Genomic DNA, 57,671 nt, shown 5'->3' with positions numbered 1-57,671 from the left:
TAAAAAGGAGATGCTATAGTACCTATAGCATCTCCTTTTTCACATGAATCATTTCCCTATTAGCTGGATTGCACATAAACGTTTGATTTCATCCAGTACGTAGTAGGTAGCATATCGATAGCTATCTGTAATTTCTACACCCTCTGACTTTAAATGATAAAGGTAATGTTATCACAGTTGTTCCTGCAAGGGAAAAAGAAAAAATAAATAGTGTAGTAAAAACATTCTAGAATAAAGAAGCTTAGGAATATGGGATATAAAATATGGTAAATACGAGTTGTTAGAAATTTTCAAGAATGAACGGAAGAATACAAAGCATAAGCGAGTTTACAATTTGCATGCCAACACTACAAACTTGACATGCTTATTGAGAAAGAGTGAGAATGAGTAATATAACACTTATCTAATACATTCAGGTGATATTAGTATTGGATTTATTTTTAAGGGGGATGTTTAATGAAACCAGAACTAATTGTTAGAAATTTCTTCAAAGAAGTGCGTTCAGGGAATAATCCAGACTTTTCAAATCGATATATGGCAGATAAAGTATTGGCACATCAAGTTATATCTGAAGAGGAACAAACAGTATACAGATCGCCAAAAGATTATGCTGAGCATGTAAGAGAGATGATAGAAGTATATGGAAATTTCTCTTTAGAAATTCAAGAATTATTAGTACAAGATAGTAAAGTATATGTACGCTGGAAGCAAGTAGGTACACACATAGGAGAAATAGATGGATACGAACCTACAGGCCTCCCTATAACTCAAATAGCAAGTGCGGTATATAGAATTGAAAACGGGAAAATTTCAGAGTATTGGATTCAAATTGATAGATCAGGAATTCAAAATCAATTAGAGTACAATAAGAACATTCAATAAATTATCTTTAAGAATAATAGTAAAAAGCACAAAAACAAGATTTTTAAAACGAGTATTTCTATTACATAAAGGATACAAATCAATGCACTTTTTTACTGAAAGATTCATTCAAATTAATAAAAAAAGAGCATGTATTAATAAATCTTTTAAAATATGCTCTTTTTTATTGTTTCTACGTGTACTGACATCAGCTTAGTGTAACTTTATTATATGGTAACAACAAACATAGACACCTGTTTATGAACCCAAAAAATAGCAATAATTGTTCATGCGGTTTAAATTCGGGATAGACTAGCTAACAATGAAAATAATAGAATCAAGTTGTAATGTGTATTTCGTTTTACACTGTAAGTTATTCATATTAAGTAATAGAATTGTAGAAACATATAATAGAATATTCGCACTAATATTTATACAGTTACAATCTATTTACATATAAGATTATTAGGATTATATTGGCAATGAAAGAGAAAACAATAGATGGAAGGGGATGTTTTTTATGTTTAAAAAAGCAGCACTAGGGATTTCATCGTTAGCAATCACAGCGTTCGTTGGGTTAGGAATGGCAACAGAAGTTTCGGCTGGACCTGCAGCTCCACTTACTTCACTAAACGTCGTACAAGTAGAGTCTGAGCTGGGCGGGGTAGAAACAATTAACCAAAACAGCTTTAGCACAACACGTAACCACGGGGGAAAATACTTATATATTACAACGAAAGAGATGGGATACGGTCAAAATCCATTTACTAAAATGAATGGTTCTAATGTAAAAAGTATTGGATCCACAATAATCGGCGGAAAACCAATCGTTGGCTGGTATTACAAATGGGATGCGTCTGGACATCAACAAGGAACATTTGAATACCAAAAAACATCTATAAACGCACCATTTAATACAATGCGTACGTCAATTTATATTCAATAATTTTTGAAAACGTTCGCACATATAGAATAGTCAAAAAAGGTACTCCTAGGAGTACCTTTTTGACTATTCTATATTTACAATGCCGATCCCACAGCAAGAACACTTCCCATAAAACAACATCCTAAACGTCTATGAAATTGATAGGAACGGGTAGTACAAGTCCTCTATAGTTAAAGTACGTAACCTTGCATATTCCAATTCAATGAGAACAGAAAAAGACTGTAGTACTTACGCCAAAATTCAAGATTAAAAAAGAATAGCTAAACTTATATAAGCTTAGCTGGATGAGTATGTGACGGAACCCTAAAATGAATTACATCTTTTTCATACCATAAATAATTTTGTATAGGGAGATGAAAGGATTTTTTAAAATAATAAAGAAGTATGTATAAACAAATATATAAATGGTAGTGATAGTATGAAAATCAGTAAGTTTGCAGAAGTAAATACTGTAAGTGTAGATACGATTAGACATTATATAGACCTCGGTCTCATTATTCCTGAAAAGAAAGGTGGGCACTATTTTTTTGATGAGTATTGTCAAAAAGATATGGAACTTATTTTAGAGTACAAAAGGCTAGGATTTAGCTTAAATGAAATTAAAGATCTTTTTCTTTATAAAAATTTAGGGAAATCTATAGATTACGAAAAAAATACTTTTTATCAATCTTTATTTAAATTGAAATATGAAAAGATTGAACAGGAAATAAAAAATTTAGAGGAACAAAAAGATAAATTAAAGAAAGCGTTAAATAATTTATCTATAAAAACTAAAATTTCGAATTCAATTTTAGGGATAGATTTAAACGTACTTAATGTATTTAAGTGTTTTAAGTGTAACGGAAATTTGATTCTTGAAGATGGCATTATCAATAAGAATCAAATTGTTGAGGGAAAGTTAATTTGTAATTGTGGTGAAGAATACGCGATTATTTCAGGGGTTTTAACAGCGGGAAACTCATGTAAAGCATATGAAAAGACATCACTTGAAGATTCTATTTCGGATTATATCCATGAAACTGATACTGCTTTTTTGGAAAATGTTCAAAGAGGAGGAGAATGGGCGAAAAAGAAACTAATGCAACTAGATTTAAATGAAAAAATACTACTTGATTTAGGATCTGGTATTGGGTTCTTTTTACGAAATATTTATGAGGAACTACCAGGAAATTGCCTATATATTGCTGTTGATCGAGATTTGAATAAACTTTTATTTTTAAAAGATGTAATTGAAAGAAGAAACCCGAAAAGAAACATTCTATTTATCTGTGCCGACTTTTTAAACATACCTCTTCAGAATTATTCTGCTGATATTGTCATTGATCAGTCTGGTACAAGTAATTATAGTTTTGAGCATAAAAACTTTTTGTTGCATGAATTAAATCCACTTTTTAAGCCAGAGTGTTATATGCTAAGCTCATATATTTTATTTAAAAATTTCAGCATACATAGTCATATATCAATTAGATTACGAGAGAATTTTACCTCTTCAAAAGTTAAGGGAGAAATTCAAAAACTACAGTTTCAAACCATTGATGAAAGAACTTCTAATTATTTGGAAAGAGGCGGGAAATACGAAAATTTCTTCGTTCAAGGAGAAGAAATTTATACATATTCATTTTTCGGAAGAAGATGGGGTTAACCCCATCTTCTTTTATTTTTCTTTTAAAACTTTTTAATAATAGCATATTGATATTGGGTTGACCCGAGAACTTACACTGTATGTAATACAAAGTTAAACGGGAGGAAAGAGTTATGGGACGTTTACGAATACATTCACAAAATGAGCAAAGTACTCAAGAACTAAGAAATATTTATCTCTATTCATTTGGGAAAACAGTATCAATATTTGGTAGCTCTATTTATAGTTTCGCATTAGGATTATATGTGTTACAAATAACCGGATCAGCATGGAATTTCGCAATTACGCTTATTTTAGGAACGATTCCAATGATTGTTATGAATCCATTTGCAGGTGTAATCGCAGATAAAGTTGATAAAAAGAAACTGGTCGTTTGTATGGATTTACTAAGTGGAGGCTTATTAATTACTGTTTATACATTGAGCAGTAATTATGGATTAAACTTATTCATCATTTATACTACTACTTTTCTTTTAACAGTATTTACAACGTTTTTTGGAATAGGATTAGAATCCGCAAAACCGAATATCGTCTCTAAAGAGAGGTTAATGAGTATTAATTCTATAAGTAAAATTATTGATTCTGTATCTTTAATTCTCGGTCCTATGTTAGGTGGTATCGTTTTTGCTGTTGTAGACATAAAACTTTTTATAATGATAAACGGTATTTCATTTATCCTTTCTGGCATATCCATACTGTTTATTCACTTTAAATTGTTCGGGCACGATATAAAGGAGGAATGTTCAATAAGAGAAATTAATTTTATTAAAGATATAAAAGAGGGATACTTTTACTTAATGGAGAGGGAAAGCTTAAAGAATACGTTTCATATTTTAATTTCGCTTAATTTCTTCTTAGGATTTGCTGTAACTGTTCCATTACCATACATTATTAACACAGTTCTCAATCTTAGTTCGAAGCAATTTGGTATCATTCAAGGAACTTTTCCAGTAGGGATGATAATTGGTGCAATTTTAGTGAAAAAGATAACTAATCGTTTTTCTTACTCTTATCTTTTGAAAAAGCTAAGTTCAATGTTGGCAGTTTTTATGATTATTTCAGGAATTCCAGTTTTATTCAAAAGTTTTGAAGCAAATGATTTTGTATGCGTTATTACGTATTGTGTTGTTATGTTCTCTTTCGGGCTAATAATAGCGTTAATTGATATTCCTTTAATTTATTTCATGCAAAAAGAAGTTCCTGATGAATATAGGGGAAGAGTGCTCAGTATTGGATTAAGTATAGGTAAAATGATGCAGCCGATAGCACTGGCATTATCAGGTCTATTATTAAATTATATTCCAGCCTACACGCTTCCAATTGCAGGAGGAATAGTATTTCTTATTTTGAATAAAGCTTATTCAAATAAGTTCAATTTAGAAATTCATTCCAAAGATTATAGTGTTTAACGTAACTATTTGATATTGTTACAGATAAAAAAGCGCAGGATCATCATCCTGCGCTTTTTTATCGTAATTCAGCTGTCTTTCTAATAACAATCTTATCAATATCATCTTCTTCATCACCAATAAATAATCCACGCTCTTTTAAATACATTTCAAAGTATAAATCTGCTTCTGCACGTTCATCATACGGTTTTACAGAAAGTACGAAACCTAATTTGTTTTGCTCATCTAAATGAGAAGTGGAGATATAAGCCGGTACATTATGGCGTAAAAAGAGTTCTTTAACGGGAATAATCATATCTTTCATTAACTTTGTTAACATACCCATTTCAAACTCAAAATTAAAGCGATCTATACTAGATAAATCGGCGAATACTACACCGATAAAACCTGTATTAAATACTTCTTGGTATTCTACATCTTCGTTACCATAAAAATTCTTTTCGATCAAATAATTTATAAAATAAGACACACCATCACTTTGTTCAAAAGGTTTTGTTGAAAGAACAAAGCCGATTTTCTTTTGGTTATGTAAATACACACATGACATATATGCAGTGATATTATGTTCTTTAAATAATGCGCTCATTGCTCCAGATAGACCATCAAGTACATGATGAACAATTTGAAGTTTTTTACGAGCGAAATAATAGGATTTCTTTTGTAACTCCAATGTATCAATAAAGACAGAGCCGATAAAGCCTGTATTTGAAATAATAGGTGTTTGCTTTTTTCTTCCTCTGCGCTTTGCTTGAGCCATTGTAAAAATCATCCCTTCATGTACAATTAAAGTAAAAGAACATTTGTTCGTATATGTATATTTTACTATTAAAACACTCTAAAGTAAAGGGTTTTTGATGAAAAAAACAACAAAAAAGACACCTGTAAAAGGTGTCTTAAACGCTGTAGGGAATAGGGTTTATCCCGTTTATTTATATTATGATACAGAAACAATCTCTTCTGTATCTTCTACATCTAAATGACAGTCCATAGTACGTACATCTTGATCTTCATGACTTCCGAAATAAATAGTAATTTTCATATGTATCGCTCCTTTATTCTAGGAATACCTAAAATAATTACTAGTAATGTTAATGTTTATTATATACCACTTTTTTCATTCCGACAACGTTATATCATTTTTAATTCTTTTAAGCTATCCAGCATAAATTAAAGAGATATTTTTATAGAAAAAGGTAAATAACTTATGTGTTATATTTAAAATCAAAGAGTTCGGATACTAATTTTTATGAAAGGAGCACAATTTATGAATTATAAACAGTTACTATTAGATAATTTTACATTTAAAATCTCATATATTGCTAGACTTGTGCAAGGAATGAATGTAAAAGAAACGAAGGATTACATTGCTGTCGACTGTGGTTTACCTGCAGATACATTTAATATCATTACTTTACTTAACAATAATGTAACAGATAGAGCTAAGCAATTAAATAAGGAGGTAGAATACTATAATCAAAAGAAGTTTCCAATGTGTGTTTGGCTTTGGGATGAAGAACAAGGGCAGACTATTAAGAGCGAGTTATTAAAATTTGGTTTAAAAGAAGCAGAACATAGTATTGCGATGGTTGCAGACTTAAAAACAATTTCTCCAACAATAGACACGCCAGTAGGCTTTACAATTCAACAAGCATCTTCGCTCGGACAAATACAAAGATTTGGAGAAACGCTAGCTGATCTATTCGGTACATCAGAGGAAGGTATACATGTACAATCATTCTATAATCAAATTTCTTCTTTCGATTTATGGAATAGTGAAAATATGAAACTATACTTAGGTATGTATAAAGATGAAGTTGTAACTGTTGGTTCGTTGGTCTGTACAAAAGATAGTATTGGTATTTATGACATAGCAACTCAAGAAGAGATGAGAGGACGAGGATTTGGTTCTACTATGTTTAACTTCTTGCTGCAAGAAGCAAAGAAATTAAAAAATACTTATTGCGTTTTACAAGCTTCACCTGATGGAATCAATATTTATAAAAAGTCGGGCTTTCAAGCTGTTGGACGAATGACTGTTTTTGAAAATCGACATTTATTTGAGTAAATCATACAAGTCAAATTGTTTTAAATATAGGAGTTAACATACCGTTATGAAAAAAATATCTCTAATTACAATCATTTGTTTTTTCATAGTAATAAGTATCTTTGTTTTTCGGCAAATAAACGAACATAAATACACTAAAGCTATTAATCAATCAAATCATATAAAGAATATCGCACATAGAGGCGCTTCTGCGTATGCACCAGAACATACAATAGCAGCATATAAATTAGGCCAACAATTGAAGGGGGATTACATAGAAATTGATCTCCAAATGACAAAAGACGGACATTTACTAGCTATGCATGATGAAACCGTAAACCGTACAACAAACGGTAAAGGGTTAGTAAAAGAACATACATTAGAAGAAATGAAGCAACTAAATGTAGGCTCTTTTTTCAATGAAAAATATCCGAATTTAGCAAAGAAAGAATTTGAAAATGCTAAAGTTCCAAAGTTAAAAGAAATTATAGAAATGTTTGGGCATAATGCTAATTATTATATAGAAACAAAGTCACCAGATGAATATCCGGGTATGGAAGAAAAGCTATTAGAAATTATAAAGTACTACCAAATAAGTGATAAAGTTATTATTCAATCCTTTAGTGAAGAAAGTCTGCAAAAGATTCATAGTTTACATGCTAATATCCCACTAGTACAATTATTATCATATCAAAAGTCAGTTCAATTAAATGAATTAGAGATAGAAAAGTATAAAACATACTGCATAGGTCTTGGTATGAATTACAAATATATTGATTCAGCTTACGTAAAGAAAATAAAGAAACACGGATTAGAAGTTCATCCATTTACAGTAGATAATGAAAAAGATATGAAAAAGTTACTTTCATGGGGAGTCGACGGGATGTTTACTAATTATCCGGATCGTTTACATTCAATATTGGATTTAAAAAATCATAAATAAAAAGAATTACCCGATAGGAAATGATATATGGCTGTTTTCATGATGGTAATATCATTGAATACATTGAGCCGAAGTTTAAATAACTATGCAAAAGAGAAAATAAAAAGAATCCAATAACTTTATTGGATTCTTTTTATTTAGTTCTATGCACCCATCGTGAAACAATAGGATAATGAAACTCTTTATTTTGTAATTCATATAAAATCCCTTTAATTGGTCCTAAAATTATAGCAGCTAAAAGTATTATATATAGTGGAATTGTTCCAAAAATAACAAACAAGGAATTTGTACTCAAGTCAATGTGTAATAAGGAAAACATGAGCGTACGGACTACTACGAAGTTCCAAAGAAATACAGCGAGCCATACTCCAAATTGAAAAAGGGCTGATTCTAGATTCATTTCTTTTATACTTTGTGATTTGAAAACGAAATAAAGTATGAGCGGTATAAAGAAAAGTGTATTACCAAAGAGGAAAAAGGCCAAGAAAGATAATAAAGTAATTCCATGTATCGCTAGTTTAATGTTTTTATCTTGTGATAGTATCATCAAAATCCTCCTATATTTAATGTAGATGGTAAAAAACAATACAACCCATTATATCATAGGAAACATGGAATAAAAATGAACTAGAAAGTAATCAAAATGTAACTAATTTTAACTACGCTTTTTATATTTTTTTGATACACTGACTACGAGAGGAATACCGATTAAAGTAGGTAAAAACCAAAACCATATAGGCGGCAGTAAATTAATAATAGGAATATGAATTCCGACGTTTACTAAAAGTGCGGTAACGGCACCGATATAGGAGCCTAACATGCCTCTAATATGGTGGCGAATCCAATTTTCCCAACGCTTTTTTCCTGCAATATAGCCATAAATCGCAAATGAATAAGAGAAAATTGCTACATAAAATAAATATGCGATTTTATCCCAATTTATTATGGACAATATGATTGCAGTAAGGGTGATAACAACATAAGATGCATGATATATTTCGCCCCATTCTGTATGTTTACCTTTCTTCTTTTGAGCAACCATCGCTACAATACCGGTAATTAAGCATATTGTTCCAAATAAAATGTGTATGGATAAAAGAATGTTGAAAATGCTCATAATAATTCCTCCTTTTTTATTTTTATAGTATTGCAGTATAGGAGAAAAGTTGAAACATATTGTTTATTCGTCTTAATATATTGAAATAAAGGTACTCTTAGAACAAATTTAAACGGACAAATTTTCTTGAATTTAGTGAGTCACGTATTACGTGAAATGAAGGAGAGACTTCCATGTTTACATCTATTACATATTTACAATCAGGGAATGACAAGCAACAAAAAGTATATGATGTTTTGAATACATTAAACATAATGGAGGATTTAGCTTTGTATAGTCCCGTTCTTTGTGGGACAATACCTATAAGAATTGATACTCTTCAATCTGACTTAGATATTGTAATGGAAGTACATAACTTTGATGTTTTTGAACAGGAAATGAGATCTTTATATGGTTCTTATGAAGGATTCAAAATAAAAAAGAAAAAAATTAAAAATACTGAATCAATAAAGGTGAATTTTAAATTTGAAGGTTTTGAATTTGAATTATTTGCCCAACCTAAGCCAGTGCGTAGCCAAAATGCATATAAACATATGATTGTTGAGCACATGATATTAATGCAGAATCCACATATAAGGGAAGAAATTATTCGCTTAAAAGAACAAGGGATAAAAACAGAACTAGCTTTTGCTCAAGTATTAAAAATTGACGGAGATCCTTATGAAGAACTTATTTTATTGGGACAGGAAATGCGTTTGTGGTAAATAAGGTACACAAAAAATCCTCTTATAAATAAAAGAGGATTTTTGTTATATCATTAACTTACGGATTAATCCACTTAACAATTTTATCCCGGTAATTATTTGTTCTGGAGAAGCATATCCATACGATAAACGTATACATTGATCTGATTCTTCTTCATAAATACGTCCTGGGTTTAAAAGAATCCCTTTTGATAGTGCCTCTGAAAATAGTCTCTTCATCGGAATGTTAGGTACAACCTTTAGCCATATAAAAAATCCACCACTAGGAATATCCCAAGTTGCTATGTCTGCACAATACATATGTAAAGCTTGTACCATCATTTTTCTTCGTTCTTTTAAATGCGTTCTTACGTTCGCTACATGGTCTTCATAAAAACCTTTATTTATCCATTCAGCAGCAACTCTTTGAGATAAAGAGCTCGATCCATAGTCTGTTTGCATTTTTATATCTGATAATCTATCAATCACAGGTTCTGGTCCGATAATCCATCCAATTCTAAGTCCTGGAGTTAGTGTTTTAGAGAGGCTACCAACATATAATACATGTCCATGTTTATCTATCGATTTTAAAGGAGCTGGAGGTGGTTCATCAATCCATAACTCACGGTAAATATCGTCTTCGATGATAGGTAACTGTTCTTTTTCACATATTTTTAATATTTCTTTCCGGCGCTTTTCAGACATTAATATCCCTGTTGGATTTTGAAAACAAGGAATAGAATATAAAATATTTTTCTTTTGACTATATTTAGTGCATGTTAATAAATCGCTAGGTAAAATCCCGTACTGATCCATCGCTATACCAGATAGGTGTATATTTGCTGATTGAAAAACATGAAGTGAATATAAGTAAGAAGGTTGTTCAAGTAAAACGGTTGATTTTCTATGTAAAAGACCAATTGATATTAATTGTAATGCTTGTAATGCACCGGAGACGATTAATATAGAGTTAGGCGATACGTGTATTCCAAACGATTTTACGTAATTACTTATTGCTTTACGTAACGGAAAAAAACCTTTTTGTTCCTCATATCCGAAATAATCTAATTCCTCACTAACGTTTTTCATAATGGATTGCATCGTTTCTAGTGGGAAAAGATGCGGGGCAAGTTCGCCTTTACTAAGATGGATAAGTGTTTTATTTGATTCTGCTTCATTTATTTCACGTACCATTACCTTACTTGGTTTATGAATACCAGCCTTTACATATTCACTCCAATTAGGCGGGGGATTCGTTGCTAATAAGGACCACGTATTATTCATAACAATTGTTCCTGCCCCGATTTGCCCTTGAATTAAGCCGTCAGCCATAAGCTCTTCTAGCGCAGTTATTACAGTACTCCGATTTACATGAAATAACTTTGCTAACTGCCGCTGGCTAGGAATCTTACTTCCGATTGGCCATTCTCCGTTTTCAATTTTTTCTTTCATATAGTCTATTATCTGCCGATATTTGGGCACCTTTTTATCGATTGTCATATAAAAACCCCCTCGTTTATTTAAAAATGAAAAGTGGTTGGTTTTTTCGATAAATAACTGGTTGAAGACATTGTATCAACTATTAAATATGATGAAAAGAAATAATTGGCAATTTGAAAATGGTTGGTTTATTGGAGAGGAAGAGAAAACATGCTTAATAAAAAATGGGATTTACAAATCATATGTGCTCACGCTTTTACGATTCTAATATGGGGAACTGCATTTCCGACAATTCGTATGGGGCTTGAATCATACACACCTGAACATCTTACTTTACTACGCTTGTTAATCGCTTCATTCATACTTCTTGTGTTTTCCTTTATATACAAACTGCGATTACCTGATTTGAAAGACATTCCAGCGATTTTTATATTCGGTGCTTTAGGGTTTACTATTTATCACATTGCATTAAACTACGGCGAAAAAACAGTAAATGCTGGATCTGCAAGTTTAATAATTTCAGTCACTCCAATAGTGACGGCAATTCTTGCTTCTGTTTTTTTGAATGAAAAAATGAAATTAAATGGCTGGATCGGTGGTGTAATTAGTTTTATTGGAATTGCTCTCATATCATTTAGTCAAGGAGGTTCTATTCAATTTAATAGTGGAGGATTATTTATATTATTAGCAGCCGTTTCAGAAAGCCTATTTTTCGTTTTCCAAACTTCTTACTTGAAAAAGTACGGCTTTTTGCCATTTACCATATATACAATTTTATCTAGCACTGTATGTATGCTTATTTTCTTACCGGGAATTTATACAGAAACACTAGCAGCTCCTCTTGAAGTGAATGTGAGTGTTATATATTTAGGCTTATTTCCAACAGTACTCCCGTATCTTGCCTTAGCGTATATTATATCTCGTGCTGGTGCTTCCGAGGCAACAAGTTCTCTATATTTAACGCCAGTCACTGCGTGCTTTATAGCTTGGGTATGGTTAGGTGAAGTACCGACTTTTATTTCTGTAATTGGAGGTGGGATTACTATACTTGGGATATTGATTGCTCATATACGAGTAGTAAGAAAAGAAAAACATAGGAATCTAGTAAACAATAAATCGATATAACTTAATTAGATAATGATTTTATGATACTTTTTGATATAGTTTCTTTCTTATGTTGATAAATATAATATTTTGTATTTCAGTTAAATATTGTATGTTACATTTTATGTAGTAAACATTTTAAAAGGAGATGATAACATAATGAATAGAAAAAGAAATATTTTTATATGCCTTTCTATTATAGGTATCGGATTAGCTAGTGTTTCTAATTCTAGTTTTGCAGCAAATGTAACGGATAGTTCAGTACAACATTCTATCCCTGTCATGAATCAACAAGTAGCTGTTGCAACAGAAATGAAACCATTTCCTCAGCAAGTTAATTATGCAGGTGTTATAAAACCGAATCATGTTACACAGGAAAGCTTAAATGCTTCTGTAATAAGTTACTACGATAATTGGAAAAAGAAATATTTGAAAAATGATTTATCTTCTTTACCTGGTGGTTATTATGTAAAAGGAGAGATTACGGGTGATGCCGATGGGTTTAAGCCACTTGGAACTTCAGAGGGACAAGGGTATGGGATGGTAATTACAGTATTAATGGCTGGTTATGATTCGAATGCCCAAAAAATCTATGACGGTTTATTTAAAACAGCAAGAACTTTTAAAAGCTCTCAAAATCCTAATTTAATGGGGTGGGTTGTAGCAGATAATAAAAAAGCACAAGGACATTTTGATTCTGCTACTGATGGAGATTTAGATATTGCATATTCACTTCTCCTTGCTCATAAGCAGTGGGGATCAAATGGATCAGTTAATTATTTGAAAGAAGCACAAAACATGATTACAAAAGGTATTAAAGCTAGTAATGTTACGAATAATAACCGACTAAATTTAGGAGATTGGGATTCTAAAAGTTCACTTGATACGAGGCCATCTGATTGGATGATGTCACACCTTAGAGCATTTTATGAATTTACAGGTGATAAAACTTGGCTTACTGTTATTAATAATTTGTACGATGTATATACGCAATTTAATAATAAGTACTCTCCAAATACAGGGCTTATTTCAGATTTTGTTGTAAAAAATCCACCACAACCCGCACCTAAAGATTTCTTAGATGAGTCAAAATATACAAATTCATATTATTACAATGCTAGTCGGGTACCATTAAGAATTGTAATGGATTATGCGATGTACGGCGAGAAAAGAAGTAAAGTCATCTCTGATAAAGTCTCTTCATGGATTCAAAATAAGACGAATGGAAATCCTTCTAAAATTGTGGATGGCTATCAATTAAACGGATCAAATATTGGTAGTTATTCAACTGCTGTATTCGTTTCACCATTTATTGCTGCAAGTATAACGAGTAATAATAATCAAAAGTGGGTAAATAGTGGTTGGGATTGGATGAAGAATAAGCGAGAAAGCTATTTTAGTGATAGTTATAATTTATTAACGATGCTATTTATTACGGGAAATTGGTGGAAGCCTGTACCTGATGATAAAGAAACACAAAATCTAATAAATGATGAAATGTATGAAGGATATGATAAATAATAGAATTTGATAATGGTTAGCTGGGAGAAGGAATTAGCATGCGCTAGTTCCTTTTTAATATCCCGTAACACATTATCCATTCTAAAATTTGCATAGATATACTTGCATTTTTCATATACATAACTATTGTTTGCTTTATTTTTTTATGGAAGGAGAGTATTTCTTGGAAAAAGTATTATTTTTTGGAGATCCAGGAATTGATGACTCATTTGCCATTATGTATGGTTTACTGCATCCCGAAATTGAAATTGTCGGTATTGTAACTGGATATGGAAATGTTGAGCATATACATGCTGCACATAATGCGGCGTATATTTTACAGTTAGCAAATAGGCAAGACATTCCTGTCATTAGCGGCGCAACAAAACCACTTACTGAAGAAATTTCAACGTACTATCCTGAAATTCATGGATTAGAAGGATTAGGGCCCATACATGTTCCAGAAAGCGTATTATCTATTCCGATATATAATTTTGGTAGTATTGCTGCAATTCTTGTAAAGTATGGAAAAGATTTAACAATTGTTGATGTAGGAAGATCTACTTCATTAGCGATTGCTTTTAATTTATGGAATGACTTAATACTAAATGTAAAAGGAATATATTTCATGGGTGGTGTCTTTTTAGAAGTAGGAAACGTTACTCCATTAGCAGAGGCAAATGTGTATGGAGATCCTATAGCAAGTAAAATTGTTTTTCAGCAAGCAAAGAATTTATTCATATTCCCTTTAAATGTAACAAATAAAGCTGTGTTAACTCCAAATGTATTTAATTATATCCAAGCTAATTCAAAGAATCCATTTCATACGATAATGAAACCGATGTATGATTACTATTTATCTGCATACCAAAAACTTAATCCATCTATCGAAGGGCCTTTGCTACATGATGTGGTTGCTATAAGTGGATTAGTTAACCCAAGTTTTTTTGAATTTGCGCATCGTACAGTGAATGTAGATATATACGGAGATACGAAAGGACAAACATTTGCTGATTTTCGCCCTAGCTCAATATCTAAAGGGGCCCGTATAGCATTAGAAATAGATGAACAAAAATTTATTCAAGATTTTATAAAAATCATGTTATAAGCTGTTGTCGAAAAAGGGAATTATTTCACTACGTTGAATATAAAAATATATCCTCTTTATAAAGGAGCTTACAATATTGAATGTCCAGTTAAAGGTTGTTACGAGAGAGAATTGGGAAGAGGCATTACAGTTACAAGTTAAAGAAGATCAAAGGAAATTTGTCCCCGCCATAGCAGTTTCACTTGCTAAAGTATATATAAAGCCAGATGGTGACAATGTAGAGTACATACCATTTGCTATATACGTTAGTAATCTTATGGTTGGTTTTATTATGTATGCGGTTGTAAGAGAGACATCAAATATGTATTGGATAAACGGGTTTATTATTGATCAAAAGCAGCAAGGCAATGGTTATGGAAAATCAGCATTACAAGAAAGCATTTATTTAATAAAAAATAAATTTAAGGCGTGTAAAGAAATTAGATTAACAGTACATAAAGAGAATATCTCTGCAAAGAAACTATATGAACATTACGGTTTTCAACCATTAGGGCAAGATTATGACGGTGAGCAAGTATATCGTTTATTTGTTTAACTTTTATTAAGTATTAGCGTGAAATGAAAATAACTACTTTAATCAAGGTAATAGTGAATGACTAGAAAGATGAAAAATTATTGATTGCTGAATATATTGGGCATCACTATTTTTTACCTGGCGGCCATGTTGAAATTGGGGAATCAGCAGAGAATGCATTAATAAGAGAACTAAGAGAAGGAGCTTGAAGTAAACTGCAGTATAAAACGATTTTTAGGAGTTATAGAAAACCAATGGCAAGATAAAGAAATACTTCATCATGAAATCAACCACATTTTGAAGTATCTTCAAAAGAGTTACAAATTGATTTACCACCAAATTCTAGAGAATCTCATTTAGCATTTCATTGGATAGATTATAGTAAAGAATCTTTAAAAACTTATAAAATCATGCCAATGCCCTCCGTTAAAGAATTACTAGAAAGAAAATTAAATGATGAACTACTAAATTGTTGGATAAGTAATTTTTAAATCACTCTATGTATAGTAAATACGTCCTTCGAAAGGATATAAAGAAAATAGGCTAAAAAACAAGGTACATCACCTAGTGTAAGTTCATATTTTGTTGATGTACGTATTTAGTCTGTAGCTTTGTTTCTATTTGGTTTACAAAAATATATAAACTTTTTACATTTGGGCGGAATTACTTATAAATGGAGGGGTTCGTAATGAATCAGTTTCAACAAGAACTACAATCATTAAACCTTAATGATTATCAATCTGGTAATGTAGTTTACTGGGATCAACAACAAAATCAATATCCATACTATTATATTCAAGACGATGCACGTCGTTGCGGTGGATGCGGAGGTTGTGGTGGACGCTGTGGTGGATGTGGCGGCAGATGCGGTGGTTGTGCAGGACGTTGCGGCGGATGTGTAGGTTGCGCAGGATGTTTCAGTTGCTTTAATTGCTGGAACTGGTGGATCATTTAAGTATAGAAAATCAATAATATTTCACATGAAAGAAAGGTGTTTATAGTAATACTTTTCTTTCATGTTGTGATTTTTTATGAGTATTAAGGGGGATTTATTTGTATACATACGAAAAGTTGATTTCTTGGGTAGAGAATATAAAAGAAAAAAATCATAGTTCTGCTACAGCACTATGTATTATAAAGGATAACAAAATTGTACTAGAGCATTATAGTGGATATCATTCAAATACATCTACTAGTAAAAAAGTAACAGCATCTTCACAGTTCAACGTCGCTTCTGCGAGAAAAAGTTATTTAGGATTCATGGTAGCGTATGCGCTTTATGATGGGAAAATAAACTCTATTGATGATGAAGCGATAAAGTATTTTAAAGACTTCGATCCTGCATTACTTGATAAAACAACGATTAGGCATTTAGTAACTCATTCACACGGTCTAGGAGAAACGGATGACGGGACAATTTTCCGTGAATTTGAAGCTGGACAAGATTGGGCATATAGAGATATTAATGTAAGAATGATGACGCATCTCATTTATCGGCTTTATAATAAAAGTTTTCCTGAATTGTTAAAGGAGCGTGTATTTACTCCTGCTAATTTCCAAGAAACAGGATGGAGAATACAGCAAAATGAAAATTTAGTTAACGTTGTTAATAATCCAAATGAAGACGCGATCAGTGAGGTCGGTACAGTAGATGACGGTACCGAAAAAAATCTGTTTGTCTCAGCTAGAGAGTTTGCTTATTGGGGCAACCTTCATTTAAATCAAGGCATGATAAATGGTAAACAAGTTGTTCCAAAAGAAGTTATAAAAATTGCTACTAGCTTGCAGAGTCCAGCTTATAAAAATAATGAACTACCACAAAACGGGTTGTTTTGGTTCGTTCAAAATGAACCAAAACAATTAAGTGAACTTGGTGAACGTGTTCCAAAAGGTTCGTATCAAATATTAGGAATTACTGGACCAACCATTTTAGTAATACCTGAGTATAATGTAGTTGTTGCGAAAATGTACAATAAAAGATATAACTACGGCGGTGATAATTACTTATATTATTTACGTGAATTTAGCAATTTAGTCGCCGATACATTTACTAGCTGTAATAGGGCATAATTACTCCTATAACAAAAAGGAGTGAAAGAATTTGAAAGATAAAGTGAGCAAAGATAAAAAGCAAAATATAAAAGATGTAAATACAGAGCAAAATGCGATTTTTAGCGATCCGAAAGATGCAGCTAACATGCAAACTGTACCGCAGCCGAAAGATTTTGATGAAATCGAATATTAATTTCTCATCCGACTATATGACGAATAAAAAATACGTCTTAAGTCCCATCACATGTAAGAAAATATTTGATAACATATATACATAAGCACTTGAAAATGGCTTATCTTAACAAAGCTTTCTTTAAATGTATCTGATATAACCTGCGAAAAGACACTTCATGATGAAGTGTCTTTTTGTGTACATAAACTTAATTTCCATTTTTCGTACAGTATCTTGCAATTTATGATGGATATACTAACTGTGAAAATTCATGTCAAGATAAAAGAAGGGGACAGTTAGTATGAAACAAACTTCTATAAATCCGCTATTAATTGTTCTAGGTACAATCATTGTTCAAATTGGCCTTGGAACAATTTATACATGGAGTTTATTTAATCAACCCCTTGTAAGTAAGTTCGGATGGAATCTCAATTCAGTTGCGATAACTTTCTCCATAACAAGCTTTTCTTTATCATTTTCAACCTTGTTTGCAGCAAAGTTGCAGCGAAAATTAGGACTTCGTAAACTTATCGCTACTGCAGGAATTGTTCTAGGACTCGGTTTAATACTTAGTTCACAAGTTTCTTCCTTACCATTACTATATTTATTAGCTGGTGTTGTTGTTGGGTATGCGGATGGAACAGCTTATATTACGTCACTATCTAATTTAATTAAATGGTTTCCAAATCGAAAAGGACTTATTTCTGGAATATCTGTTTCAGCATATGGAATGGGCAGTTTAATTTTTAGATATATAAACGGAAATCTTATCGATAGCCTAGGTGTATCACAAGCATTTTTATATTGGGGCATTATCGTCTTACTTTTAGTATTAATCGGATCGCTCTTCTTACGTGAAGCGATTGTAAGTAATACGGTAACAGAAACATTACACAATGATTATACGCCACGTGAAATGATGAGAACGAAACAAGTATATCTATTGTTTTTCATGTTATTCACATCGTGTATGGGTGGTCTGTACTTAATCGGTATGGTAAAAGATATCGGCGTACAACTCGTTGGACTTAGCGCAGCAACCGCCGCTAACGCCGTCGCAATGATTGCAGTCTTTAATACAGTAGGTAGAATCATTCTTGGAACGTTATCAGATAAAATTGGTAGAATGAAAATTGTCTCTGCAACATTTATTATTATTGGAGTATCCGTCTTTACTCTTAGTTTCATTCCATTAAATTACGGGATTTATTTTGCTTGTGTAGCAAGTGTCGCCTTTTGCTTCGGCGGTAATATTACAATATTCCCAGCCATTGTCGGAGATTTCTTCGGTTTAAAAAATCATAGTACAAATTACGGGATTGTATATCAAGGTTTCGGATTTGGTGCACTTGCAGGTTCATTCATTGGAGCATTACTTGGTGGATTTCAACCAACCTTTATTACAATAGGTGTTTTATGTGCGATTTCTTTCATTATTTCTATATTAATTCGTCCGCCAAATGTCGAGAAGAAAAAGGAAATCAAGCAGTTACATCGAAAAATAGCTTAGTTTTAAAAAGAGGCCTTATCGTAGGGCTCTTTTTCATTACAACGTTAACTATGCTCCTTTCATTGATTAGTAAAGACAGGACAATACAATTATGAAATGGAATAGATAAAATAAAAGGAGTGTGATATGTAAAATGAAGATAGTAAAGCAATGGGTTCAAGAAGATAGTGATTACATACGAGAGAAAGTAATTGAATATAATCAAAAACATCTTTCAAATGAAGAGAAAACACCTTCGGAAAAGGTTAGTTTTATAGTGAAAAATGAAAAAGAGGAAATAGTAGGTGGGATAACAGCTATAACATTTTGGCACCATGTACATGTTGATTTCCTATGGGTTTCTGAAGAATGCAGACACGAAGGATACGGAAGTAAATTAATAAAACTTATCGAAGAATTTGCAATTGAAAAAGGATGTAGGCTAATCAACTTAGATACGTTTAGCTTTCAAGCTCCGGATTTTTATAAAAAACATGGATTTATAGTCATTGGAGTGAGTGAAGATCATCCAAAAGGACATAATCATTATTATTTAGAGAAAAGGTTATAAAGTGTATAGAATTAATTAATCTCAATATATAAAATTCAATAAATTAAAAAGAACGTATTTTGAATCATCTATATCAAAATACGTTCTTTTTAATTTGTATGTATCTGGTAAAATGAAATAGAGGCAGAAAATTCTTATTAATAAAGGGGTAAATATGAAAAAGGTTAATGTTACATACGCGCTTTTGTACGATAAAACGAACGAAAAAATCTTAATGGTAAAAAACAAAGGAAAAAATGGGTCTTATTACACATTACCAGGTGGCTCAGTTAAATTTGGGGAAACGTTAGAAGAGGCAGTCATTCGGGAAGTAAAAGAAGAAACAGGGCTACATATAACTGTAAAGGGGATTTGTTCCATAAGCGAAGCCTTTTTCGAGGAGAGAGGCCATCATGCCATTTTCTTTAATTTTTTAGGTGAAATAATCGGCGGAGAGACATATATATCCCGTCCAAAAGAAATCGAAGAGATTACTTGGATGGAATTACATATAGCAGCACCGTATTTACGTATACCTGAACAGTTACTAGATTTTTTACAAAGGAAAGAAACAGTACCTTACTTTTTTAACGGAACAATCGTTCATCAATCTTTATAAATAAATTATTTCATTTAAGGCGGGGAAAAAATGGAGTTTATCGTTAGTCACAAACATTTCACTCAAGCACTTTCAGAAGTAAGTAAAGCTATATCTACAAAAGTTTTAATTCCTATATTATCTGGTATCAAAATAACAGCCGATCAATCTGGAATTACTTTAATCGCAAGTAACTCGAATGTTTTTATTAAAAAATTTATACCTAATTCAATCGAAGACGAACAGATTGCAACTATATTACAAGCAGGAACTATTGTTGTACCTGCAAAATATTTCATTGAAATTATAAAGAAAATGCCAAGTGATATAGTAATAAAAAGTAAAAATGAGCAAATCATTACGATACAATCAGAAGAAATCACATTAAACTTAAATGGACTTCCAGCAAATGAGTTTCCGAATGTACCACTTATAGGGGATCATGCAGAAATACAAGTAGAAACAGAACAATTGATTGAAGTGTTTAAACAAACTGTTTTTGCAGTAGCTAAAAATGAATCCAGACCTGTTCTCACCGGAGTACATATAGAGTTAGATCACAATAAATTAGTTTGCGCTGCTACTGACTCACATAGACTAGCTATACGTGAAACGCCAATTTCTTCAGATGCGAAAGCAAATTGTATCGTACCAAGCGCAACTATTAGTGAACTTCTAAAATTAATGAACAGTAATACGGAATTCGTATACATATACCTTTCAGACAGTCACGTTATTTTTACATTCGGAACAACTACGTTATATTCAAGACTCATTGAAGGGAAATATCCTAATATATCTAATCTCATTCCAAATGAATTTCAAACGGTTATTAACGTAGAAAGAAAAAAGATTTTACAAGGTGTAGATCGATCGAGCTTATTAGCAAGTGAATGGGCAAATAACAACGTCAACTTAGAAATCATCAATGAATCCACAATTAAAATTTCTTCTAACGCTTCTCAGATTGGTAAAATAGCTGAAACACAACAAGTAGATGCGATTCAAGGTGAAAAACAATTAAATATATCTTTCGACGGACGATTTATGGTAGATGCTTTAAGGGCAATAACAGAAGAAATGGTTACTTTAAGTTTTGGTGGTTCAATGAGACCGATATTAATCGAAGCAGGAGAGCAATCTGCCGCAGTACATCTTATATCGCCAGTAAGAGCTTATTAGGAACAAAGGAAGGACTTACATTATGCACAAGCACACTTTATGCTTCATAAAAAGAAATGAAGAAATACTGGTGCTGAATAGAGAATATGACCCTGTAAAAGGATTATGGAACGGGGTAGGAGGGAAGATAGAACCGGGAGAAACACCTTTAGCAAGTGCAATTCGTGAAATAAAAGAAGAGACTAATATAGATGTTAAGCTAAATCAAATTCAATTTAAAGGGATTATTAAGTGGGAAGACTCCTCATACTCTGGTGGCATGTATGTTTATGTGATAGAACTACAAAATGAAGTTACATATAATACACCTAAAAAGGTATCCGAAGGGATTTTAGATTGGAAAAGTGTGTCTTGGATATTAAGCGACTATAATTACGGTGTAGGAGAGATGTTACCTAAATTATTACCTGAAGTACTTCATAATGAATTCATATTAGAGCACAATTTTGTATTATCTAGTCATAAATTAATAGATTATAGGAATGAAGAATTGGTTATTATTTAAGAAATATTTTTAAAGAAGTAAATCTTTTAACATAAAAGAGCGGATAATTTTTAACTAATAGGTGCGCTTAAATGCAAAGAAACCTAATTACAAAAAGAGCGAATCCCTTATAAAAAGGTTCGCTCTTTTTTACATATACAATTAAACTTCGCGCCACCAAGCTGATGAAAGATAGTTTGTAGGTTTTAATGTAATTGATTCACCAATTTGCGGCGTTGCAACTGTAACTCCTAAACGTTTTGCTTCTTTCGTAACACGTTCAATTGGATCGCTCCATTCATGCAACGCTAATGTAAAAGCACCCCAATGAATCGGAAGTAGTAATTCTCCTTTAACGTCAATATGAGCTTGTACCGTCTCTTCTGGCAACATATGAATAGCAGACCAACGTGTATCATATTGCCCGCATTCCATTAAAGTAAGATCAAATGGACCGTATTTATCACCAATCTCTTTAAAGTGAGGAGCATATCCGCTATCACCACTAAAAAAGACTTTAGTTTCTTGACCAAGAATAAGCCATGAACACCATAACGAACGATCTCTATCTGTCATACTTCGTCCAGAGAAATGCCTTGCAGGAGCGCATACTAACTTAATAGTATCAAACGTAATTTCATCCCACCATTTATGCTCACTAATCTTACTAGGTGAAACACCCCATTTAATAAGATATTGTGCAACTCCCGTCGGAACGTAAAAATGCTTCGTACGATCTTTTAACTCCATAATACTTTTATAATTTAAGTGGTCATAGTGATTATGTGAAATGATAATCGCATCAATTTCTTGAAGGTCTTCACGTTCTAAAGAAAACGCACCACTATACCGCTTACTATTAAAAATAGGAAATGGGGAAGAGGCATCACCAAGCATAGGATCTAATAACAGCTTTTTACCTTCTACTTTTAAAAGAGACGCAGAATGGCCAAACCATGTAACACTCTCTAAAGATTCATCGTCTTTATTTGATAAAACGATAGGTAAATCCTTTATAGGACGTAGCTTTGATTTCATTTTAAAATAATCCGTCATTAAACCTATAATATCTTTCGGTTTAAAACTCATATCAGTATGAATTTGATTTGTATATTTCTTATTCATTGGTTCTCCTTTTTACGTTTAACAATATACGTATGTTGTTATTGTAGCTATTTGTAGTTTAAACTATATCATTTTACCTTTCATCTTACATGCAGTACATTTCATAAATTCGTCAAATTCGTTATTCGTATATATAAAATGAAATTTATTCAGCAGCAGATAAAACTAATATGAAGTAAATGTAAATTATTTTAATTTAGTAAAATTCCTCTTATAAGAATCGAAGAACATATGTTTCGTTGTATGTTATAGAAGAGAATATGTCTCTAATGAACAATAGGAAGGAGAGGATGTAGATGCAAATAGAGAGAAAAAAGAAGTCAAAATGTAAACTATCAAAATCTGAAATCATCCAGTTGTATGCAGAAGGGAAGAGTACCTCAGAAATTGCTATACTTGCTAATGTGTCTGCAAGGTATATTCGTATGGTTCTAACAGACAACAACGTTCCAAGGCGCGCTATAGGGAGCTGGAGGAGAAAGTATGACATAACAGAAGATTATTTTAAAACGTGGTCAAATAACACGGCTTATATTTTAGGGTTTATAGCAGCAGATGGTGTAATCCAAAAAGAAAACCAATGTGTCAGTATCTCACAAAAAGAAAGTGACATTTTAGAAGATATTAAAAAAGAATTAAACACAAACCAGCCACTTTACCAAAATAAAAAAACTGGCGTATATATGCTAAACATTAATAGTAAAACAATAAAAGACGACATTATGAACATACACGGAATCATGCCGTGTAAATCATGTAACATCGAATTTCCTTTTGTACCAGAAGAATATTTACATCATTTTGTTCGTGGGTATTTTGATGGGGATGGACATGTAAACTCTCATAAATACTTTGTTAGCTTCGTTGGTGGATCATATAATTTTATGAATTCTTTTAAAGGTATACTTGAGAATAATAAATTCCAATTGAGTTTTGTTGACAAAGTAAAACAATATCGCATATACCTTAGTGGTAAAGAAAATGTTAATAAATTTTCAAAGTGGATTTATAAAGATAAAGGATTGTATTTAGAGCGTAAAAACACTATTTTTCAGCAAAAAGAAGAATAATATACTAATAAGTAAGAATTCTTTTATGATATAACATATTAGAAGATTGTTTATTGCAAAAGAAATTTTTGAATCCAGAAACGATGCCAGCCACTTTTGGATATTCACATATAGTCGAGGTTAGCAACACCAAACGGACCGTATATATCTGGAAAAATCGCTATAAATACTGATGGTCGAATAGTTGGAATTAACGATTTAAGTTTACAAACAAGACAAGTATTTGAAAATATAAAGACTACTTTTGAATCTTCCGGATTAAACTTTAATGAGGTTATAAAATTAACATTTTTTCTAACAGTCATTTCAAAAATGGCCATAGATAGAGAAATATGTAATCAGTATATCAATACAAACAATCCACCAGCAAGTTCAGCTGTAGAAGTTAACAAACTAATTCACGACGAATTAGTAATTGAAATCGAAGCAATTGCTGTAGCAAACTAATAAATAAACATATATTAATCATTCTCAAAGCAACTTGTTCTTTAATTAAAACAAGTTGCTTTTTATTTGTTGTTTAATTAAAAAGCATTTTCAAGAACATATAAATTATAAATGCAAAGTCAAACAAATTGCACTGATTTAAAAGTAACGAACTAATCAATCACGTACAAACAAAGAAAAGGGGAGTATAAAAAATAATAATATTCAATAAGTTTATTACTTTTTATTAGTTGACATAATATATATTATAGGCAGTTATAGAAACAAAGTGTTTACAGGTATCAAAAACCAAGTAAACTATACTTAATGAGACAAAACGGAGATTTTCAGTGAGATTCCCATAAAATCTAATCTTTATGAATTTCTACAGTTTTATCGTTTATTTTGCTTTAAATGAATCATAGCAAATCCTAATCAATAATTGCTTAAGATTTAACGAATCCAAATCATTTTTAATCGACAAGAAATTTTTCTGCATAAAAATTATTTCTATACAAAATATAAATTAATAATTTTATTTTATGTTTTACTTATTCAATTTATTGCTATTTACACACGTTTTACAGCTTTACTTTATTTGTTGTTATTTCTATCATTTACGCTTGACTTTTAATGCGCTTATTGTTCTATACGCTAGTTAACATAACGTTTATTTGTAACATAAAAAAATCCTCCTCGCCTTCAGGAAGATTTTTTAACTTGCTATTAGATTATATATATCTTTTTAGTAGCAATCCCAATTGTAAATAACATTGGAAAAATCTAGATTTAACAAATCATCTTTCTTTATAAAGAAATTAGCAACACCAGAATCTCCCCACATAATATTTAATGAGTCGTCTGTATCGATTTGCAGCAATAACACATCATGCTGTTTGTATTTTTCTTGCCATTCTCTTGGATCTGTCTGTGTAAAAAATGGATAACCACCAATTTTATGCCCTTGATCTTCGCATAAATCATCATACAGTTCGCCTAATTCTGTATTGTTTTCTTTATCAACGATTTCTTCCCAATCAATGTTATCGTTAAAAATCATTTCAAATCGATAATCTCTAGATGTTACTGGTTGATAATTCAATTCAAACTTTAGTTTTGCTGCTTCAGGTATGATAAAATCCTCTGAATCTAAAGTGTTTAAATAACTGAAATCAGTAATAACCTTAGTTAAATCTTCTGTAATTGTAGAATGATACATAATTCGAAAGTCTTTTTGGTCAGTTGGATGATCAAAATCTGCTCCAAAAAGCTCATCATCAGCACTTACGAAAAACTGTAACATACCATTTTGAGGCATATATTCAATATGAGGCATTTCTTCAAAGTTTAATTGAGCAAGTAGCATCATCGGTTGCCCATTTGAGTCTTTAGGATGCTCTTGATCTATAGGTAAATACGGATGACCACCAAACTTACTCTCAAAAAGAGTTGTCTCTGCTAATGTTCCAGAAACTTTAACATACGGTTTCACACTTTCTTCTAAAATACTACGATACTGTTCTAGTTCTTTCGGAATTTGAAGTTGATACGTATTCTTCATCACATTTGCCTCCCTTTAATAATGAATTGAAAATGCCTTACTTAATTATATAGTAAGAGATAGCTTCATTGAAAATTGTTAAAAGTCCGTTTTCATCCTCGTTTTTTGCGCACTTGGTGGACAAAGTAGATTATGTTCTAAAACCTTTTTATTAATAGTTCGAATTAAATCCGCTGCTTCTGCAGTATTTGTAGTTTCTTTTAGCCTTTCTTTTAAATCATCAATTTCCTTTGAAAGCTCAATCCACCTAGGTAAAACATGATTATTTTTCAAAGTTCTATACAGTTGTTTTTCAGGATTATACGAAAGATTTTTATCTAGATTTAGAGGTTTCCCTTTACCTGGCAAATTATCAAAAGACCCTTTCTTTTCTGCTTCTTTAACGATAGAACTAATATGATCCTCATACGTATAGGACCAAATTTTCTCATCTTTTACTAAAATCTCTTGCTTTTTTAGTTTTTTATCTAGTTCTTCTTGATTCATAAAATCTCTCTCCTTTATATTTTATAGTAGCGTTTTTGCAGGTTTTTACGCTTTCAATCCATCAAATAACTTTTCTCGCCACCAAACACCGTCATGACCGCCTTGAAATTCTTCATAAGTAATTTGGTATCTTTTTCTTTTAAAGCTTTATACAGGCGTCTATTGGCTGTTAAAAGAGGTTTGTTTTCAAGTTCTCCTGCTGCTATATAAAAATGAGGTTGCATCGCATTTGAATCTATAGATGAAATTTGATTTTCAATCCAAGGAATTATATTTTCATAACCATCCTTTTTCCAATGTACGGATCCAGACATTGACAACACGTTCCCGAAAACATGTGGATTTTGAAGCGCTGCATAAAAAGCTGCTAAGCCACCAAGACTGAAACCGGCAATTGTTGTATGTTTCGCGTCTTTATGCACACGATACTTAGCATGAATCCACGGCAGTAATTCCTCTGTTAAAAATATATTCATTTTATCGTTATAAGTTAGCTCTTCTAGCCGATCAACTGGTTCTATAGCAACAGCAATACAAGATGGGATTTCTTTTGTGTGAATTAAATAATTGAGTGTTCTTGCGATTGAAAGGTTATTAATGAATGAATTCCCATCAAATACAATGAGAAGTTCTTGAAGATGTGAAGTGTGAGAATAATCATGAGGCGTATAAATATGAATTTTACGTGTGTTATTTAAAATCGTACTATGAAAAGAATATGTTTCAATTTTTCCGGATGGATAATGTTTTGAAGGAAAACGACTGCTATACTGCACTTCCATTCCTGTGTTTAACATAGACGCTTTATTGGCACCTTCTCCAAATGTATTTCCATTAAATTGGTCTAGTTGGTACTGTCCACTACGCTTTATCCAATCATTTTTGAAAAAATCGTTTACTGAAAAATAGTACGTTGAAATAAAACTCTTATCCGTCCTAAACGTTTCATACCAAATATCTGTCTGTAACAATCGTTTTAATTGATTTACAGACAGATCCCAACCAGGAAAACTGCCGAATACATAAACATTTTCAGTTTTTCGGTCCCTTAACCAAATATACGTTATAAGCTTATACTGATTAGCTACAGGACATTGTTCTATTAGTGGCGTATTATTCGACTTTATTTCATGCAAAAAAGTATAAAAAGCTTTCTCGTTTCCATTTTTTAATTAATTATTCAGTTCCTCTAACTTAGGACTAATTATTGAAGTCACCCCCACTTCCTCCTTCGTTGTAGTTCTTTCTTTTTATTAGGAAAGTTTATCAATTGCCTGAACAGATAGTTCCAACGCTTTTATTCTTCTTGTTAAAAGAGTTCTTTGCGGACTACCTACTTTAGACTTATCATAAGCCCTCTCCATTGATGGAAGCAAACCAACAAGGACATTACGAGCTTCTATTAACTCTTCTTGACTATACTGATGACTTTGTTGATTCCAAGCGTTTTCTAGCGCTGCTAACCCTATGCAAACAGCTTTAAATCGTTTTTTCACTAATGTAGTATTTGCACCTTTTTGAGTCATTTGTGACAGTGCATTTTCAAGTTTACGAATTGTTGATTGTAAAGATTTTATTGATTCCGATTTGTCTAGATTTGATACGTTTTCCATTTTACTGTTGTTCCTCCTGGCTTAACTTATTTAATACTGGATATAATAAGTACTTAATTTCACTCGAAATATTTTATCATAAATAACTAACTATATTCGAGGTGGATAATGGATTAAAGGAAAACGGTATCTAAGCGCCTCTCCCTCCCTTACATCATTCTATATGTACTTCTTTCTTCGTATTAGAATCCCTATATAAACAAGGTATTAAAATTGTATTTTTTATGAAAAAAAACGCACAAGCAGCATAACTTGTACGTTTTAATTTTTATTCAGTAAGATAATATAGTAATAGTTTTCGCGCTTTCTCATAATTCATGAAATTTCTATACAAAACGGGATACTTCACAATTTCTGTTTCTATAAAACGATATTGCGGAAACCATTCGAAAAATGATTTTCTCAGCCACTTTATTTGCTCAAACGAAATCTCCTTTTCGTTTTCATTAAGTACGTAACTCAAAGTCCCTGCTGTATGCATCCAATAATAATTTAAATCAGCGCTTATACAATCATCTTCTGTGAACATATTTTTATAATCTTTCCGTATTTTTTGAATGTCACAATTCGGAAATGGTTTATATAGAGGACTATGCATTTTTTGCAATTCATTAAACATAATTTGTTTTCCTAACTTCAAATACCCACTCCTTTATTTCTCTATCCAATTTAATAAGTTTTCATAGTGATATTGAGCATCGATATACCCAAGATTATATAGATTAACAAGCTTTTCCTTATTTCTTTCTATTCCGCTTATAGGAAGTTGTACGCTAGGCTGAATAACATAAAAATTATCTTTTTGTTCTTTTTGATTCATATAAGATATCGTCTCATTATAAAAACGATAATGCTCTACTAAAGTCTCTGCGATTTTCGGATATTTTCTATATAAAATTTTAGCCAGGCCAGAAAATTTATTTCGCTGCTTCTCATATCCTTCTGGTTTTGTCATAATAACAACGTTCTTTTCATAACCATCATTTTGCGCTTTAAAAACTGGTATAGGATCTATAATCCCTCCATCTAACAACTTTCGATTATCGTATTCTACAGCAGGTGCTATAAACGGGACAGAGCTTGATGCACGAATGATTTTTAAAATATCATTTCCATGTTCCTGTTTATTATAATAAACAGCCTGTCCTGAATCGCAATCGGTCGTTCCAATTACAAACTGTTCATTTGAATGTAGGAAAGTTTGAAAATCAAACGGTACAATTTTGTTTGGTACTTCATCAAATAGAAAATCCATACCAAATAATTCACGTTTTCTGATTAAATTTCGATAAGATATATATCTGTGATCTGCTACTAGCTCTGTATTCACTTTCTTATTCCTTCCTTTTTGACGTGACAAATAGGTTGCTCCCATACACGCTCCAGCAGATACACCGACTACATACGGAAAGAATAAGTTTTGTTCCATGAAATATTCGAGTACTCCTGCAGTATATAAACCTTTCATTCCTCCGCCCTCTAATACTAAACCAATATTCTTCATGCTATATCCCTCTACTCCTTTTTTCTTACTTACATATTAGCATAAGATTTTAAGATGAGGTTATATAATCGAATTGCAACAATAACCAGAAACTACTAAAGTAATGTCATAATTTCTTAGTAAGTAGCATGGTACAATATAAGTAACACATCCCACATATATTAAAGGAGGAATTTCATATGGGTTTATTTAGCGGTATTTTAGGAAATGCATCGAATGCGAGTACAGAAAGTGTAGAACGTGATTTAGAGAAGATTATGCTAGACGATGAGAAAGTTGAGCATGCTTATAAATTAATTCGCGATTTAATCGTATTTACAAATCGTCGTCTTATTTTAGTAGATAAACAAGGAATATCAGGTAAAAAAACAGAGTATCATTCTATTCCTTATAAAAGTATTACACAATTTAGCATTGAAACAGCTGGGCATTTTGATTTAGATGCAGAGCTTAAAATTTGGGTGTCTAGTATGGATGATCCAATTGCAAAAGAATTTAAAGGTGACGATAGTATTTTAAGCATTCAAAAAGCGTTAGTAACATATACGACAAAATAGTTATTTTGTATTTTTATTCATTTATGAAATTACTAACCCGAATGTTTTGGAAGTATATACAAAGTATTTGTATATTTAATCTCTATTAACATAAAAAGGTAAAGCGTATTTCTAATGCTTTACCTTTCTTTTTTGTAATAAATAAGTGTAGCTTTATCATTTAATTTCTTTATAACTTCTGTTCTTTTATAACCTATCTTTTCATATAAAAAACAATTTCTCTCTTCTTCTAAAATAGTAGCAAGTTCCCAACTTATCGCTTCAGGAAACATCTCCTCAATTAATAATAATACTTTTTGAGCAATTCCTTTTCCTTGAAACTCTGGATGTATGAACATAGGACTTATCCAAAATTGATTTGTTTTTTCTTTGTAATATATACATATTGCCCCGACAAACTGACCATCTACGATAATTTTATAAAATCCACCATTCGGGTATTTAATTCTTGTCATCGTTCGTTGAATCGGCTCATTCGCTGGACTCGTCTCATAGTCTTGGTACTTCTCTAATAACGGATAAAATGATGTAACTTGCATTGTGAATATGTCCACTGCATCTTTCTCAGTTGCTCTTTTTAGTATAATATTCATCTTACCAATCTAGGCGCTTTCTTAATGAAGTAATATGTGCTGTATGATGACGACCGTGCCATGCGTATAATCCAATTGCAACAGCAAGTTTTGTTTCACCAGATTCAGGATGATTAAATGTCTTTTCTAAATCAGTAGGTTCTAATGAATATAAAAGGTTAACCCATCTTTTATGTAATGAATCTAGCATTACTAGTGAAACATCTACAGGTAGTTTCGAATCTGGCAATTCTGCCCACTTTTCTTCTTTATACGGTTTAATAGTTGGATTCTTTTCTGTTAGTGCTAATTTAAAGCGTATGTAACTATTCATATGGCTATCAACAACGTGATGAACAACTTGACGAACTGTCCATCCGCCAACGCGATACGGTGTGTCTAACTGCTTCTGATCTAAATCTTTAATTGCCTTTGCTAAATCAGTAGGTACATCCTCAATTTCTTGAATCCATTTATCAATCATTTCCTCAGTAATAGGACGCTTGTATGTAAATTGGCCAATTGGATAACGTAAATCATTCATGAATAAGTCCCCCCTATTATTTTGAACACAAAGTAGTTCTACAAATATAATGTACAAAATTTACACGTTCTCCGTTTAATTCTACAGAAGTTGTATCTGCTTCATTTTTAAAAGAAAATCCGCTTTTTTCTAGTACAATTTGTGATGCAAGATTATTAGTCGTTGTTTTAGCATGAACCTCATTAATTTCATTATTTTTCGCTACGTCTAAAATTAATTTTACAGCTGCTGTTGCAACTCCTTTTTTAGTGAATTTTTCTCCGACTCGATAACCTAACGAACTGATTCGAGTTTCGGTATCTATATTTACTAAGTTAATTCGTCCTACAATTTCTTTTTCTTCATTACGAATTAAATAAAAATAAGAATTTCCATCTGCCTGTTCTATTAATAAATCGTCTAATAGTTTTTGAAAATATTCAAAATCGAAATATTGCGAACCACGATTTGGTACCATCGTTTCAAAAAAAGATTTATTCGTAAGTTCAAACGTAAATAAATCCGCAGCATCTTGTTTTTTTAGTTGCTCGATGTATATTTCCATCCCGTATTCTCCTTCTTGATTTACTAACTGTTATACATTCTTTTTTAATCAATTATATTCCTGCTATTTCTTTCGATTAAGTAATACAGCTAGTAGCACTTTCGGATGAAAAAGGTGAAATGGACTACGAATTAAATTCATCACTCGTACTAACCGAATATAAACATCAGAATCACTTGCGGAAAGTCGATATATTTGTTTCGTATACCATAGCTGAAATTTTTGTTTCGTAGTTAATTCTCTCTTTAGCTGCGGGTGACGTGATATTTCCGTTGTTGTCATATCCCAAGGGATTTCTATTATGTCAGCTGTCTTTTTATAAAATTGTTGTGTAAATGTTTTATCGAGCTGTTTTCTACTTTGCAAAAGTAATTGCAATTGGTGAGCTTCCATAGCAGCAACTGAAACACCTTGACCGAAAACAGGATCAAAACGACATTGTGCATCTCCAACTACTAACAACCCTTCTGGTACATTGTTAACTAAATCAAATCGCCGGCGTACTTGATAGGGAATTTTGTATGTCTTTATATCAGTAATTCCCTCAGCCTTGTTTAGGAAGTCTGTAACATTAGAAATTGATAGGTTTTCAGCAAAATCATAAAACTCATCATCTGTTTGTGGTGCTTTCTCATTTGCGTATCCACTGAAAGTAACAAAATAACGATTATCTTCAATCGTTTGAATAAGAACGCCATAAGGGTTTTCAGGGAAACTCGGAGACATTAGCATATTACAACAGTCTAATTCCTCATTTTCTTTAAGTTGGAACATTTTCGTTGCGTAAAATAAATCAATACGAACCTTCTCTTCCTGTACTTCAATTTCATATTCTCGTAGCCACTCTATACTTTTCGAGCCAAATCCACTCGCATCAACTACAATATCTGCATGAACTTCTTCTTGCATGCCTGTCTCTAAATATTTAACTTTTACTCCACACACTTTGTTAAGCTTTCCATCTACTAATAACCCTTTAACCAATGTTTCATATGTAATAGTAATATTTGAAATTTGATGTATTCGTTTTTGAATATGCCATTCTAGCAAAAGTCGACTTTGTTGAATCATATGTACTTCCCCTATGAACGGTTGTTTCCATAGACCAAATTGATGCCATTTCAAATCACGCGTAAAGTTATTTATAATACTGCCCGCTTCTATTAATTCATTCGTAATAGTAGGAAACAATTCTTCAATTGCTTTTTCTCCACCTTTTAATAACACGTGAGGATGATCGCTTTGTGGAACTCTTTTTCTTGAAGCTTTTCCATCCCATTTTTCACCGACGTCTAAAATGATGACTTCTTTAAAAGAAGTTGATAATGCTTTTGCTGCAAACTTTCCCGCCATACTTCCACCAATAACAATAGCCCTATTAAACATATTCTCCCCCTTAATAAAAAGAGATCCTGTCGTGTATAAATGAAACAGGACCTTAATTACATTGCTTCTTTATCATTATAATTAAAATACATGAGTAAATTGCAACGTTAAAATTAAAATACCTAATCCCCATACGTAATACGCGAATACTTTTAAGGAATGACGTTTTAAATATTGAATCATCCATGAAACTGCTATGTAACCAAAGAAAGCTGCTGATAACGTTCCGACAATTAATGATGTACTAGAAATAGATTCTGCTTTCCCTTGAAAAACATCTATAAATTGCAAGATGATTGCTCCGACTATTGCTGGCGTAGATAATAAAAAAGAAAAGTATGCTGCTGTTTCACGGTCTAGTTTTCTCCATAAAGCAGCGACAATCGTCATTCCAGAGCGAGAAATTGCCGGGAAAATAGCAGCCGCTTGAAATGAACCAATGATAAATGCATCTTTATATGTAATGTCGTCCATTTTTTTACGACCATCCTTTTGTTTATCGGCCATATATAGAAAGAAACCTGTCACTAAAAACTCCCAACCGATGGTAATGCCTGTTTTTGAAATATCTTCAAAGAAGTCTTTAAATAATAAACCGATTACAACCGCAGGTATCGTCCCAACGATAAGTAATAACATAAGCTTTGAAAATGGATTTTTCATTAAATATATAAATTCTTTTTTGTAATAAATAAACACGGCAAGCAAAGTCCCAATATGCAGCGTCGTATCTAAAAACAATCCCGCTTCATCTAATTGAAACAAATGCCGTCCTAAATAAAGGTGCCCTGTACTACTAATCGGTAAAAACTCTGTTAACCCTTGAATTATACCTAAAATAAATGCTTCTAACCAATTCATGATGGTCTCCTTTCTCGTTTGCTTGTACCAATATATGAAGGTTAAATTTTCGATATGAAAAAAACTATATTTCTCTATGAATTTACTTTTAAATTATGGATATATATGTAAAGAGAGTCGAGGTGGGTTAATATGTGGAGGCACACAAAATTCGGTAATGTATTACTTTGGGTGGGACCTATCCTTGTGTTTTTAGGATTATGTATGACTAATGTTATTTCAGACATTCCTTTCTTTGAAGGAAAACATAAAACGCTCGGAATAATAATTTTATTTATAGGGGTTTTCTGTTTAATTGCTGCTAATTATTTTAAAAAAGGAGAAAGAAATGAAGAATAAAGCTAAATAAAAAAACAATCCCAGTATAAATGCTAGGATTGTTTTTCGTTTATGTTGCTTATTTATAGAATACTTTATCAACGTTATATTTTGCTTTGTATTCATTAATGATATATGTTTCGTAAATTTCTCTTTCTGTTGGATCTTCTACGATACATGCATCAATACGGTATACTTCGTCACGATGATTTTTAATTGGTGAAACATTGTCTTCAAAGTGTTTTTTAATACGTTGTCTAATTTTACGAGCTTTACCTACGAAAAGCAGTTCGTCATTAATATTGTAAAACATAAAAATGCCGCCTTTATCTCTAGGGAACAAGTGGAAATCGATAAAACCATTAATTGGAGTAATGATTGCCTCGTCTCCTTTAATAACTTGTTTACGTTCAGTAATTGAAACATCAGCTTCAGGAATATTAATTTTAATCAAGTTCATTCACGTCCTCTTTTATTATAAAGATAAATAATAGCATACATACGTAAGAAAAGCTATGTCCAGAGGAATATTTCATTTTATAATTCAAATATTATAGGTGTATCATGTAAACTCTTCTTCCAAATCATATGATCACTTGATTTTCCCCAATAACCCTTCAGTACATAACTAGGTTCTCCAAACTTCTTTGTCCATATACTTTGTGCTTTTTTGTATCCACTATCTAAACAGTATTCTGTTATTCCTCTGCTAAGTAATGTAAGATACATTGCATGTAATAGTAAACTCCCTATACCCTTTCTTTGATACTCAGGAAGTATAAATACAGTTCCTATTTCATACAAATCCTTAAGTACACCGCCTGTACAACTAGTAATCAATGTACTTGCTGGACCAATTTCAATTGTTCCAATCATTTTATCGTTATTTGTATCTATCGCTAATAAAAAGTAACGATTTTCTCCATTACTATCAAAATCATCTTTTAAATATTGCTTTTTCAAGTTAATTTCATTTTCTATGTCACCCAATAATTGTGATAATCCTTCATTTTTATATGTATCCGTAATAACTATACGGAAAAACAAGTGAAGTTCCTCTAAATCATCCGAATTCGGTCTCCTAATTTCAACGTTATACATGTTTTAAATCTCCATTCTATACGATTGTTAAAACCAGACTTTATATACTCTATTCAACAATATTCTACAAAGCCCTGCATAGATCCAGCAGTATAGAAAGCTCAGTATAAATATTGATAAAATAATGTTTATATCCATAGTTGTATGAATAATAGGACCAAGTACGGGAAAACGGAAAATATCTAGAACAATCATAATTCCTATAAGTAGACAAATCGCAGAAAAGGAAACCACCCAAATTCTTCTCTTGAATTGTTTAAAGGAAAGCCCTAAGGCTATACCTAATAAGCCTGTAGTAAAGGGAAATACAATTAGTTCACTCGGCTCAATAATAAATAATAGGAGAATAGTAAGAAGATAAGAAAGTACTCCCTCACGAATGGAGTAGAAAATAGCAAAAAAAATTGGTAACGTCGCAAAAGGACTAATGAATAATCCTATACCTGGAATTAAATTACCCGCTGCTTGAAACATGGTGGCCAAAGCGCTCATTAAAGCTGTAATGACTATCTTATTTGCAAGGGACAATTTTCTTTTATGAACATAGTTCGCATCATTCTCTATCATAAGTTGACACAAATAACGTACAAACCGATTCATCGAAATACCCCCTAAAGATATCTAATTTATACACTTATTGTTTATTTGTTACCTTCTTCTAGAAAACAATCACTATACAATAGCCAATTCTAAAAAGAATGAATCTGAGAATTTATATCGTATCAAGGAACAATTTCAAAAATAGTACCTTTGTTAAAATCAGTTACTTTCATAGAACCGTAAACTCCTAAATATAACCTAGTTTGATCCAAATTTGTTCCTAAACTCATATAATAAGCTGCTTGCGTACCAAAATCATAATTAGTTTCAATAACATGAAAGTCATTATGTTTACCGTCTGTACCGGCTCTAGTATATGCTAAAACACCTTTAACTGGAGGACGAGACTCTTCTTTCCTAGCAAGGTCACTAAATACAACACTACCATTTAAATTCGGGATTGCAGTTCCCATATATGGCTGAACGCCTGTTAGTGAAGTTCCGCCAAACTTATCTGGTCTGGGGTCTTTATGAAAATAACTAATTAGTGGCTGAATACGCTTGGCGGATAATTCTATTGTTTCATTATAATAAGCCATTGTTCTCTCATCCAAAGTAGGATTCTCAGAACAGTGCCTTATAAAAGAAGTAGGTAATTCTCCTTCCCATCCTCTCCAACCAAAATTAATAAACCCATCTTGATTGGGAGTGAATCTCATTGCATGCGTTTGAACAAGTTTGGTAACCGGTATCGGTTTATATTGAACAAATGAAAAAATAGACTCTACAATATCCTGTCCGACATTACCTGCATATTTAATATATTGATTATAAAACCTTTGGAATGAAATACCGGTTATATTACGAATACCTTTCGCAATTACTGTAAGTGTTTCTTGTATAGATAAAGGAAGTTCATTAAAGCGCGAAACTACTGGAGGATTATTTATGACTGTATTTTTACTTACATCGACTTCAATTATTTTACCTGCTATTTCTAAATCATCTTGGCTTAAATTAAATGGATCATATCCCGATCCACCATCTCCATTTGTAAAAACAAGTTTTCCCGTTTCAGGAGAAAAGTTTAAAGTGTTTACTCCGTTATGATTAAAAAATGGGCGTTTTATATTAAGTAATGTTCTGCGTTTTTGAGGTTGACCATTTGATTGTAAAACCCATTCTTCAATTGTATCAATATGATCATATTGCGTATTTCTATTAACCCACTTTAAGTTTAACGTTTTAGGGTCACACGGATTCGGTTTAAATTGTTCAGAAAGTGCACCAGGTCCTTGAGTTCCAGCTACTGAATAATGAAGATAAAATAAACCGTTATGATGAAATTGAGGATGAAACGCAAGTCCTAGCAATCCTCGCTCATCATATCCACTACTAGCAACACCTTCTTCAAATGTACCTAATTTAATAATTCGTGGACGAATATTTAAAAATGTTTTTATAACACCGTTTCCTATGTAAAAAACCTCTCCTAATTGAGTTGCGATGAATAATCTTTCGGTCGATTCACCTGGAATTATGGCTGTTTTTATTACAGTTGGTAAATTTATATTATGAACAATGGGCCGTAAACGAATCTTAACTTTAGTCAATTAACTGTCCACCCCTTTTTCTTTTATTTAATAGAAGAGTATGATTAGAGTAGTCTTATTAGTATCAATTAACTCATATTCCTTTTTATTACAATTTTACATATAATATAATTATAAATAAACTAGGGGGACTACTTATGACACTTTTACTACAAATCATAGTACCACTTATATTTGCACTATATTTATTTACCATCTATCGTAATAATACTATTGGAAAAGCTGCTTTTCTTTTAGCGGTCATAATTGGGATTTTCGGTTTAGAGAATATTTTTCAATATGCTAGTTTAACAGATCATGCTGTTTATCCATATTGGGGCAGTTTGAAAGCTGTTGTTATCATTTTATCAGTCGTATTTCTATTTAAAAAAGGTGGTCTGACAGGAAAATACTAATTTGTAACGCTATACATATTTTCTTGTCAGATTGCTTTTATTTTATAAAAGAAGAAATGTCCATGTAAAAACAAGAAGGAGTGTGTTACATATGTCTATAAATATTATTTCTATAGTTTCTATTATAATATGGATTGTGTTGATTACAGAACTTATAAAACCTTCAAAAGAACAGAATGGACGAAAAATCGTAACTTTATTATCTGCTGGTTCCGCATCGACAATTATTTTGACGGTTTCATTTATTCAAAATATCCCGTTTTGAAATTGGTAGTGATATAATTACAAGAAAATATTTATAAATAAAAAAGATTAGGATTCGCTCCTAATCTTTTTTATCATTCAATTGCACCAGCAACATCATAATCATTTAAATCCAATTCAATAGGCTGTCCGAGCGCTAGTTTAGCAAGTTCTGCTCCTAAGTATGGACCAGCTGTTAAACCTGAAGCTCCTAATCCATTCGCAACGAGAATTCCTTCAAAGTTAGGTATTGGTCCGATAACAGGTAAGAATCCTGGTGTGAATGGTCTGAATCCTACTCTCGTTTCAAGCATTGTAGCATCTTCTAAGCCAGGTGCAACTGCTAACGCTTTATGGAATACTTCATGTAAACCACCTGCAGTTACACGGTGATCGAAACCAGTATCATTCTCATGTGTTGCACCAATTACAACATGACCATTATCAAACGTTAATATATATTGATCGTTTGGTGGCATAACAACAGGCATATTTTCTGTTGCTGTATTTTCCATTTGCAGGTGAACAATTTGTCCTTTTTGGAACGCAACTAAGAAATTAATTCCTAATGGGTTTAATATTTCGTTCGCCCATGCGCCAGCAGTTACAATAACCTTTTCTGCTAAAATTGTCTCGTCATTTACTTTAACTCCAGTAATATGATTCCCTTCACGGACTAATACTGCATCTCCTTTTATGAAAGTTGCACCATGTTTTTTCGCAGCGCTTATTAATGCGTTGCGTAATAATCTTCCGTTTACTCTTGCAGCACCACTAATATGAACAGAACTATATTCTTCTGATAATGCCGGGAATAATTTTTTCGTTTCTTCAGCTGATAAACGCGTAATTTCACCAATCTCTGGTGCATCTTCACGTCGTTTATAAGCTCGCTCTTCCATTTGATCTAGTTTTTTCTCGTCAGTATGTAAACTAATTGCACCTACACGGTTGTAACCTGTATCCGTTTCACCGTCTTCTTCTAATTGTTGAATTAACGAAGAATAGTAACGTGCACCGCTTTTAACGATTTTATACCACGCTTTATTACGACGTTGTGAAAGCCATGGACATACTATACCTGCTGCTGCATCAGTTGCTTGCCCTAATTGTTGGCGATCCATGATAGTAACATTCGCACCAGCCTTAGCCAGATGATAAGCAGTAGACGCTCCTAAAATTCCAGATCCAACTACAATATACGATTTCATTTCAAACACCTTTTCTCTTTACTAATTATATAAATATAAGAACATTCTTAAGTATAATAGAAGGAATCCTTTTTTCAATGTACTCATCGCAATTAATTGTTTCATCATTGTGACTTTCCTAATCGTTATTTTTTCTTCTTACGGAATAATTCAATTGTTTTATAGCCTTGTGAAAGGATTTCAATCATTTTCTCAAAACGTTTTTCACGTGTTTTTTCTTGTTTCACAGAAAATAAATTACGTGCCCAATCTTTTTGATATCCAGGAGTTAAACTTTGATAAAATTTAAGTTCATTGGGATGATTAGCTAATAAAGCTTCAACATCTTTAATTCGATCTGCATAATCGGCAACACATTGACTCATAGCAGGCGTTTTCGTCGCTTTTTTCTTTTCACGCTTTAAGCCTACAACAGTAAAGACGTCATCCATACTTACCATTCGAGCAAATTTAATTTCGCTTTCTCCTACATATCCATCTTCACCAACGCTTAATGCTGGAAACATCTCATCACGGTGAATAAACGTACTGTAACGAGCATTACCTTTTTTCGGATATGCGAAAAACACATAACCTTTTTCAAGTAATAATGCTTCATTACTAATAATAAAATTCGTTTGTTTCACCATTTCATCAAGCGTTTCAACAAAAATAAAAATAGCATCGTGTTCTTTTGAAAATGCAGTTTCTTTACCTGTGAAAATGTCATAATCACTTGGTTCGTTAATAACAACCATATTCGTATACTTATCAAGTTTCAATTTATCGATAACTGACATAATAATCTTCCTTTACATTCGAAATTCATTGTACATACTTTTTTATACTGTTCTAGTGTATTATATCTAGTTAGAAAATCAAACTTTAAATAGTATTATTCTGTTTCAAAAGAACAAAAATCTTTATTTGAAGAGCTGGTTTTACAAGAGGATGATGGAAAAGAACCAGTTTTTAATTCATATGAAGAGGCTGCAGAAACATTAAAAACATTAGAAGAAAACCTTTTAAACCAAAAATTATACAAATAGCCGATTCCGAATAAGAACAGGCTATTTGTATAATCACAACTCAATAGCAAATAAAGTATATAAAAGCTCTCTATATTGATCTTCTGTAATTTCACGCTTAGTTTTTGCTCCATACATCATTTCAGTTAAACTAGAATTCGTTAAAGAGATATGGCCAGCGTTCGTCAACTTTACTGCAATTGGTCCTTTATTGAAAATAGACTTTTCATCTTCTACCACTCTTCTTTGAACATCGTTTACTACTGTCTCGTCAATAATATGAGTATAAAAAGCATGACAAATTTTCCATTCTCCATCAACATCTATTCTTTCTAGAACATAATTGCCTTTACTCGTATCTTTTCGTCTCACCCGGTACGAACCGTTTTTTGAAGAAACAGACTCACCAGTAAAAGGTACAGGAACGAGAGGTACTAACGAAGCTATACCTACATCAATTAAATACTGTACGTTATCTTTATTTAAAATAATTGTTATATGTCCGTCCTCAAGTGCCCAAGCATTTATATCATTTTTATATACAGTACCTAGTGCGAGTTGTACATCATAACCACTATCTTTTAAAAAATAATAAAAAAGAGTATTTAATTCATAACAAAGCCCACCGCGGGAACTAGTTAAAATTTTCTCTTGTAAGTTTTTCATAGAAATTGCATTTATATTACCTGCTATAACATCTAAATTCTCAAACGGTATTGTGTGAGCAAATGCAAAGAGTATTGTACTTAATTCTTCAAACTTTATTTCAGTACGTTTTTCAAGGTTTAATCTTGTAAAGAGTTGGTCTTGTAAATCTGTCATATTCAGCACTCCTTAATAAGTTATAAGTTAAAATAATATATGCTGATTGTATATGTGATGAGGTACTGTAACAATGTACATTTCGATTAACTGTACCGGTACAAAAATTCTAATTCACAAGATAACCTAATATAAGAAATTAAAATAAGAGGCATCATTAAAATGCCTCTTATTTACTCTGGGATGCTACGAATATAAATGTAATAGTTTGTCTATGGATACACTATTAATATTACTTAAATCAATAAAATATTGAAGTTGCCACATTTGGCTCTTTTTAGCTTGATTACTAACAGGGTTATCCCATATAGGATAAACTCTCATAGCCATCTTTCCTTTTTGACTTTGAGTTTTTAATATTTTTTCTTCAAGAAGAATCTCTTTCGGGAAAATAAATTGTCCTAGTTTATGATCATTAATACATGTGATAACTAATAAGTCAGGAGCAGCGTCATAAGAAAACGCTTGATTTTGCATGTTTTCATTTTTCTCCCAAAAAGAAACAAATTGACCAATTTTGTTAGGAGTAATTTTTGATACTCTAAAACGTATCGTTTTGTTATTTAAGTGAAATAACGCCCCAGCATACTCTGAGTTTTGTCTTTCTTCTTTTAGATTAGTGATTATTAAGTTATTAGATTTATATACTATGTCATTTAAATTTTGAATGATATCATTAAAGTTGTTCAAGTAAACGCCCCCTTTATCCACCTTTTAGTTTATCACAAACATTAGTTCTTATATATCGTGTAGATAATATATAGTAATAACGACGTGAAAAAGAGGGTTATTTTAGTGGAATATGATTATGCAGGTTGACTAGATTATTTCAATGTACCCAATTTTTCAATTGCTTGTTGTTCAGTTGCTAAATAAAAAATATTATTACCTTTATTACATTCATAAATGAAGTCTTTTAAGCTTTTACTAGTGTACATAGAAAAATCCCCAACGATAGCAATCTTTACCTTGTAGTTTATAAACTTTTGAAGGATATCGCCCGCAAGCCGTGTTTTTAGATCAAAGAAATCTTCACTTATTAAAGATTTACGGTCAATGAAATTAATGATAGTTTCTTTTTTGTATTTTTGAATATATATATAATTGCTTTTACTTGTTATAAAAATATTGTGGAGTAACATAACTTAACAAACTATCCAAAGTGTTAATCTCGGCATATGGTTGTATTTTGGTAGTATTCTTGATTTTCTGAGGGTTAAACCACACACCTTTTATATTTGCATTTTGAGGACCAGCAATATCCTTTTCTAAGTCATCCCCAACAAATAAAGTATTTTCCGGTTGTAAATTTAGCTCATTTAATGCTAGTTCGAATATACGTTTATCAGGTTTACTAAATCCCACTTCTTCAGAAATAATGATTGTTTCAAAATACCTATTTAAATTCGTGTTAAATATTTTAGCTTTTTGCCTCTGAGTTGATCCATTTGTTATAATTCCAACTTTAAAGTGCTTCTTTATTTGATTTAAGAAATGAATAGTATTTTGGTCTATTGAAAAACATCTAGGGAAATTATTATTCCAAAAATCTTGGATGTAATTGCGTGGCAATCTATACCTTGGTGTGAATTCATCAAACAATGATTCTAAAACTGTCGTTTTATTACTTATGCCATATTCTCTTTTATCGTATTCTTTGAATTTCTGTAACATGTTGCTTTTAGCCGCACCATCTACATTTTCATAACACTTTTCTAAAACAATTAAAAATAATACCTCTACTGCTTTATCCCTATCAAGTAATGTATCATCTAAATCAAACAGCATCGCTTTATAACCCATCAAATAATTTCACAACCTTTCTCGCATGATTTAAATAATCCTTAGTTCACACCTTAAGCGCTTACTAAATTAGCAAAAAAACTCTAAAGTTTGTGAGGTACACTCTATAATTTCGCTAGCTTTTTTTATATTGAAATTCATTTCCGTTTCCCCTTCTAGTAAGTAGCGAAAGTATATGTTCACACAGTTTAAGAAATCACATGTAGTTCCCAATATTATACATTAGTTTTTTAAAAATATAAATCGTTCAGCTTTTCATACGATAAGTTTTTTCAAGCATACAATTATTTTTTCATAAAACGGAATATGGCTAATAATATTTTTTTGGAGAATACACATTCTTGAAAATGAAGCTAATACGTTAAACGTCCTATGAAGTTCCTATTGTATCTCCACATAAACTCCAGATAGTACGGCTATAATGACTACCAGAGGTGATATTATGAAAAACTATCATATTCTCGTGGTAGAGGACGATCAAGAAATTCAGGAATTAATTAAACAATTTTTAATGACACAGCATTATACAGTGGTAGTCGCTTCAGATGGACTAGAGGGTATGACACAATTTAATAAGCAATCATTTGATTTAATTCTTCTAGATGTCATGATGCCCAATCTTAATGGGTTTGAAGTTTCTAAAATGATTCGAAGTCAGTCAAACGTACCAATTATTATGCTAACTGCGTTGGAAGAAGAGGAAGATCAAATGAAAGGATTCGACCTTGGGATCGATGATTATATAACAAAGCCCTTTTCATTTCATGTTTTGATTAGACGAGTCGAAGCTGTACTTAGAAGAAGTTATGATAAAAATGTAAATAATCATTTAATATTTAAAGAAGTGCGTATTGATGTGGATGCATATAGAGTATATGTAAATGACGTTGAAATTATATTAACGACAAAAGAGTTTGAAATTCTACAACTACTATTTCAAAATGAGAGAAAAGTACTTACAAGAGAAAATATCGTAGAAAAAGTTTGGGGTTACGATTATTTTGGAGAAACACGAATAATCGATACACATATTAAAAACCTACGCAAAAAATTAGCTATCCCTTATATTAAAACAATAAAGGGTATTGGATATAAAATTGATGAATAGTATTGTGAAACTCATGAAAATGAAGCAAATTACTTATAAACTCTTTATGACTACATCTCTCATTTTATTATCCTTTGCAATATTGATTTATTTAACTTTATACTTCTTTCTTCCGACGTTTTATGAGCAATATAAAACAGATCAACTTCAAACAGGGATAAACGAAATCATTGATAAATCTAAAAATCTTACGTTTCAAGATGCGATACCACTTTTTGATGAATACGCAAAAAAAAATAATGCGATGCTTTATCTTCAAAATAAAGAAGGAATAATTATTTACTCTCCTTCATTTTCTTTTATTCAAAGTGGTACGCAAAAAACAGTAGTTACTAAAGCAACACGATTCGAGAATGCAAGTACCCTTAGCAATTCATATAACGTTACGAAACCAATTCAATTTCAAGATGGTAGTTTAACGCTTGTAGTGTTTGCTACATTTCAACCGATTGATGAAGCTTCACAGGTTTTAGTACGCTTTCTCCCCTATATTAGTATCATTGTGCTCGTTATTGGTATAGGGAGTGCTTATTTTTATTCCAGGTTTATTACAAAGCCACTTATTTATATTAATGAAGGTGCACAAAAGATGGCAAATTTAGATTTCTCCGAAAAAATTGAGGTTCGCTCTACAGATGAGTTAGGAGAATTATCTAATAGTTTGAATGACATGTCTATTAACTTGCAACAAGCTATGTTTGATTTAAAAAAAGCAAATGAACAATTAAAAAATGATATTGAAAAAGAAAGAGAAATAGAAACAAAACGCAGAGAGTTTTTTGCGATTGTAGCACATGAATTAAAGTCCCCTCTTACTGTAATGAAAGGATACTTAGAAGGAATGATATACAATATTGGCCCTTATCAAAATCGCGATCAATATTTAAAGAAGAATCATCAAATTATTGAAAGTATGGAACAATTAGTTCGTGAAATTTTAAGCGTATCGAAATTAGAACAACACACCTTTAAACTAAAAGTAGAAAAAGTTAATCTTTCAAAGTTAATAAATACAATTACAAAAGATCTCGAATTTTTCGCTTCACAAAAAAACATCCAAATAATAAAAGAAATTGATTCTGACCTTTCCGTTTATACAGATTATGTTCTTTTAGAAAAAGCATGTAAAAATATTATCCATAATGCGGTTATGTATTCACCACATAATGAAAAAGTTTATATACAGTTAAGTAAGGATCCTAAACAAGGTCAAATTAAAATGCAAATTATGAATACAGGTGTCAATATTAAAGAAGAAGATATACAACAAATTTTCAAACCGTTTTATCGAATTGAAAAATCAAGGAATCGAAATACTGGAGGAAGCGGTTTAGGACTATATATTGTGAAACAAATTCTTGAAACGCTAGATATAAAGTATTCTATAAAAAATATGGAACATAGTGTGCAATTTTGCATGAACATTCCATTATCTAAACAAAAAACAAACAAACTCCCCTCTTAGTAGGACGAGTTTATTTGTTTTTGTAGTAAGTATAAACTTATGATGAAATCATTATAGTGGAAATAGATTATGAAATTGATTCAAGTTTAGGATAGTTCATTTTATAATTTGATTTTGGAGTTAGCATAACAATTGTATATATAAAATTCTTAAATGGATTTGATCACTAGTTGGTTTTAGAAAACCTATAGTTATTACCGTTGATGTTGAGGTACAGACCGCAAATCAAAAAAAACCACACTAAGAAAAATAAAAGCCTTGTTGCATTTGAAGTGTGGCAAAGCTTTTTTAAATTGCTCAATTGTTGTTCCACTAACGTCTTTGTTAGCTAACACTTTAATTGTTTTAATAGCCTTTTGTTTAATTCCCACAATGCTGTTTTGTTGCTATCCCATTTCAAAAGGGTTACTGCTTCCTCAAAGCATAACCATTTATAATTGAAGTGTTCCTTAGATAATGAAATATTTTTTGTAGGAACTTTAACTCCAAAAGAAAATTCTTTTATTACATAAACTTCTTCTCCCCAAAGGAATCCGTCAACTACATCCTCTACTGGTAATGACGACACAGAATCTAATGTTATATATGGGCATTCTCTTATAATACCAGCCTCTTCAAACGCTTCCCGTTTTGCTGATTCAATAGGAGTCTCACCATCTTCTCCACCACCAGCTATTCCTTGCCAATAACCATAATCACTTCGGTTAAAAATGGCATATTGAATGGAATCATCCGTTTTTATATAAGGAAAAATCAATACTTGATATGGTGCTCTCATTGTTTAAGCTCCTCCCGAAAATAAGCTTTAAATACATATGAACAATTTATTCACTAACTTGCCGTTTTAGTGAATAAAGAGCCGGCATCACAATTCTACATTAATAATGCAGGTTTATGGTCGCGGCTCTCCATTTTTAAAGAATTTTATTTTTCATAAACGGGGGTCACCATACATGTCCATCAACTCAAGAGGTTTTAATACCCTCAAATACTCAAAAGCGTCATCCTTTCTAATGAATCCCTCGATTCAAGATGAACTACTACCATTTGCAGAAGAATTAAAATGATATCACTCGTACGGTTTCCAAATCCATCATATTCATACGCATTGATCGTTCCATCTGCTATCGTATTCATAGGAAACAGTTCGTAAAGATTCGCCCTATATTTCTAACGCATCAAGATTTATAAAAGTTTTTTACAATTTTATATTTGATTTTTTAGTAACTCAACATATTATATCGTTAGAACTGAGTTACATATTTAAAAATCATAATCTGGAAAATCTGCAGATGTGCGGGTTCTTTTTTGTAACATAACATCAGAAAGTAGAGGTGAAACGAATAGGAACTTTAAAGTCTTTAAAACGTGATGCATATCTTTTTATTGCGATGTTAATTTATTTTTATGGCATCTTCATCTCAATACTTATTATGGACAGTACATTTAACTGGTTAAGCTTTATACTTGCATTGCTATCCCTATGTGCCTTAGTCTTCACCATACAAGACATTAAAAATAAGAATTACAGAATAAAATAAAAAAGCATCTGATTCAGATGCTTAACTCTCAATTTTATAAAATATTGACGCCCATGACCATACAGCTACCAAATACAATACATAGTAAACCTAACAGGATTAAAAACTCTGGTAGATCAAAGTGGTCTAGTAGCGCACCTATTAATAATCCAAAGGGATAGAATACAATTTCGATCCAGGTTACGCCCCCTGCTTTTTTTATTTCTCGGTAAGATACAATGCTAACAATTAAAATGCCTAACACAATCAATCCTATCCCTAACATCATTCATCAATTCACCCTTTTTAAAATTTAAAAATCTAGCTTTTCACTTTCATATACTGCTCTTTTACACGTGCCAGTAAGTCCCGCAGCTTATTTTCTACAGGATGTTCTTGATTTTCTGGTACTTCTCTTCCATTTGATGAAAAACTTTGTGAGCATGAACTTTGTGTAACTTCAAATTTTGCATATGGGAAAGTGTGCTCATTTTCTTCACCAACGTTTTCAGTAGTGCTTCCATTTGAACCAGCGCGTATGCAGTTCTCGTCAAGTTTTGTGCGCTTCCCTTCCTTGTTTACCGTGTAATAGGTATCGTTGACCGTACCATATTTCATATCGGCTGTAGATGTTACTGCGGTTCCGTCTGCGGTGAATGTAACTACACGAAAACCATCTTCTTCTGGCAACAATTCCGCTCCAGGTACATTGTATAGTACCACTAAATCTCCTTCGTACGCTTCAGGAATGAGATAAATCGTATTTGTGGTGTCTTTTCCAAATCGGATACAACCGCTTAATACAATCATAAAAAAGATTCCGAAATAAATTATTACGTTTCTCATAGAGTCTCTCCCGTTATTTGTAAGAATGGTATAGTATTTATTATATAATGCAATATATTTCCTTGGATAGAATAAGTTTCTGGTTTAAAGACAGCTTTCCTTAGCTTGATGGTGATGTGGTATTCCCTAAAAAGAAAGACTAAGGAAGGTCCCATAAACTAAAGCTCTCCTTTAGTTGAAAAAAAGGAATCCTCTCATTGTTTCTCACTTTGTAAATCTTATTGTTTACTAAAGATAAAGTGGTCTTCAGGCTTCCAAACGTGCAGATGGTCAGCAATGTATCTGCGTAGCCACAACATGACATTAATTCGTCTAGGATAAAAGCCATTTGAAAAATCATCGTCTTTAGATAATATTTCCGATGATATTGTGATGGAGCTTGTTGTTTTTGTGATTTTTATAAATAAAATTAATGGATATATTAAAAACCGTACTCATAAATGGAACAAATGTGTTACTTAGATTGTCTATTACGTATAAAAAGGTGTTCTTGGTAGTTCTCTCCTTTTGTAATGCAAGAAATACAAGATGAGTCCTATCCTGTACATTTGTTAATTGTATTGGTATGTAAAATACCAATACAAAATCCATAAATTCTTGAAAGAGGTTGAAAATGTATGATCGTTCCAAAGAAGTTTTTTCACATTTCGCATTATAAAAAGATGCTACCTGTAGTATTACTTTCATGTGTAACGCTTATAGGCTGTTCCAATAGTAATATTCAATCCGAACCTCCGAAACAAACAAAACAAGAAAATACAAGTAATCATTCTTTTGTTAAACTTGAAAAAGAATATGATGCTAAACTTGGTATTTATGCATTGGACACAAGTACGAATCAAACTGTTACTTATCGTTCAGATGAACGTTTTGCATACGCATCTACCCACAAAGCACTTGCTGTTGGAGCACTGTTACAAAAGAAATCAATAGAAGATTTAGAACAAAGAATTAAGTATACTAGCAAAGATCTTGTGAATTACAATCCAATTACTGAAAAATATATAGATACAGGTATGACTTTGAAAGAACTTGCGGATGCTTCCATTCGATATAGCGATAATACTGCACAAAATCTTATTCTTAAGCAATTAGGTGGGCCAAGTGAATTCAAAAAATCACTGAGAGAAATAGGAGATACTGTCACAAATCCTGAACGTTTTGAACCAGAATTAAACGAAGTGCAGCCAGGAGACACTCGTGACACTAGTACCCCAAAGGCATTAGCTACTAGTCTTCAAGACTACGCGCTAGGCGATATACTTTCAATTGAGAAACGAAACTTTTTAATAGATTTGATGAAAAGAAATACTACGGGGGACAACTTAATTCGTGCTGGAGTTCCAGGAGAATGGGAAGTAGCCGATAAGACTGGCTCTGGATCTTATGGAACAAGGAATGATATCGCAATCATTTGGCCACCAAATAAGAAGCCAATTATTCTTGCGATACTTTCTAATCATGCGAAAGAGGATGCGAAGTACGATGATAAGCTTATTGCAGATGCAACGAAAATAGTGTTAGATGTTTTAAAAGTAACGAATAAATAATAATAGTCATGAATGTAAGCTGCTCCTACTTTACGGTACATATCGTTTGAAAGACATTTACGTATATAAACGCTAAGAAGTATCATTGAATGTATTTAAATTATTCAATACCAAATAATAAGCATCTCTTGTTAAAAGGGTGATTATGTTTTAAATGAGCAAATACTTTATATATAGCTTTTGAGTAATCCAATTTTAGTTTTTTGAAATTTAGTATGCAGCACTGGAATACACGTTTATTCACTATAGTTGTCGAATATTCTGTGCTTAATTATCTCCAGACTGATATACTATAAACACAATTGTTCTTGAAGGGTGATGATATTATGTATGAACAACAAAATAATAGGGATAGAGATCAAAAAATGATGTTTTCTATGCAAGGAATTCCCACAAATAAAGTTAACATGAATCAATTACCTAAATGGATTAGAATTTTCGGCTATTGTGCGTTTGGTTGGATGATAGTATTTAGTTTCATTATGATTGTAGGTTTAATTCTTCAATAACTATACAGATAAACAATTAAACAGGACGGTATTTAGATCATATATCTAGGTAATGTCCTGTTTTTCATATATAATTCCTCATTGATATAGTTAACCGGTCATAACAAAAAGAACCTGTAGAATATTCTACAAGTTCTTTTTTTAATATTGTTAAAAAAGGAACAACAAACTATCTTAACATTCAATACAGGGAGACCATTTTGATTATGGCTTGGTTTTATTGTATATCAATTATTAATATTTGAAGAAATATTTTTTTAATATTATGTGAATTAAAAACCTAGAGTGTTTATTTTAAATTTCATTTACTACTAACTTCTTCTTACTTAAATAAACTGCACGATCAGATTTTTTAGCAACTTCCTGTGAGTGCGTCACAACAATAATACATTTATTTTCTTTATGTGCAAGTTCTTGAAACAGTTCTATTATATCCATTGCCGTTTCTTCGTCGAGGTTTCCTGTTGGCTCATCCGCAATCAGTAAATCAACATTACAAGATAATGCTCGAGCAATTGCTACACGCTGTTGTTGCCCGCCACTTAGTTGCAGAACGTTACGTTTCGCTTCTACTTCTGTGAGTCCTACCTTTTCTAATAATTCTAATGCCCTTGCAGTTTTATTTTGCACTTTAACACCTGTAATTTCCATTGCTGTTAGGACATTTTGAAGAGCAGTCATATAGGTAATCAAATTATAAGATTGGAAAATTACAGATACATGTTGATTGCGGTATCGATCCAAACCAATTTTTCGAATATCTTTTCCATTATACAGGACATAACCATTTTTAGGGACATCCAGTCCGCAACCTAAGCTCAGAGTTGTGGTTTTACCAGATCCAGATGGTCCTAAAATTGTGTAGAAATGCCCTTTTTGAAAAGAAAAATTAACATTATCTAGTATCGCTACATTTTTCCCATTACTTTCATAATAATAATCCAAATTTTTAAATTGTAAAATCGTTTCCATATCGATCCTCCTTATTCATCTTTTAAAAGAATTTGTTTTGGATTTAAACGTAGAATTGATAATGCTGGAAGAAGCGTTGCTAATATAGCAATAGCTAGTCCTATCCCTCCCATTTTGCCTACATCTTCTCCTGTTACACTTACATCAATTTTATCAATCGGATCCTCTTTTTGATTTTGTACAGTTCCACCAGGTCCAGACATCATTACAGTCCCATTTTGCGGGTTGTTTGTTTCTTCGCTTGCTGTAGCAACTTCACTTGAAAGTAAATTATCCCCTATATATTGAGAAACTTTAGCTCCTGTTGTTATGGATAATCCAAAAGCTAAAATAGCGATACATACTACTTCTACTACGAACTGCGCCATCAGCTTCCACTTTTTTTCTCCAATGGACAATAGAATCCCCATTTCTTTACGACGTCCTTTAATCGATAACATAATGATTAATCCTAATATAATCGCACCTGCAATTGATACAATATAAATAATCATTTGAGAAGTAGATGAGATATTTTCGATAGGCCCAATCATTTGTTTGTACAATGAATCATGTGCATCTAATTTATAGTAATTAAAATTAATTTTAGATTTTTTTGCTTCTTTTTTAAATGCTTCAATGTTTTGTGGGTCTTTCAAGAAATACACGACTTGAATGCTACTTATACCTTGATCTACTTCAAATTTTTTCATAGTTGAATGCGGCATATATAGTTTATTAGCTGGATCCATTATAGGAGGGGCCTGTTGACCCATTGCTTGCTCATTCGTTTCGTAAATACCGATAATTTCAACCTCGAGGGTTTCCTTCTTATCCCCTGATTGCACTTTAACTTTGTCTCCTACTTTCAAATTGTTTAATTCCGCTAATCGTTTTTCCATTAAAGCTACATTCTGATCTTTCATCTGTTCTGTAATTGGTTTCCCATCAATGATTTTACTTTTTCCGTTCTTAAAGCTTTCTTGTAATGCAGTCTTGCGAACTCCCTCAATCATAAAAGAAGCATTCATATCTATTTCTGTACCGGAGCTTGAACCGCCTCGTACAGCCGCCATTCCCGCTTTACCCTTTCCTTCTTCTTCTCCTTCTGAAGCTCCTACTAGTTTAAGTCCATCCGAGATTCCGAATGTATTGCTTATGTAATTATAGTCTTTTACATACTTTGACTTCGCTAACTGATCTGCTTCTTTCGTGTTGAGCTTCGGTGGATTAGGCATCTCTCCAGTTTCCTGAGCCTGTTGACCTAATTTGTCAAAATCAAGACTTAAAGTAACATCTGCACCTAGTTTTTTTCTTGCTGCATCCGCAGCTTTTTTTGATGCATTTTGGATTGTAAATCCTGCCAACACTAAATTTGTAACAATTAGGAAGACTGCCATCAAAATTAATGATGTTCCTACTCTTTTTTTCATACTGAGAATTGCTCTTTTCATAAAGTTCATTTTTTTCTTACCTCCTTGATAACTTATATTCTATATAGGTTATCTAGAGTCTATATGGAGCTAATCGGTAGTTTATCTAGAGATATAAGGAGTTTATGTGTAGTTATTCAATGACTTTGGTGAAGAATATTGGTAAGGAGCTAGTCCATATATATTAAGATTCATTGAATGAGAGCTTACAAATCTATGCTTATTATGTAATTTCTATAGAGCTAATTAAAAGCACCCTATTTGAATGGTTATATGTGGTTTGTTAAATATGAAAATCCATTAATGAATATGGCGTTTTATTGAAGTTGGTCGGATTTTTTAATAATAATATTGTGTTAAAAAGCCTAATATATCATTTTATAAGTTAGGCTTTTATGTTATCTATAAGAAAAAGTTATAGAGACTCATAATATTTTATAATTTAACCTATTGTATTTAAACAAGTAAAATAAAAGTAACAAGTGCATACATTAAGGAGGTTTTTTAATAGTGACAGAAACTATAACATTTAGGATTGCTACGGCAGATGATTTAGATGATATTGTAAAAATGCTTGCTGATGATGTTTTAGGCAATAAAAGAGAGCGCTATGAAACACCACTCCCTGATAGTTATATAAGAGCATTTCATGCTATTGATTGTGATCCAAATAATGAGTTGATTGTAGCGTGTGATGGGACGGAGATTGTTGGTCTTCAACAAATTACATTTACGCCTTACATTGCACGTCAAGGGGGTTGGAGAGCTACTATTGAGGGGGTACGGACAGTCTCATCAAAACGTGGTAAAGGTATAGGAACTAAACTTATTAAATGGGCTATTCAACGGGCTACATTGCGGGGATGTCATTTAGTACAGTTAACAACAGATAAAGAACGACAGGAAGCGTTGCAATTTTATAAGAAATTAGGATTTAAAGATTCTCATGAAGGATTAAAACTTTTTCTTTAATGAATATTGTTATTTATATACCCAAAAGATGCATATTGTAAGGTTCATTGACTACCGGCTTCGAAAACTATAGTAACTATCACTGAATAAAATATATTAATTGATACATTGTTCATCATTTAAATTACATTACTTCAAACGGTGTATCTTTTGATACGAAAATAAGCAAGTTAATGTTCTCTCATATAAATGAGAATATTAACTTGTCTTTTAAATTGTAGTATAAATTATTTATGGTTTTATTTTATTATTAGTTTTATAATATAATATACAAATTTATCACCTGGCTTTATAATTCAAGCACGTACTATTAGACGAAAAAATATTTTAAATTTAATTTACAGTATAAATAAAACATAAATTTTGTCCATGTTTTAAACAATATGTATTTTGGAGGAAGTTAATTTGATTTTTTCAAAACTCATTGATCGATACGCCTTGTATGATTTGCACAAAAAAAGAAGTGGAGAGTTTCAATATACTTCTCTTTCTAACACCGCACTAGATATAAAGGATATAAAATTTTTTTATAAAGTACAACCATCTAATATTCATTTTAACATTAAGCATGCAAAGCAAGAAAAGGAATACATGGTTGGACAGTTCAAATATAAAAGCTCGGTTCAATCTGGTGATTCACGCAACGATTCTGTAACTGGGGAATTATTTTTACATGAAAACGAAGATGCACCTCATGTCATCTTCGTTCACGGTTGGAGAATGGATTCTAACGAACGTGTAAAAAAAATATTTCACGACCATATGACTAACTTGAAGTGGAATATGTATTATTTTACTCTACCCTATCATTTTGAAAGAAAACCCAACCAATCCCTATTCAGTGGAGAGTACATGGTAAGTGCTAATATTGAACGAACTGTACAAGCCACTAGACAAGCGGTAGCTGATTTACGAACTTTGATTAAATGGATTAAAGCAAATAAAAATGGTCCCTTGATTTTAATAGGAATCAGTTTAGGTGGGGTTATTACAAACCTAACAGCTCTTGTTGAATCAGACATTGATGTATTGGCATCCATTTTCTACGCGAATCGACTTTCATATTCAATTTGGAAGACAAATCCAGGTAAATTCATTAGAAAAGATTTGGAACATCATGGTGTAACGTATAATGATTTAATAGATTATTGGAAAATCACTGAACCGAGTCAAGCATTACCAAAAGTGAAAAAAGAAAATATTTTATTAATTTCAGGCAAGCACGATCTATATGTGCACCGTGAGGATACGGACTACATGTGGGCATGCTGGGATTGTTCTTAAACGTAAAAAAATTGCAACTGATACTATCAATTTTATTCAGAATCGATTGAACTCCCCACACTTTCCCAATGTCATGCTTTAATACAAGAGATTACTAAGTACAGGATTTTATACTTATAATGTTTTATTTTATACTGAGCTCATTTTTAAATCTTTCTATTGTCACCTCCCTTAACCTTGCATGATTGGAAAATGATATAGAATTTAAGAAGAAACTATGAAATAAACTCGCCATATGGAAAAGCGCTACTTATTCACCAGATATTATTGTTGTTTAGCTTGTTTATGCAATATTACATATAAAATGCTTTATTTGTTCTGTTATAATTTTAAGAGTAAGTTATTCATCCATTCATTTACACCATCCATATCTACAATTATGGAAACCCTAATTACACATAAAAAAAGAGAAGAACATTGGTGAGTTCTTCTCTTTTTTTATTTTTTTAAGATTCCTATCCAAAGTAATTATTGCAATTACTTCAAGCTGGCTTTTGAATTATAAATTCTGATTTTCATACTTCTTCATGATTCTATATAAGGAAAAAAGAATTTACTCCTTTTCTAACCAAATAAAAGGAATTTTTTTAAACAGTTATTTTAATTTGTACTGTTCTCCTATATTAATGCCTGCCCATGAGTATTTTCTTAAATTATATATTAAGGAATACAAATGTATTAATCCTTTCCGAATATGAATTCGAACATGTATCCGTTGCAATATGCCATTAAAATAAAACGGATCACCTCTTGGTTCAATTAGAAAACTACTTGTAAATAACTACAACGACATGAAAACACTTTACTCCTAAATTAATCACTTGTATTACTGGTTGCATGAAACTCCTTCTTGAGAAAGGTTCTAATTTCCGAATATTCTGTTGACTGCTAAGACATATTCAATTTACAATTTAATTGTGATGTTTTTTCACAATTAAACTACTTAGAATACACTTCATTTATTCGAAAACAATTACAAATAGAGGTGCTAAAATGAAAACAAGAGTAAATCCAGAGTTATTACAAGGGTTAGAGATGTTTCCAGATCTCGATTTACGCCCGGAAAACTTGCAATCAATCAGAGAAGGAATAGCTCAAATGAGACCACCTACCGTTGTTGATGAATCCCTTTCGTTAACTGATGAAATCATTATTGGACCTGATGATAATCCGTTACCATTAAGAATTTATCGTCCAAAATCAAATAATGAATTTTTACCTGTCTTATTATGGATACATGGTGGTGGTTATATCTTAGGTTCTATAGATGATAACGATGATACTTGTATGAGATTTGCAAAAGAAGCTGGCTGTGTGGTCGTATCTGTAGACTACCGCTTAGCACCTGAACACCCTTACCCAGCACCAATTGAGGATTGTTATTCAGCTTTAAAATGGATCGCTGATAATGCAAAGTCATTAAACATTGATTCGAATCGAATTGGGGTTGCAGGAGTAAGTGCTGGCGGTGGACTAACAGCAGCATTATCATTATTAGCGCGAGATCGAAAATATCCTTCAATTTGTTTACAAATGCCACTATATCCAATGATTGATGACCGAAATAATACACCTTCAGCGAATGAAATTAAAGAGGGATTTGTTTGGAACCAAAAAGCAAATGAAGCTGGGTGGAAAATGTATTTAGGAGAAATGTATGGAACGGATAAAATCCCTGCCTATGCAGCGCCTTCCCGAGCGGAGGATTATAGTGACTTACCATATACTTACACATTTGTTGGCCAATTAGATCCATTCCGCAGTGAAACATTAACCTATGTAAGCAAACTAGCGCAAGCTGGTGTTGATGTCGAGTTTCATTTATATCCAAATGCCTATCACTGGTTTGAAGGGTTAAATCAAAATGCCGATGTATCTATTTACGCTGTAAACGAAATGGTACAAGCAGTAAAGACCGGTTTCAAAAGAGTCTCTAAGGTTGAGGCTTAATCCCTATACAAGAAAAACACTCGTAAATAGTATAATAGCCGATTCTCATTTAGAATCGGCTATTAATGTGTAAAATTCACCTAATATATCAAGGTTGAGAAACGGATATAAGATGTTTAGGCGATGTGTTTATTTCCTCTGCCAATGCTTTTATGTTCATCATGATTTGAATTATTTCTTCTTTTGTTGTCCTTGGGTTGATAGAGCAAAGTCGAATTACTACTTTTCCTTTTAATTTAGTCGTACTTAGCATAGCAAATCCTCTTTGATTAATTTCTTCCACCAGTTTTTTGTTTATTTCATGAATTGTATCTGTAGATGTTAGCTCACATGGAATATAACGAAAAGTAACAATTCCTAACTGTGCAGGTGTTACCACTTCCCAATCTTTTTCTTTCCTTAAAAACTCTTCAACTTGTTCAGCCAACATAATGCCATGATCAATTGCCTCGCGAAAAGCTGTGACTCCAAATACTTTAAAAGAAAGCCATACCTTTAATGCCCTAAATCTACGAGAAAGTTCAATTCCACGCTCCCCAAAATTCACTTTTTCTTCTATATTAGTTTCTGTATCCTTAATATACTCTGGGATCATACGGAATGTTTCACTTAAATATTGGCTATTTCGAATAAGTACACAACCAACATCATAAGGCTGAAAAAGCCATTTGTGCGGGTCTAACGTCAAAGAATCGGCACGATGAATTCCACTTAACAACTCCCTTCCTTTTTCGCTAAGAATTGCTGCAGCTCCATAAGCCCCATCCGCATGCAGCCATACATCTTCATCACTACAGAGATCAGCCAATTCATTAAGAGCATCAACTGCTCCGCAATTCGTTGTCCCTGCATTAGCAATAACACAAAATGGTTTTTTTCCTTTTAATCGATCTTCTTTTATTTGCTTTCTTAAAGTACTAACTGAAATTTTTAAATCTTCATC

At 32.0% G+C, this 57,671-nt stretch carries 60 protein-coding genes and 5 pseudogenes (1 of these 65 only partly in view); 32 read left to right on the top strand and 33 right to left on the bottom strand.

From position 1 onward, the window contains the following. Positions 1 to 456: 456 nt before the first annotated feature. The 4 genes from A6J74_RS03420 to A6J74_RS03400 all read left to right on the top strand — a co-directional run bounded on the left by A6J74_RS03420 (position 457) and on the right by A6J74_RS03400 (position 4,858). Positions 457 to 882 carry an ester cyclase gene (locus tag A6J74_RS03420; RefSeq protein WP_000801762.1) on the top strand — a complete coding sequence of 142 codons (426 nt, stop codon included), beginning with the start codon at positions 457 to 459 and terminating at the stop codon, positions 880 to 882. A 499-nt stretch (positions 883 to 1,381) separates the two neighbouring features. Then, positions 1,382 to 1,807, top strand: a complete 426-nt coding sequence (locus tag A6J74_RS03415; RefSeq protein ID WP_000472924.1) for a DUF4879 domain-containing protein — start codon at positions 1,382 to 1,384, stop codon at positions 1,805 to 1,807. A 418-nt stretch (positions 1,808 to 2,225) separates the two neighbouring features. Further along, complete coding sequence (locus A6J74_RS03410) at positions 2,226 to 3,449, top strand: methyltransferase domain-containing protein (RefSeq protein WP_000703296.1); 1,224 nt, start codon at positions 2,226 to 2,228, stop codon at positions 3,447 to 3,449. Between the two features lie 113 nt (positions 3,450 to 3,562). Then, a complete protein-coding gene (locus A6J74_RS03400) occupies positions 3,563 to 4,858 on the top strand; it encodes an MFS transporter (protein ID WP_000533145.1) in 1,296 nt (431 codons plus the stop codon). A 58-nt stretch (positions 4,859 to 4,916) separates the two neighbouring features. On the opposite strand, the gene A6J74_RS03395 is transcribed toward A6J74_RS03400, so the two are convergent. Continuing rightward, complete coding sequence (locus A6J74_RS03395) at positions 4,917 to 5,627, bottom strand: hypothetical protein (RefSeq protein ID WP_002038924.1); 711 nt, start codon at positions 5,625 to 5,627, stop codon at positions 4,917 to 4,919. 495 nt (positions 5,628 to 6,122) lie between these two features. Here A6J74_RS03395 and A6J74_RS03385 point away from each other — a divergent pair, with 495 nt between their 5' ends. Further along, complete coding sequence (locus A6J74_RS03385) at positions 6,123 to 6,923, top strand: GNAT family N-acetyltransferase (protein WP_001107089.1); 801 nt, start codon at positions 6,123 to 6,125, stop codon at positions 6,921 to 6,923. 46 nt (positions 6,924 to 6,969) lie between these two features. After that, a complete protein-coding gene (locus A6J74_RS03380; protein ID WP_000724033.1) occupies positions 6,970 to 7,845 on the top strand; it encodes a glycerophosphodiester phosphodiesterase in 876 nt (291 codons plus the stop codon). Between the two features lie 133 nt (positions 7,846 to 7,978). Here A6J74_RS03380 and A6J74_RS03375 read toward each other — a convergent pair whose 3' ends face one another. Beyond that, entirely contained in the window at positions 7,979 to 8,392 is a 414-nt protein-coding gene (locus A6J74_RS03375; RefSeq protein ID WP_000603894.1) for a magnetosome magnetite crystal formation protein family, read from the bottom strand. A gap of 108 nt (positions 8,393 to 8,500) precedes the next feature. Continuing rightward, complete coding sequence (locus tag A6J74_RS03370; protein ID WP_000021721.1) at positions 8,501 to 8,962, bottom strand: DUF2306 domain-containing protein; 462 nt, start codon at positions 8,960 to 8,962, stop codon at positions 8,501 to 8,503. A 173-nt stretch (positions 8,963 to 9,135) separates the two neighbouring features. On the opposite strand from A6J74_RS03370, the gene A6J74_RS03365 reads away from it, so the two are divergent. Then, complete coding sequence (locus A6J74_RS03365) at positions 9,136 to 9,666, top strand: DUF4269 domain-containing protein (RefSeq protein ID WP_000495195.1); 531 nt, start codon at positions 9,136 to 9,138, stop codon at positions 9,664 to 9,666. Positions 9,667 to 9,711: 45 nt separating this feature from the next. On the opposite strand, the gene pdxR is transcribed toward A6J74_RS03365, so the two are convergent. Beyond that, complete coding sequence (pdxR, locus tag A6J74_RS03360) at positions 9,712 to 11,145, bottom strand: MocR-like pyridoxine biosynthesis transcription factor PdxR (protein ID WP_000151000.1); 1,434 nt, start codon at positions 11,143 to 11,145, stop codon at positions 9,712 to 9,714. Positions 11,146 to 11,295: 150 nt separating this feature from the next. Between pdxR and A6J74_RS03355 the strand changes: the two genes are divergently transcribed. The 13 genes and pseudogenes from A6J74_RS03355 (at position 11,296) to A6J74_RS03295 (ending at position 21,859) form a co-directional block, all read left to right on the top strand. Next, positions 11,296 to 12,210 (top strand): DMT family transporter, encoded by a 915-nt coding sequence (locus A6J74_RS03355; protein WP_000932797.1) that lies wholly within the window; start codon positions 11,296 to 11,298, stop codon positions 12,208 to 12,210. Between the two features lie 138 nt (positions 12,211 to 12,348). After that, on the top strand, positions 12,349 to 13,710 hold the full coding sequence (locus A6J74_RS03350) for a family 8 glycosyl hydrolase (protein ID WP_001080598.1): 1,362 nt from the start codon (positions 12,349 to 12,351) through the stop codon (positions 13,708 to 13,710). 163 nt (positions 13,711 to 13,873) lie between these two features. Continuing rightward, positions 13,874 to 14,797 (top strand): nucleoside hydrolase, encoded by a 924-nt coding sequence (locus A6J74_RS03345; protein WP_000416768.1) that lies wholly within the window; start codon positions 13,874 to 13,876, stop codon positions 14,795 to 14,797. 76 nt (positions 14,798 to 14,873) lie between these two features. Further along, a complete protein-coding gene (locus tag A6J74_RS03340; protein ID WP_001102690.1) occupies positions 14,874 to 15,332 on the top strand; it encodes a GNAT family N-acetyltransferase in 459 nt (152 codons plus the stop codon). A gap of 80 nt (positions 15,333 to 15,412) precedes the next feature. Next, a pseudogene (locus A6J74_RS03335) lies at positions 15,413 to 15,802 on the top strand (NUDIX domain-containing protein). A 197-nt stretch (positions 15,803 to 15,999) separates the two neighbouring features. Then, complete coding sequence (locus A6J74_RS03330; protein ID WP_001071376.1) at positions 16,000 to 16,266, top strand: heterocycloanthracin/sonorensin family bacteriocin; 267 nt, start codon at positions 16,000 to 16,002, stop codon at positions 16,264 to 16,266. Between the two features lie 98 nt (positions 16,267 to 16,364). Continuing rightward, on the top strand, positions 16,365 to 17,381 hold the full coding sequence (locus A6J74_RS03325; RefSeq protein WP_000288924.1) for a serine hydrolase domain-containing protein: 1,017 nt from the start codon (positions 16,365 to 16,367) through the stop codon (positions 17,379 to 17,381). Positions 17,382 to 17,412: 31 nt separating this feature from the next. Further along, the gene (locus A6J74_RS29910) at positions 17,413 to 17,556 is read left to right on the top strand and encodes a hypothetical protein (RefSeq protein ID WP_000653682.1); all 144 of its coding nucleotides are present in this window, start codon (positions 17,413 to 17,415) and stop codon (positions 17,554 to 17,556) included. A 280-nt stretch (positions 17,557 to 17,836) separates the two neighbouring features. Then, a complete protein-coding gene (locus tag A6J74_RS03315) occupies positions 17,837 to 19,045 on the top strand; it encodes an L-lactate MFS transporter (protein ID WP_000815141.1) in 1,209 nt (402 codons plus the stop codon). Positions 19,046 to 19,178: 133 nt separating this feature from the next. After that, complete coding sequence (locus A6J74_RS03310; protein WP_000706728.1) at positions 19,179 to 19,595, top strand: GNAT family N-acetyltransferase; 417 nt, start codon at positions 19,179 to 19,181, stop codon at positions 19,593 to 19,595. A gap of 154 nt (positions 19,596 to 19,749) precedes the next feature. Then, the gene (locus tag A6J74_RS03305) at positions 19,750 to 20,193 is read left to right on the top strand and encodes an NUDIX hydrolase (RefSeq protein WP_000757645.1); all 444 of its coding nucleotides are present in this window, start codon (positions 19,750 to 19,752) and stop codon (positions 20,191 to 20,193) included. A 30-nt stretch (positions 20,194 to 20,223) separates the two neighbouring features. Continuing rightward, positions 20,224 to 21,354, top strand: coding sequence for a DNA polymerase III subunit beta (gene dnaN / locus A6J74_RS03300; RefSeq protein ID WP_000394495.1), 1,131 nt, complete (start codon positions 20,224 to 20,226; stop codon positions 21,352 to 21,354). Between the two features lie 22 nt (positions 21,355 to 21,376). Beyond that, a complete protein-coding gene (locus tag A6J74_RS03295; protein WP_000548766.1) occupies positions 21,377 to 21,859 on the top strand; it encodes an NUDIX hydrolase in 483 nt (160 codons plus the stop codon). A gap of 141 nt (positions 21,860 to 22,000) precedes the next feature. On the opposite strand, the gene A6J74_RS03290 is transcribed toward A6J74_RS03295, so the two are convergent. Beyond that, the gene (locus A6J74_RS03290) at positions 22,001 to 22,963 is read right to left on the bottom strand and encodes an MBL fold metallo-hydrolase (RefSeq protein ID WP_001037056.1); all 963 of its coding nucleotides are present in this window, start codon (positions 22,961 to 22,963) and stop codon (positions 22,001 to 22,003) included. A 296-nt stretch (positions 22,964 to 23,259) separates the two neighbouring features. Between A6J74_RS03290 and A6J74_RS03285 the strand changes: the two genes are divergently transcribed. Together A6J74_RS03285 and A6J74_RS03280 are read left to right on the top strand one after the other, a co-directional pair. Next, entirely contained in the window at positions 23,260 to 24,033 is a 774-nt protein-coding gene (locus A6J74_RS03285) for a helix-turn-helix domain-containing protein (RefSeq protein ID WP_001165398.1), read from the top strand. A gap of 53 nt (positions 24,034 to 24,086) precedes the next feature. Beyond that, positions 24,087 to 24,480 (top strand): annotated as a pseudogene (locus A6J74_RS03280) (RidA family protein). A 724-nt stretch (positions 24,481 to 25,204) separates the two neighbouring features. On the opposite strand, the gene A6J74_RS03275 reads toward A6J74_RS03280, so the two are convergent. The 6 genes and pseudogenes from A6J74_RS03275 to A6J74_RS03250 form a co-directional block, all read right to left on the bottom strand. Further along, the gene (locus A6J74_RS03275) at positions 25,205 to 26,020 is read right to left on the bottom strand and encodes a YwqG family protein (protein WP_000799792.1); all 816 of its coding nucleotides are present in this window, start codon (positions 26,018 to 26,020) and stop codon (positions 25,205 to 25,207) included. 78 nt (positions 26,021 to 26,098) lie between these two features. Then, a complete protein-coding gene (locus A6J74_RS03270; RefSeq protein ID WP_001070911.1) occupies positions 26,099 to 26,506 on the bottom strand; it encodes a DnaJ family domain-containing protein in 408 nt (135 codons plus the stop codon). Between the two features lie 45 nt (positions 26,507 to 26,551). Then, positions 26,552 to 27,723 (bottom strand): annotated as a pseudogene (locus tag A6J74_RS03265) (alpha/beta hydrolase). Between the two features lie 36 nt (positions 27,724 to 27,759). After that, complete coding sequence (locus A6J74_RS03260; protein WP_000432673.1) at positions 27,760 to 28,119, bottom strand: hypothetical protein; 360 nt, start codon at positions 28,117 to 28,119, stop codon at positions 27,760 to 27,762. A 268-nt stretch (positions 28,120 to 28,387) separates the two neighbouring features. Further along, on the bottom strand, positions 28,388 to 28,759 hold the full coding sequence (locus A6J74_RS03255) for a YxiJ-like family protein (protein ID WP_000765928.1): 372 nt from the start codon (positions 28,757 to 28,759) through the stop codon (positions 28,388 to 28,390). Between the two features lie 12 nt (positions 28,760 to 28,771). Next, entirely contained in the window at positions 28,772 to 29,623 is an 852-nt protein-coding gene (locus tag A6J74_RS03250) for a patatin-like phospholipase family protein (RefSeq protein ID WP_000789300.1), read from the bottom strand. A 179-nt stretch (positions 29,624 to 29,802) separates the two neighbouring features. Here A6J74_RS03250 and A6J74_RS03245 point away from each other — a divergent pair, with 179 nt between their 5' ends. Beyond that, positions 29,803 to 30,180, top strand: a complete 378-nt coding sequence (locus A6J74_RS03245; protein ID WP_000522467.1) for a PH domain-containing protein — start codon at positions 29,803 to 29,805, stop codon at positions 30,178 to 30,180. A 119-nt stretch (positions 30,181 to 30,299) separates the two neighbouring features. On the opposite strand, the gene A6J74_RS03240 is transcribed toward A6J74_RS03245, so the two are convergent. From A6J74_RS03240 to A6J74_RS03220, 5 genes are all read right to left on the bottom strand, one after another. Continuing rightward, complete coding sequence (locus tag A6J74_RS03240; protein WP_001021462.1) at positions 30,300 to 30,773, bottom strand: GNAT family N-acetyltransferase; 474 nt, start codon at positions 30,771 to 30,773, stop codon at positions 30,300 to 30,302. A 1-nt stretch (position 30,774) separates the two neighbouring features. Then, complete coding sequence (locus A6J74_RS03235) at positions 30,775 to 31,296, bottom strand: YfiT family bacillithiol transferase (RefSeq protein ID WP_000999060.1); 522 nt, start codon at positions 31,294 to 31,296, stop codon at positions 30,775 to 30,777. Between the two features lie 16 nt (positions 31,297 to 31,312). After that, positions 31,313 to 31,840 (bottom strand): GNAT family N-acetyltransferase, encoded by a 528-nt coding sequence (locus A6J74_RS03230; RefSeq protein WP_000409226.1) that lies wholly within the window; start codon positions 31,838 to 31,840, stop codon positions 31,313 to 31,315. Between the two features lie 63 nt (positions 31,841 to 31,903). Beyond that, a complete protein-coding gene (locus tag A6J74_RS03225) occupies positions 31,904 to 33,226 on the bottom strand; it encodes an FAD-dependent oxidoreductase (RefSeq protein ID WP_000483169.1) in 1,323 nt (440 codons plus the stop codon). Positions 33,227 to 33,307: 81 nt separating this feature from the next. Then, positions 33,308 to 34,087, bottom strand: a complete 780-nt coding sequence (locus A6J74_RS03220; RefSeq protein ID WP_001104286.1) for an undecaprenyl-diphosphate phosphatase — start codon at positions 34,085 to 34,087, stop codon at positions 33,308 to 33,310. Between the two features lie 132 nt (positions 34,088 to 34,219). Between A6J74_RS03220 and A6J74_RS03215 the strand changes: the two genes are divergently transcribed. Further along, a complete protein-coding gene (locus A6J74_RS03215; RefSeq protein ID WP_000269008.1) occupies positions 34,220 to 34,426 on the top strand; it encodes a hypothetical protein in 207 nt (68 codons plus the stop codon). A gap of 58 nt (positions 34,427 to 34,484) precedes the next feature. Here the strand turns inward: A6J74_RS03215 and A6J74_RS03210 are convergent, their stop codons facing one another. The 4 genes from A6J74_RS03210 to A6J74_RS03195 form a co-directional block, all read right to left on the bottom strand. After that, a complete protein-coding gene (locus tag A6J74_RS03210; RefSeq protein WP_001048938.1) occupies positions 34,485 to 34,865 on the bottom strand; it encodes a nucleotide excision repair endonuclease in 381 nt (126 codons plus the stop codon). 77 nt (positions 34,866 to 34,942) lie between these two features. Then, the gene (locus A6J74_RS03205; protein WP_000282924.1) at positions 34,943 to 35,506 is read right to left on the bottom strand and encodes a GNAT family N-acetyltransferase; all 564 of its coding nucleotides are present in this window, start codon (positions 35,504 to 35,506) and stop codon (positions 34,943 to 34,945) included. A gap of 27 nt (positions 35,507 to 35,533) precedes the next feature. Next, entirely contained in the window at positions 35,534 to 36,106 is a 573-nt protein-coding gene (locus A6J74_RS03200; protein ID WP_001079202.1) for a YybS family protein, read from the bottom strand. A 122-nt stretch (positions 36,107 to 36,228) separates the two neighbouring features. Then, the gene (locus tag A6J74_RS03195; protein ID WP_000169935.1) at positions 36,229 to 37,659 is read right to left on the bottom strand and encodes a PQQ-dependent sugar dehydrogenase; all 1,431 of its coding nucleotides are present in this window, start codon (positions 37,657 to 37,659) and stop codon (positions 36,229 to 36,231) included. Positions 37,660 to 37,796: 137 nt separating this feature from the next. On the opposite strand from A6J74_RS03195, the gene A6J74_RS03190 reads away from it, so the two are divergent. After that, the gene (locus A6J74_RS03190) at positions 37,797 to 38,054 is read left to right on the top strand and encodes a hypothetical protein (protein WP_000173573.1); all 258 of its coding nucleotides are present in this window, start codon (positions 37,797 to 37,799) and stop codon (positions 38,052 to 38,054) included. Positions 38,055 to 38,392: 338 nt separating this feature from the next. On the opposite strand, the gene A6J74_RS03180 is transcribed toward A6J74_RS03190, so the two are convergent. The 6 genes and pseudogenes from A6J74_RS03180 to A6J74_RS03155 form a co-directional block, all read right to left on the bottom strand. Further along, the gene (locus A6J74_RS03180; protein ID WP_002109415.1) at positions 38,393 to 39,508 is read right to left on the bottom strand and encodes an NAD(P)/FAD-dependent oxidoreductase; all 1,116 of its coding nucleotides are present in this window, start codon (positions 39,506 to 39,508) and stop codon (positions 38,393 to 38,395) included. Between the two features lie 125 nt (positions 39,509 to 39,633). Further along, a complete protein-coding gene (locus A6J74_RS03175; protein WP_000110838.1) occupies positions 39,634 to 40,287 on the bottom strand; it encodes a YdeI/OmpD-associated family protein in 654 nt (217 codons plus the stop codon). A gap of 282 nt (positions 40,288 to 40,569) precedes the next feature. Then, a complete protein-coding gene (locus tag A6J74_RS03170; RefSeq protein ID WP_000130915.1) occupies positions 40,570 to 41,337 on the bottom strand; it encodes an arylamine N-acetyltransferase family protein in 768 nt (255 codons plus the stop codon). A gap of 186 nt (positions 41,338 to 41,523) precedes the next feature. Next, on the bottom strand, positions 41,524 to 42,027 hold the full coding sequence (locus A6J74_RS03165; protein WP_001058756.1) for a MepB family protein: 504 nt from the start codon (positions 42,025 to 42,027) through the stop codon (positions 41,524 to 41,526). A gap of 134 nt (positions 42,028 to 42,161) precedes the next feature. Continuing rightward, a pseudogene (locus A6J74_RS03160) lies at positions 42,162 to 42,401 on the bottom strand (DUF4180 domain-containing protein); the annotation flags it as partial. Between the two features lie 46 nt (positions 42,402 to 42,447). Further along, complete coding sequence (locus A6J74_RS03155; RefSeq protein ID WP_000540725.1) at positions 42,448 to 43,140, bottom strand: HAD family hydrolase; 693 nt, start codon at positions 43,138 to 43,140, stop codon at positions 42,448 to 42,450. A gap of 442 nt (positions 43,141 to 43,582) precedes the next feature. On the opposite strand from A6J74_RS03155, the gene A6J74_RS03150 reads away from it, so the two are divergent. Both A6J74_RS03150 and A6J74_RS03145 read left to right on the top strand, forming a co-directional pair. Continuing rightward, positions 43,583 to 44,248: a response regulator transcription factor gene (locus A6J74_RS03150; protein ID WP_000800727.1), complete on the top strand. Its 666-nt coding sequence runs from the start codon at positions 43,583 to 43,585 to the stop codon at positions 44,246 to 44,248. Further along, the gene (locus A6J74_RS03145; RefSeq protein ID WP_001084877.1) at positions 44,241 to 45,713 is read left to right on the top strand and encodes a sensor histidine kinase; all 1,473 of its coding nucleotides are present in this window, start codon (positions 44,241 to 44,243) and stop codon (positions 45,711 to 45,713) included. Before A6J74_RS03150 ends, A6J74_RS03145 begins: the two co-directional genes overlap by 8 nt. Positions 45,714 to 46,041: 328 nt before the next feature. Here the strand turns inward: A6J74_RS03145 and A6J74_RS03140 are convergent, their stop codons facing one another. From A6J74_RS03140 to A6J74_RS03125, 4 genes are all read right to left on the bottom strand, one after another. Beyond that, positions 46,042 to 46,491: an NUDIX hydrolase gene (locus A6J74_RS03140; RefSeq protein ID WP_001202609.1), complete on the bottom strand. Its 450-nt coding sequence runs from the start codon at positions 46,489 to 46,491 to the stop codon at positions 46,042 to 46,044. Positions 46,492 to 46,697: 206 nt separating this feature from the next. Beyond that, a complete protein-coding gene (locus tag A6J74_RS29905) occupies positions 46,698 to 46,850 on the bottom strand; it encodes a hypothetical protein (RefSeq protein ID WP_002038895.1) in 153 nt (50 codons plus the stop codon). A gap of 438 nt (positions 46,851 to 47,288) precedes the next feature. Next, positions 47,289 to 47,522 carry a hypothetical protein gene (locus A6J74_RS03130; protein WP_000979111.1) on the bottom strand — a complete coding sequence of 78 codons (234 nt, stop codon included), beginning with the start codon at positions 47,520 to 47,522 and terminating at the stop codon, positions 47,289 to 47,291. A 32-nt stretch (positions 47,523 to 47,554) separates the two neighbouring features. Next, a complete protein-coding gene (locus A6J74_RS03125) occupies positions 47,555 to 48,079 on the bottom strand; it encodes a DUF6843 domain-containing protein (protein WP_001246652.1) in 525 nt (174 codons plus the stop codon). A 617-nt stretch (positions 48,080 to 48,696) separates the two neighbouring features. Here A6J74_RS03125 and bla point away from each other — a divergent pair. Then, on the top strand, positions 48,697 to 49,629 hold the full coding sequence (gene bla, locus A6J74_RS03115; RefSeq protein ID WP_000636871.1) for a class A beta-lactamase: 933 nt from the start codon (positions 48,697 to 48,699) through the stop codon (positions 49,627 to 49,629). 326 nt (positions 49,630 to 49,955) lie between these two features. Next, a complete protein-coding gene (locus tag A6J74_RS03110) occupies positions 49,956 to 50,138 on the top strand; it encodes a hypothetical protein (RefSeq protein ID WP_000273228.1) in 183 nt (60 codons plus the stop codon). A 294-nt stretch (positions 50,139 to 50,432) separates the two neighbouring features. Here A6J74_RS03110 and A6J74_RS03105 read toward each other — a convergent pair whose 3' ends face one another. Both A6J74_RS03105 and A6J74_RS03100 read right to left on the bottom strand, forming a co-directional pair. Further along, positions 50,433 to 51,110, bottom strand: coding sequence for an ABC transporter ATP-binding protein (locus tag A6J74_RS03105; protein WP_000447845.1), 678 nt, complete (start codon positions 51,108 to 51,110; stop codon positions 50,433 to 50,435). An 11-nt stretch (positions 51,111 to 51,121) separates the two neighbouring features. Then, a complete protein-coding gene (locus A6J74_RS03100) occupies positions 51,122 to 52,552 on the bottom strand; it encodes an ABC transporter permease (RefSeq protein WP_001010237.1) in 1,431 nt (476 codons plus the stop codon). A gap of 480 nt (positions 52,553 to 53,032) precedes the next feature. Here A6J74_RS03100 and A6J74_RS03095 point away from each other — a divergent pair, with 480 nt between their 5' ends. From A6J74_RS03095 to A6J74_RS03080, 3 genes and pseudogenes are all read left to right on the top strand, one after another. Further along, complete coding sequence (locus A6J74_RS03095; RefSeq protein ID WP_000140903.1) at positions 53,033 to 53,494, top strand: GNAT family N-acetyltransferase; 462 nt, start codon at positions 53,033 to 53,035, stop codon at positions 53,492 to 53,494. A gap of 405 nt (positions 53,495 to 53,899) precedes the next feature. Beyond that, a pseudogene (locus A6J74_RS03090) lies at positions 53,900 to 54,860 on the top strand (alpha/beta hydrolase). A gap of 911 nt (positions 54,861 to 55,771) precedes the next feature. Further along, the gene (locus A6J74_RS03080) at positions 55,772 to 56,728 is read left to right on the top strand and encodes an alpha/beta hydrolase (RefSeq protein ID WP_000857948.1); all 957 of its coding nucleotides are present in this window, start codon (positions 55,772 to 55,774) and stop codon (positions 56,726 to 56,728) included. A gap of 88 nt (positions 56,729 to 56,816) precedes the next feature. On the opposite strand, the gene A6J74_RS03075 is transcribed toward A6J74_RS03080, so the two are convergent. After that, on the bottom strand, positions 56,817 to 57,671 hold the 3' portion of the coding sequence (locus A6J74_RS03075) for a pyridoxal phosphate-dependent decarboxylase family protein (protein ID WP_000164821.1). The gene runs 600 nt beyond the window's last position; only the last 855 of its 1,455 coding nucleotides appear in the window; its start codon lies off the right edge, out of view; it ends in the stop codon at positions 56,817 to 56,819.

It is taken from the genome of Bacillus sp. FDAARGOS_235 (assembly GCF_002073415.2).
Lineage (GTDB): Bacteria > Bacillota > Bacilli > Bacillales > Bacillaceae_G > Bacillus_A > Bacillus_A toyonensis.
This window is presented reverse-complemented; position numbering and strand designations above follow the sequence as displayed.

What these genes read in the sequence shown, in the direction of transcription:
- A6J74_RS03420 (WP_000801762.1), top strand. Translation starts at nt 457, where the DNA reads ATGAAACCAGAACTAATTGTTAGAAATTTCTTCAAAGAAGTGCGTTCA.
- A6J74_RS03415 (WP_000472924.1), top strand. Translation starts at nt 1,382, where the DNA reads ATGTTTAAAAAAGCAGCACTAGGGATTTCATCGTTAGCAATCACAGCG.
- A6J74_RS03410 (WP_000703296.1), top strand. Translation starts at nt 2,226, where the DNA reads ATGAAAATCAGTAAGTTTGCAGAAGTAAATACTGTAAGTGTAGATACG.
- A6J74_RS03400 (WP_000533145.1), top strand. Translation starts at nt 3,563, where the DNA reads ATGGGACGTTTACGAATACATTCACAAAATGAGCAAAGTACTCAAGAA.
- A6J74_RS03395 (WP_002038924.1), bottom strand. Translation starts at nt 5,627, where the DNA reads ATGATTTTTACAATGGCTCAAGCAAAGCGCAGAGGAAGAAAAAAGCAA.
- A6J74_RS03385 (WP_001107089.1), top strand. Translation starts at nt 6,123, where the DNA reads ATGAATTATAAACAGTTACTATTAGATAATTTTACATTTAAAATCTCA.
- A6J74_RS03380 (WP_000724033.1), top strand. Translation starts at nt 6,970, where the DNA reads ATGAAAAAAATATCTCTAATTACAATCATTTGTTTTTTCATAGTAATA.
- A6J74_RS03375 (WP_000603894.1), bottom strand. Translation starts at nt 8,392, where the DNA reads ATGATACTATCACAAGATAAAAACATTAAACTAGCGATACATGGAATT.
- A6J74_RS03370 (WP_000021721.1), bottom strand. Translation starts at nt 8,962, where the DNA reads ATGAGCATTTTCAACATTCTTTTATCCATACACATTTTATTTGGAACA.
- A6J74_RS03365 (WP_000495195.1), top strand. Translation starts at nt 9,136, where the DNA reads ATGTTTACATCTATTACATATTTACAATCAGGGAATGACAAGCAACAA.
- pdxR (WP_000151000.1), bottom strand. Translation starts at nt 11,145, where the DNA reads ATGACAATCGATAAAAAGGTGCCCAAATATCGGCAGATAATAGACTAT.
- A6J74_RS03355 (WP_000932797.1), top strand. Translation starts at nt 11,296, where the DNA reads ATGCTTAATAAAAAATGGGATTTACAAATCATATGTGCTCACGCTTTT.
- A6J74_RS03350 (WP_001080598.1), top strand. Translation starts at nt 12,349, where the DNA reads ATGAATAGAAAAAGAAATATTTTTATATGCCTTTCTATTATAGGTATC.
- A6J74_RS03330 (WP_001071376.1), top strand. Translation starts at nt 16,000, where the DNA reads ATGAATCAGTTTCAACAAGAACTACAATCATTAAACCTTAATGATTAT.
- A6J74_RS03315 (WP_000815141.1), top strand. Translation starts at nt 17,837, where the DNA reads ATGAAACAAACTTCTATAAATCCGCTATTAATTGTTCTAGGTACAATC.
- A6J74_RS03310 (WP_000706728.1), top strand. Translation starts at nt 19,179, where the DNA reads ATGAAGATAGTAAAGCAATGGGTTCAAGAAGATAGTGATTACATACGA.
- A6J74_RS03305 (WP_000757645.1), top strand. Translation starts at nt 19,750, where the DNA reads ATGAAAAAGGTTAATGTTACATACGCGCTTTTGTACGATAAAACGAAC.
- dnaN (WP_000394495.1), top strand. Translation starts at nt 20,224, where the DNA reads ATGGAGTTTATCGTTAGTCACAAACATTTCACTCAAGCACTTTCAGAA.
- A6J74_RS03295 (WP_000548766.1), top strand. Translation starts at nt 21,377, where the DNA reads ATGCACAAGCACACTTTATGCTTCATAAAAAGAAATGAAGAAATACTG.
- A6J74_RS03290 (WP_001037056.1), bottom strand. Translation starts at nt 22,963, where the DNA reads ATGAATAAGAAATATACAAATCAAATTCATACTGATATGAGTTTTAAA.
- A6J74_RS03285 (WP_001165398.1), top strand. Translation starts at nt 23,260, where the DNA reads ATGCAAATAGAGAGAAAAAAGAAGTCAAAATGTAAACTATCAAAATCT.
- A6J74_RS03275 (WP_000799792.1), bottom strand. Translation starts at nt 26,020, where the DNA reads ATGAAGAATACGTATCAACTTCAAATTCCGAAAGAACTAGAACAGTAT.
- A6J74_RS03270 (WP_001070911.1), bottom strand. Translation starts at nt 26,506, where the DNA reads ATGAATCAAGAAGAACTAGATAAAAAACTAAAAAAGCAAGAGATTTTA.
- A6J74_RS03260 (WP_000432673.1), bottom strand. Translation starts at nt 28,119, where the DNA reads ATGGAAAACGTATCAAATCTAGACAAATCGGAATCAATAAAATCTTTA.
- A6J74_RS03250 (WP_000789300.1), bottom strand. Translation starts at nt 29,623, where the DNA reads ATGAAGAATATTGGTTTAGTATTAGAGGGCGGAGGAATGAAAGGTTTA.
- A6J74_RS03245 (WP_000522467.1), top strand. Translation starts at nt 29,803, where the DNA reads ATGGGTTTATTTAGCGGTATTTTAGGAAATGCATCGAATGCGAGTACA.
- A6J74_RS03240 (WP_001021462.1), bottom strand. Translation starts at nt 30,773, where the DNA reads ATGAATATTATACTAAAAAGAGCAACTGAGAAAGATGCAGTGGACATA.
- A6J74_RS03235 (WP_000999060.1), bottom strand. Translation starts at nt 31,296, where the DNA reads ATGAATGATTTACGTTATCCAATTGGCCAATTTACATACAAGCGTCCT.
- A6J74_RS03230 (WP_000409226.1), bottom strand. Translation starts at nt 31,840, where the DNA reads ATGGAAATATACATCGAGCAACTAAAAAAACAAGATGCTGCGGATTTA.
- A6J74_RS03225 (WP_000483169.1), bottom strand. Translation starts at nt 33,226, where the DNA reads ATGTTTAATAGGGCTATTGTTATTGGTGGAAGTATGGCGGGAAAGTTT.
- A6J74_RS03220 (WP_001104286.1), bottom strand. Translation starts at nt 34,087, where the DNA reads ATGAATTGGTTAGAAGCATTTATTTTAGGTATAATTCAAGGGTTAACA.
- A6J74_RS03215 (WP_000269008.1), top strand. Translation starts at nt 34,220, where the DNA reads ATGTGGAGGCACACAAAATTCGGTAATGTATTACTTTGGGTGGGACCT.
- A6J74_RS03210 (WP_001048938.1), bottom strand. Translation starts at nt 34,865, where the DNA reads ATGAACTTGATTAAAATTAATATTCCTGAAGCTGATGTTTCAATTACT.
- A6J74_RS03205 (WP_000282924.1), bottom strand. Translation starts at nt 35,506, where the DNA reads ATGTATAACGTTGAAATTAGGAGACCGAATTCGGATGATTTAGAGGAA.
- A6J74_RS03200 (WP_001079202.1), bottom strand. Translation starts at nt 36,106, where the DNA reads ATGAATCGGTTTGTACGTTATTTGTGTCAACTTATGATAGAGAATGAT.
- A6J74_RS03190 (WP_000173573.1), top strand. Translation starts at nt 37,797, where the DNA reads ATGACACTTTTACTACAAATCATAGTACCACTTATATTTGCACTATAT.
- A6J74_RS03180 (WP_002109415.1), bottom strand. Translation starts at nt 39,508, where the DNA reads ATGAAATCGTATATTGTAGTTGGATCTGGAATTTTAGGAGCGTCTACT.
- A6J74_RS03175 (WP_000110838.1), bottom strand. Translation starts at nt 40,287, where the DNA reads ATGTCAGTTATCGATAAATTGAAACTTGATAAGTATACGAATATGGTT.
- A6J74_RS03170 (WP_000130915.1), bottom strand. Translation starts at nt 41,337, where the DNA reads ATGACAGATTTACAAGACCAACTCTTTACAAGATTAAACCTTGAAAAA.
- A6J74_RS03155 (WP_000540725.1), bottom strand. Translation starts at nt 43,140, where the DNA reads ATGGGTTATAAAGCGATGCTGTTTGATTTAGATGATACATTACTTGAT.
- A6J74_RS03150 (WP_000800727.1), top strand. Translation starts at nt 43,583, where the DNA reads ATGAAAAACTATCATATTCTCGTGGTAGAGGACGATCAAGAAATTCAG.
- A6J74_RS03145 (WP_001084877.1), top strand. Translation starts at nt 44,241, where the DNA reads ATGAATAGTATTGTGAAACTCATGAAAATGAAGCAAATTACTTATAAA.
- A6J74_RS03140 (WP_001202609.1), bottom strand. Translation starts at nt 46,491, where the DNA reads ATGAGAGCACCATATCAAGTATTGATTTTTCCTTATATAAAAACGGAT.
- A6J74_RS29905 (WP_002038895.1), bottom strand. Translation starts at nt 46,850, where the DNA reads ATGAATACGATAGCAGATGGAACGATCAATGCGTATGAATATGATGGA.
- A6J74_RS03130 (WP_000979111.1), bottom strand. Translation starts at nt 47,522, where the DNA reads ATGATGTTAGGGATAGGATTGATTGTGTTAGGCATTTTAATTGTTAGC.
- A6J74_RS03125 (WP_001246652.1), bottom strand. Translation starts at nt 48,079, where the DNA reads ATGAGAAACGTAATAATTTATTTCGGAATCTTTTTTATGATTGTATTA.
- bla (WP_000636871.1), top strand. Translation starts at nt 48,697, where the DNA reads ATGATCGTTCCAAAGAAGTTTTTTCACATTTCGCATTATAAAAAGATG.
- A6J74_RS03110 (WP_000273228.1), top strand. Translation starts at nt 49,956, where the DNA reads ATGTATGAACAACAAAATAATAGGGATAGAGATCAAAAAATGATGTTT.
- A6J74_RS03105 (WP_000447845.1), bottom strand. Translation starts at nt 51,110, where the DNA reads ATGGAAACGATTTTACAATTTAAAAATTTGGATTATTATTATGAAAGT.
- A6J74_RS03100 (WP_001010237.1), bottom strand. Translation starts at nt 52,552, where the DNA reads ATGAACTTTATGAAAAGAGCAATTCTCAGTATGAAAAAAAGAGTAGGA.
- A6J74_RS03080 (WP_000857948.1), top strand. Translation starts at nt 55,772, where the DNA reads ATGAAAACAAGAGTAAATCCAGAGTTATTACAAGGGTTAGAGATGTTT.